Origin of the sequence: Bifidobacterium moukalabense DSM 27321, assembly GCF_000522505.1 — a bacterium.
In the GTDB taxonomy this organism is placed as follows: domain Bacteria; phylum Actinomycetota; class Actinomycetes; order Actinomycetales; family Bifidobacteriaceae; genus Bifidobacterium; species Bifidobacterium moukalabense.
Genome location: NZ_AZMV01000004.1, coordinates 1 through 56617, shown reverse-complemented (window position 1 = coordinate 56617; position 56617 = coordinate 1). Strand labels below are relative to the sequence as shown.

The 56617-nt window shown below is 59.4% G+C and carries 57 protein-coding genes, 1 tRNA gene and 2 pseudogenes (1 of these 60 cut by a window edge); 18 read left to right on the top strand and 42 right to left on the bottom strand.

The window, feature by feature from the left end; translation table 11 throughout:
- From BMOU_RS04275 to BMOU_RS04235, 8 genes are all read right to left on the bottom strand, one after another.
- Positions 1 to 1441: the 5' portion of a VirB4-like conjugal transfer ATPase, CD1110 family gene (locus tag BMOU_RS04275; protein ID WP_051428904.1), read on the bottom strand. The gene continues 938 nt to the left of window position 1, outside the view; 1441 of the gene's 2379 nt are visible here — the first part of the coding sequence; its start codon is at positions 1439 to 1441; its stop codon lies off the left edge, out of view.
- A gap of 5 nt (positions 1442 to 1446) precedes the next feature.
- Complete coding sequence (locus tag BMOU_RS04270; protein ID WP_034875210.1) at positions 1447 to 1797, bottom strand: PrgI family protein; 351 nt, start codon at positions 1795 to 1797, stop codon at positions 1447 to 1449.
- 20 nt (positions 1798 to 1817) lie between these two features.
- On the bottom strand, positions 1818 to 2663 hold the full coding sequence (locus BMOU_RS04265; RefSeq protein WP_034875209.1) for a type IV secretion system protein: 846 nt from the start codon (positions 2661 to 2663) through the stop codon (positions 1818 to 1820).
- A 16-nt stretch (positions 2664 to 2679) separates the two neighbouring features.
- Positions 2680 to 2919, bottom strand: coding sequence for a hypothetical protein (locus tag BMOU_RS04260; RefSeq protein WP_051428924.1), 240 nt, complete (start codon positions 2917 to 2919; stop codon positions 2680 to 2682).
- Positions 2920 to 3203: 284 nt separating this feature from the next.
- Positions 3204 to 3452: a hypothetical protein gene (locus BMOU_RS04255; protein ID WP_051428903.1), complete on the bottom strand. Its 249-nt coding sequence runs from the start codon at positions 3450 to 3452 to the stop codon at positions 3204 to 3206.
- Positions 3449 to 4108 (bottom strand): ParA family protein, encoded by a 660-nt coding sequence (locus tag BMOU_RS04250; protein ID WP_034875208.1) that lies wholly within the window; start codon positions 4106 to 4108, stop codon positions 3449 to 3451. Before BMOU_RS04250 ends, BMOU_RS04255 begins: the two co-directional genes overlap by 4 nt.
- Positions 4109 to 4206: 98 nt before the next feature.
- Positions 4207 to 4713 (bottom strand): WhiB family transcriptional regulator, encoded by a 507-nt coding sequence (locus BMOU_RS04245; RefSeq protein WP_034875207.1) that lies wholly within the window; start codon positions 4711 to 4713, stop codon positions 4207 to 4209.
- Positions 4710 to 5972, bottom strand: coding sequence for a helix-turn-helix domain-containing protein (locus BMOU_RS04235; protein WP_051428902.1), 1263 nt, complete (start codon positions 5970 to 5972; stop codon positions 4710 to 4712). The genes BMOU_RS04245 and BMOU_RS04235 overlap by 4 nt, the downstream gene beginning before the upstream one ends.
- A gap of 486 nt (positions 5973 to 6458) precedes the next feature.
- Between BMOU_RS04235 and BMOU_RS11310 the strand changes: the two genes are divergently transcribed.
- A complete protein-coding gene (locus tag BMOU_RS11310; protein ID WP_051428901.1) occupies positions 6459 to 7244 on the top strand; it encodes a GNAT family N-acetyltransferase in 786 nt (261 codons plus the stop codon).
- 494 nt (positions 7245 to 7738) lie between these two features.
- Here BMOU_RS11310 and BMOU_RS04225 read toward each other — a convergent pair whose 3' ends face one another.
- On the bottom strand, positions 7739 to 7993 hold the full coding sequence (locus BMOU_RS04225) for an XRE family transcriptional regulator (protein ID WP_235143698.1): 255 nt from the start codon (positions 7991 to 7993) through the stop codon (positions 7739 to 7741).
- Positions 7994 to 8147: 154 nt separating this feature from the next.
- Between BMOU_RS04225 and BMOU_RS11805 the strand changes: the two genes are divergently transcribed.
- Entirely contained in the window at positions 8148 to 8516 is a 369-nt protein-coding gene (locus BMOU_RS11805) for a helix-turn-helix domain-containing protein (protein ID WP_412093563.1), read from the top strand.
- Here BMOU_RS11805 and BMOU_RS04215 read toward each other — a convergent pair.
- Positions 8476 to 8549: transfer RNA gene (locus BMOU_RS04215), tRNA-Leu, on the bottom strand. The genes BMOU_RS11805 and BMOU_RS04215 overlap by 41 nt on opposite strands.
- Before the next feature lie 192 nt (positions 8550 to 8741).
- Here BMOU_RS04215 and BMOU_RS04210 point away from each other — a divergent pair.
- Positions 8742 to 9350: an NUDIX domain-containing protein gene (locus tag BMOU_RS04210; protein WP_034875202.1), complete on the top strand. Its 609-nt coding sequence runs from the start codon at positions 8742 to 8744 to the stop codon at positions 9348 to 9350.
- Between the two features lie 130 nt (positions 9351 to 9480).
- Here the strand turns inward: BMOU_RS04210 and pyk are convergent, their stop codons facing one another.
- From pyk to BMOU_RS04180, 6 genes and pseudogenes are all read right to left on the bottom strand, one after another.
- A complete protein-coding gene (gene pyk / locus BMOU_RS04205) occupies positions 9481 to 10923 on the bottom strand; it encodes a pyruvate kinase (protein ID WP_034875200.1) in 1443 nt (480 codons plus the stop codon).
- Positions 10924 to 11096: 173 nt separating this feature from the next.
- Positions 11097 to 12080, bottom strand: a complete 984-nt coding sequence (locus BMOU_RS04200; protein WP_034875199.1) for a TerC/Alx family metal homeostasis membrane protein — start codon at positions 12078 to 12080, stop codon at positions 11097 to 11099.
- Positions 12081 to 12119: 39 nt separating this feature from the next.
- Entirely contained in the window at positions 12120 to 14231 is a 2112-nt protein-coding gene (gene uvrB, locus BMOU_RS04195) for an excinuclease ABC subunit UvrB (protein WP_034875196.1), read from the bottom strand.
- A 5-nt stretch (positions 14232 to 14236) separates the two neighbouring features.
- A complete protein-coding gene (gene coaE, locus BMOU_RS04190) occupies positions 14237 to 14923 on the bottom strand; it encodes a dephospho-CoA kinase (protein ID WP_081738491.1) in 687 nt (228 codons plus the stop codon).
- Positions 14924 to 15072: 149 nt separating this feature from the next.
- Positions 15073 to 16545, bottom strand: a complete 1473-nt coding sequence (rpsA, locus tag BMOU_RS04185) for a 30S ribosomal protein S1 (protein WP_034875192.1) — start codon at positions 16543 to 16545, stop codon at positions 15073 to 15075.
- Positions 16546 to 16698: 153 nt separating this feature from the next.
- Positions 16699 to 17575, bottom strand: a pseudogene (locus BMOU_RS04180) (bifunctional methylenetetrahydrofolate dehydrogenase/methenyltetrahydrofolate cyclohydrolase).
- 141 nt (positions 17576 to 17716) lie between these two features.
- Between BMOU_RS04180 and BMOU_RS04175 the strand changes: the two are divergent.
- From BMOU_RS04175 to BMOU_RS04165, 3 genes are all read left to right on the top strand, one after another.
- The gene (locus BMOU_RS04175) at positions 17717 to 18763 is read left to right on the top strand and encodes a metal ABC transporter solute-binding protein, Zn/Mn family (RefSeq protein ID WP_034875189.1); all 1047 of its coding nucleotides are present in this window, start codon (positions 17717 to 17719) and stop codon (positions 18761 to 18763) included.
- Between the two features lie 124 nt (positions 18764 to 18887).
- Entirely contained in the window at positions 18888 to 19775 is an 888-nt protein-coding gene (locus tag BMOU_RS04170; protein WP_034875187.1) for an ABC transporter ATP-binding protein, read from the top strand.
- Entirely contained in the window at positions 19772 to 20608 is an 837-nt protein-coding gene (locus BMOU_RS04165; protein ID WP_034875185.1) for a metal ABC transporter permease, read from the top strand. Before BMOU_RS04170 ends, BMOU_RS04165 begins: the two co-directional genes overlap by 4 nt.
- 3 nt (positions 20609 to 20611) lie before the next feature.
- On the opposite strand, the gene ispF is transcribed toward BMOU_RS04165, so the two are convergent.
- Both ispF and BMOU_RS04155 read right to left on the bottom strand, forming a co-directional pair.
- On the bottom strand, positions 20612 to 21088 hold the full coding sequence (ispF, locus tag BMOU_RS04160) for a 2-C-methyl-D-erythritol 2,4-cyclodiphosphate synthase (protein WP_034875183.1): 477 nt from the start codon (positions 21086 to 21088) through the stop codon (positions 20612 to 20614).
- Positions 21089 to 21097: 9 nt separating this feature from the next.
- Complete coding sequence (locus BMOU_RS04155) at positions 21098 to 21694, bottom strand: CarD family transcriptional regulator (protein ID WP_034875181.1); 597 nt, start codon at positions 21692 to 21694, stop codon at positions 21098 to 21100.
- A gap of 138 nt (positions 21695 to 21832) precedes the next feature.
- Between BMOU_RS04155 and glgB the strand changes: the two genes are divergently transcribed.
- The 3 genes from glgB to BMOU_RS04140 are packed head-to-tail and all read left to right on the top strand — an operon-like array spanning position 21833 to position 25914.
- Positions 21833 to 24088 (top strand): 1,4-alpha-glucan branching protein GlgB, encoded by a 2256-nt coding sequence (gene glgB / locus BMOU_RS04150; protein ID WP_034875179.1) that lies wholly within the window; start codon positions 21833 to 21835, stop codon positions 24086 to 24088.
- Positions 24089 to 24103: 15 nt separating this feature from the next.
- Positions 24104 to 24826, top strand: coding sequence for a response regulator transcription factor (locus tag BMOU_RS04145; protein ID WP_034875177.1), 723 nt, complete (start codon positions 24104 to 24106; stop codon positions 24824 to 24826).
- Between the two features lie 11 nt (positions 24827 to 24837).
- Positions 24838 to 25914 carry a sensor histidine kinase gene (locus tag BMOU_RS04140; RefSeq protein ID WP_034875175.1) on the top strand — a complete coding sequence of 359 codons (1077 nt, stop codon included), beginning with the start codon at positions 24838 to 24840 and terminating at the stop codon, positions 25912 to 25914.
- Here the strand turns inward: BMOU_RS04140 and BMOU_RS04135 are convergent.
- Both BMOU_RS04135 and BMOU_RS04130 read right to left on the bottom strand, forming a co-directional pair.
- On the bottom strand, positions 25893 to 26612 hold the full coding sequence (locus BMOU_RS04135) for a ComF family protein (RefSeq protein WP_137648182.1): 720 nt from the start codon (positions 26610 to 26612) through the stop codon (positions 25893 to 25895). The genes BMOU_RS04140 and BMOU_RS04135 overlap by 22 nt on opposite strands.
- Positions 26613 to 26634: 22 nt before the next feature.
- Complete coding sequence (locus BMOU_RS04130) at positions 26635 to 27450, bottom strand: HAD-IIB family hydrolase (protein ID WP_034875173.1); 816 nt, start codon at positions 27448 to 27450, stop codon at positions 26635 to 26637.
- Between the two features lie 80 nt (positions 27451 to 27530).
- Between BMOU_RS04130 and BMOU_RS04125 the strand changes: the two genes are divergently transcribed.
- Positions 27531 to 27959 carry a metallopeptidase family protein gene (locus BMOU_RS04125; RefSeq protein ID WP_081738490.1) on the top strand — a complete coding sequence of 143 codons (429 nt, stop codon included), beginning with the start codon at positions 27531 to 27533 and terminating at the stop codon, positions 27957 to 27959.
- A 4-nt stretch (positions 27960 to 27963) separates the two neighbouring features.
- Here BMOU_RS04125 and BMOU_RS04120 read toward each other — a convergent pair whose 3' ends face one another.
- Genes BMOU_RS04120 through BMOU_RS04110 form a run of 3 tightly spaced genes read right to left on the bottom strand, consistent with a single transcriptional unit; the run spans position 27964 to position 32926 of the window.
- Positions 27964 to 29499: a DUF5719 family protein gene (locus tag BMOU_RS04120; protein ID WP_034875172.1), complete on the bottom strand. Its 1536-nt coding sequence runs from the start codon at positions 29497 to 29499 to the stop codon at positions 27964 to 27966.
- Positions 29496 to 32594, bottom strand: a complete 3099-nt coding sequence (locus BMOU_RS04115) for a glycosyltransferase family 2 protein (protein WP_034875171.1) — start codon at positions 32592 to 32594, stop codon at positions 29496 to 29498. The genes BMOU_RS04120 and BMOU_RS04115 overlap by 4 nt, the downstream gene beginning before the upstream one ends.
- Before the next feature lie 32 nt (positions 32595 to 32626).
- Positions 32627 to 32926 (bottom strand): WhiB family transcriptional regulator, encoded by a 300-nt coding sequence (locus BMOU_RS04110; RefSeq protein WP_034875170.1) that lies wholly within the window; start codon positions 32924 to 32926, stop codon positions 32627 to 32629.
- Positions 32927 to 33200: 274 nt separating this feature from the next.
- On the opposite strand from BMOU_RS04110, the gene BMOU_RS04105 reads away from it, so the two are divergent.
- From BMOU_RS04105 to BMOU_RS04090, 4 genes are all read left to right on the top strand, one after another.
- Entirely contained in the window at positions 33201 to 34598 is a 1398-nt protein-coding gene (locus BMOU_RS04105; RefSeq protein WP_443090090.1) for an LCP family protein, read from the top strand.
- Between the two features lie 69 nt (positions 34599 to 34667).
- Positions 34668 to 36050, top strand: a complete 1383-nt coding sequence (locus BMOU_RS04100) for an LCP family protein (protein WP_171001960.1) — start codon at positions 34668 to 34670, stop codon at positions 36048 to 36050.
- Between the two features lie 93 nt (positions 36051 to 36143).
- The gene (locus BMOU_RS04095; protein ID WP_034875690.1) at positions 36144 to 37967 is read left to right on the top strand and encodes an FtsK/SpoIIIE domain-containing protein; all 1824 of its coding nucleotides are present in this window, start codon (positions 36144 to 36146) and stop codon (positions 37965 to 37967) included.
- An 85-nt stretch (positions 37968 to 38052) separates the two neighbouring features.
- Positions 38053 to 38331, top strand: a complete 279-nt coding sequence (locus tag BMOU_RS04090) for a WhiB family transcriptional regulator (RefSeq protein WP_003809589.1) — start codon at positions 38053 to 38055, stop codon at positions 38329 to 38331.
- Positions 38332 to 38427: 96 nt separating this feature from the next.
- Here BMOU_RS04090 and BMOU_RS04085 read toward each other — a convergent pair whose 3' ends face one another.
- Positions 38428 to 39912, bottom strand: coding sequence for a sensor histidine kinase (locus tag BMOU_RS04085; RefSeq protein WP_034875164.1), 1485 nt, complete (start codon positions 39910 to 39912; stop codon positions 38428 to 38430).
- Positions 39913 to 40046: 134 nt separating this feature from the next.
- Here BMOU_RS04085 and trhA point away from each other — a divergent pair, with 134 nt between their 5' ends.
- Complete coding sequence (trhA, locus tag BMOU_RS04080; protein ID WP_034875161.1) at positions 40047 to 40943, top strand: PAQR family membrane homeostasis protein TrhA; 897 nt, start codon at positions 40047 to 40049, stop codon at positions 40941 to 40943.
- An 83-nt stretch (positions 40944 to 41026) separates the two neighbouring features.
- On the opposite strand, the gene BMOU_RS04075 is transcribed toward trhA, so the two are convergent.
- The 6 genes from BMOU_RS04075 to BMOU_RS11535 all read right to left on the bottom strand — a co-directional run bounded on the left by BMOU_RS04075 (position 41027) and on the right by BMOU_RS11535 (position 45474).
- The gene (locus BMOU_RS04075; RefSeq protein WP_034875160.1) at positions 41027 to 41506 is read right to left on the bottom strand and encodes a GreA/GreB family elongation factor; all 480 of its coding nucleotides are present in this window, start codon (positions 41504 to 41506) and stop codon (positions 41027 to 41029) included.
- A 42-nt stretch (positions 41507 to 41548) separates the two neighbouring features.
- Positions 41549 to 41956 carry an FKBP-type peptidyl-prolyl cis-trans isomerase gene (locus BMOU_RS04070; RefSeq protein WP_034875159.1) on the bottom strand — a complete coding sequence of 136 codons (408 nt, stop codon included), beginning with the start codon at positions 41954 to 41956 and terminating at the stop codon, positions 41549 to 41551.
- A gap of 51 nt (positions 41957 to 42007) precedes the next feature.
- Complete coding sequence (locus tag BMOU_RS04065) at positions 42008 to 43465, bottom strand: L-serine ammonia-lyase (RefSeq protein WP_034875688.1); 1458 nt, start codon at positions 43463 to 43465, stop codon at positions 42008 to 42010.
- A gap of 44 nt (positions 43466 to 43509) precedes the next feature.
- Entirely contained in the window at positions 43510 to 44079 is a 570-nt protein-coding gene (locus BMOU_RS04060) for a hypothetical protein (RefSeq protein WP_034875158.1), read from the bottom strand.
- Between the two features lie 221 nt (positions 44080 to 44300).
- Entirely contained in the window at positions 44301 to 45167 is an 867-nt protein-coding gene (locus BMOU_RS04055) for a tyrosine-type recombinase/integrase (RefSeq protein ID WP_235143696.1), read from the bottom strand.
- Positions 45091 to 45474 (bottom strand): hypothetical protein, encoded by a 384-nt coding sequence (locus BMOU_RS11535; RefSeq protein ID WP_235143695.1) that lies wholly within the window; start codon positions 45472 to 45474, stop codon positions 45091 to 45093. The genes BMOU_RS04055 and BMOU_RS11535 overlap by 77 nt, the downstream gene beginning before the upstream one ends.
- 181 nt (positions 45475 to 45655) lie before the next feature.
- Between BMOU_RS11535 and BMOU_RS04050 the strand changes: the two genes are divergently transcribed.
- The 3 genes from BMOU_RS04050 to BMOU_RS10695 all read left to right on the top strand — a co-directional run bounded on the left by BMOU_RS04050 (position 45656) and on the right by BMOU_RS10695 (position 46682).
- The gene (locus BMOU_RS04050; RefSeq protein WP_034875064.1) at positions 45656 to 45910 is read left to right on the top strand and encodes a hypothetical protein; all 255 of its coding nucleotides are present in this window, start codon (positions 45656 to 45658) and stop codon (positions 45908 to 45910) included.
- 61 nt (positions 45911 to 45971) lie between these two features.
- The gene (locus BMOU_RS04045; protein ID WP_051428891.1) at positions 45972 to 46193 is read left to right on the top strand and encodes a helix-turn-helix transcriptional regulator; all 222 of its coding nucleotides are present in this window, start codon (positions 45972 to 45974) and stop codon (positions 46191 to 46193) included.
- Between the two features lie 75 nt (positions 46194 to 46268).
- A complete protein-coding gene (locus tag BMOU_RS10695) occupies positions 46269 to 46682 on the top strand; it encodes a hypothetical protein (protein ID WP_051428892.1) in 414 nt (137 codons plus the stop codon).
- Positions 46683 to 46897: 215 nt separating this feature from the next.
- Here BMOU_RS10695 and BMOU_RS04035 read toward each other — a convergent pair whose 3' ends face one another.
- From BMOU_RS04035 to BMOU_RS11305, 12 genes and pseudogenes are all read right to left on the bottom strand, one after another.
- The gene (locus BMOU_RS04035; RefSeq protein WP_034875067.1) at positions 46898 to 47257 is read right to left on the bottom strand and encodes a hypothetical protein; all 360 of its coding nucleotides are present in this window, start codon (positions 47255 to 47257) and stop codon (positions 46898 to 46900) included.
- Positions 47258 to 47358: 101 nt separating this feature from the next.
- Complete coding sequence (locus BMOU_RS04030) at positions 47359 to 48063, bottom strand: DUF4417 domain-containing protein (protein ID WP_051428893.1); 705 nt, start codon at positions 48061 to 48063, stop codon at positions 47359 to 47361.
- Positions 48064 to 48231: 168 nt separating this feature from the next.
- Positions 48232 to 49131, bottom strand: coding sequence for a peptidoglycan recognition protein family protein (locus tag BMOU_RS04025; protein WP_034875069.1), 900 nt, complete (start codon positions 49129 to 49131; stop codon positions 48232 to 48234).
- On the bottom strand, positions 49131 to 49631 hold the full coding sequence (locus BMOU_RS04020; protein WP_034875071.1) for a phage holin: 501 nt from the start codon (positions 49629 to 49631) through the stop codon (positions 49131 to 49133). The genes BMOU_RS04025 and BMOU_RS04020 overlap by 1 nt, the downstream gene beginning before the upstream one ends.
- A 60-nt stretch (positions 49632 to 49691) precedes the next feature.
- Positions 49692 to 50198, bottom strand: coding sequence for a hypothetical protein (locus tag BMOU_RS04015; RefSeq protein WP_137648416.1), 507 nt, complete (start codon positions 50196 to 50198; stop codon positions 49692 to 49694).
- Positions 50186 to 51241 (bottom strand): collagen-like domain-containing protein, encoded by a 1056-nt coding sequence (locus BMOU_RS04010; protein ID WP_200864821.1) that lies wholly within the window; start codon positions 51239 to 51241, stop codon positions 50186 to 50188. The genes BMOU_RS04015 and BMOU_RS04010 overlap by 13 nt, the downstream gene beginning before the upstream one ends.
- 83 nt (positions 51242 to 51324) lie before the next feature.
- Positions 51325 to 51768 (bottom strand): hypothetical protein, encoded by a 444-nt coding sequence (locus BMOU_RS04005; protein WP_034875077.1) that lies wholly within the window; start codon positions 51766 to 51768, stop codon positions 51325 to 51327.
- The gene (locus tag BMOU_RS04000) at positions 51768 to 52169 is read right to left on the bottom strand and encodes a carbohydrate-binding protein (RefSeq protein ID WP_034875079.1); all 402 of its coding nucleotides are present in this window, start codon (positions 52167 to 52169) and stop codon (positions 51768 to 51770) included. The genes BMOU_RS04005 and BMOU_RS04000 overlap by 1 nt, the downstream gene beginning before the upstream one ends.
- A gap of 104 nt (positions 52170 to 52273) precedes the next feature.
- The gene (locus BMOU_RS03995) at positions 52274 to 53452 is read right to left on the bottom strand and encodes an InlB B-repeat-containing protein (RefSeq protein ID WP_235143694.1); all 1179 of its coding nucleotides are present in this window, start codon (positions 53450 to 53452) and stop codon (positions 52274 to 52276) included.
- 202 nt (positions 53453 to 53654) lie between these two features.
- Entirely contained in the window at positions 53655 to 55133 is a 1479-nt protein-coding gene (locus BMOU_RS03990; protein WP_034875157.1) for a hypothetical protein, read from the bottom strand.
- Between the two features lie 43 nt (positions 55134 to 55176).
- On the bottom strand, positions 55177 to 56394 hold the full coding sequence (locus BMOU_RS03985; protein WP_034875086.1) for a hypothetical protein: 1218 nt from the start codon (positions 56392 to 56394) through the stop codon (positions 55177 to 55179).
- Between the two features lie 11 nt (positions 56395 to 56405).
- Positions 56406 to 56617 (bottom strand): annotated as a pseudogene (locus BMOU_RS11305) (hypothetical protein); the annotation flags it as partial.

Below are 56617 nucleotides of genomic sequence, written 5' to 3'. Positions count from 1 at the left end.
CGTCGTCGCGGTTGAGGAACATGCCGGCGATCTCCTGCTTGACGGTGAAGGATTTGCCGCCGCCGGACGTGCCGAGCACGAACCCGTTGGAGTTCATGTGGCTGCGCCGGTCGGCCAGGATCGGATTGCCGGACCGCGCGTTCGACCCGTAGAACAGTCCGTGCGGCTCGAACACCTCCTGCGTGGTGAACGGGATCAGGATCGCCGCGGAATTGGTGGTCAGGGTCCGTGTCATGGGCAGCGGGTTGGCGCCCAGGGGCAGTTCGGCGGTCAGCCCTTCGAGCTGCATGAATTTGAGACTTTCGGCCTTGCATGAGTGGGCGTTGACCTTGGCGCGCACGTTCCTGCACGTGAGTTCCAGCTCCTCCTCGCTCGCCGCGCTCACGCCGATCACGATGATCGAGTCCACGAGACGCTGGTTGGTCTGGCGCAGTTCGTCCCTCAACTGGCCGAGCTGTTCCTGCTGGTCCGCGAGATCGTCGGGCAGGTCGTCGGGGTCGAGTCCCTGCTTGCGGTTCCTGCGCCGCTGGTCCATGATCTGCATCTTGATCTCGGCGTTCTTACGGCGCACGCGGGTCATGCTGTCGCCGCGGTCCATGGGAGCGAGGTGGATGCTCACATCGACGCGCGCCCTCAGACCGGTCAGGTCGTTGACCAGCTGGTCCGACAGTTCCGGGGGCAGGGACGACACCCACATGGTACGGTGCAGGAAGGAGGAATCCATGGATTCGACGTCGAGCCGGTCGGGTTTCCTCGCGTCGATGCTCCACGGGCATACGAGGTCCTTCGTGTCGGGCTGGCCGGGCTGGTGGGCGAACCGGCGTTCATCGAACGTGAAGGACTCCCCCGGCCTCAACACCTCGGCCATGAGCCGAAGCCGGTGGGCCCGGTCGAGGCGTATGGCGGCGCATTCGTCGATGTTGCGCAACTGGGCCACGAGGTTGTTGCACAACGCGTTCAACGTGGCGCAGGCGGCCTGCCGGTCGTTCTCCGTGATGGTCACGGTCATGATCTTGATCGTGCTCGTGTCGCGGCTGACCGACTCCAGCTTGCCTTCGGCGAGCCGGTTGTAGTCCCGACGGTACTCGTCGAGCCCGTCGCCGTGCTCGTCCATCATCACGTCGGCCAGGATCTCGCGCACGCCGCGGCTGCGCGTGTAGGAGGCGATCTGCACGCTCTGGCCGGCGTCGAAGCTGTTGATCACCCTGGCCCACTTGTCGATGATCTCCATCTGATGAGCCTCCGGGCTGAGTTGGTAGTTGATGTCCCTGAACGCGATGCTCGCGCTCCACCGGTCGCCGCCAAGGTGGGCGATGCCGTTGCGCAGCATGGAATCGTAGCCGATGAGCTGTTTGACGCCTTTCGGCCTGCGCGCCGTTCTCCTCCTGCGGGAGTCCTTCGTGTCGGACCGGTCCCTGGCCTTCATCGGGAGCATGGTCATCTTTGTCACCTTTCCTTGATCGACGGTCTGCCGGCGGTCCTGAAGGGACGGGAGGGCCCGTCCAGCGTGTAGATCTCGCGGGTCACGTAATGCCGCCACACATATTTCAGGTATTTCTCGGGCATGAGCCCCTTGGGGCGGGCCCACCCCCATGCGGCGATGGGCAGGCCTGGCGGGAAGATCAGGTACATGCACAGGTTCGGATCCCATCCCAGGCCGAGCCACATGCCCAGGTAGCCTCCCCCGCATACGACGGCCAGGACGATGGCGGCGAGGCACTGCCGCCAGCTCATGCCCATGAAGACCTTCGATTCGATGGTGCTGATCTCACGGTAGACGGGCATCTGCAAAGCCATGATCGGTGTTCCTTTCTTCTTTATTCGCCGCCGAAGAGTCGTTTGGCGGCGCTGTTGGACGCCATGACGATGCCGATCAGCATCACGCTTGCCAGGAGCAGGCCCGTGAAGTTGCTCAGGACCCAGCCCGACAGGCTGTCGCCGTCATGGAAGGACTGCGGGGCGGCAACCGATCCGACGAACGCGCGGTACAGGACGATCGCCAGGTAAAGGGTCGCGCATTGGAACACCGCGCTTGCATACTGTTTGAAGTAGTTTATGCCCCACTGCCGGGTCTCCTCCTGCGCGATGAAAGCGATGGGCAGGGGGTTGAACGCGGTCAGCAGGTAGATCTGCACGAAACGCAGGAGGACCACGACGGTCACGACGATGGTCGCGCCCTTGGAGACGAGGAACGGGATGATCAGCAGGATCAGGCATGGGATCTGCCCGAACGCTCCGGCCGACTCGATGGCGCTCCTCATGCTGTCGCCCAAGCCCGCGCCGGCCGCCGTCCCGGTGGTGGGGGCCGCGGTGTGGATGCCGCTCATCACGGACCGTCCGATCTCGTCGATGGCCTTGAGCATGAGCTCGCAATGCTGGGCCGCGGTGAACACCAGGACGAGTTTGAACATCGCCATGGCGATGAGCTTCACGCCGAGCTCACGATCCCCGTCGGCCCTGGTGCTGACCCTGGCGATCTCCAGCACGCACATGATCGCCAGGACCGTGCTCGCCACCGGTTTGACGGCGGTGCGGGCGACCGACAGGCTCAGCCCATACATTTCGGAGCTGTACTGGGCGGGCGTCTTGAGCAGTTGGGCGATGATGTCGTCGCCCACGCCCGACCCGATGGCGTTGAGGATGCCGACGATGAAATCGACCATGAGTGACGGTCCTTGCCTAGACGATGCTGGAGAACAGGGCGGCCGCGGCGATGATCAGACCGCCGCCGACGACCTGCCACACGCCCGCCTGGGTCGCCGGGCCGTTCTGGTCCTTCAGGCCGCCGGCAAGGATGATGACGCCCCACACGGCCCACAGGCCGCCGCCGATGATCGCGAACTGGCTGAACAGGGACAATGCGCTGTTCACCAGGTTGCCGCTGTTCTCCGCGAGGGTGACGGACTGGGCGAGGAGCATGTTCCCGGCCCACGCGGCGAGGATGATGGTCTCGGACATGGTGTTTCCTTTCAATGGTTTTCCGATGACATGTCCACGGTATGGCCGCGCGGAACGGCGTGGTTTGGACATCCGGAGCGAGGGAACGGGCCCTTTTTTCAGGAGGCGAGGATGATGCATGCGAAGACCACGGCGAGGATCAGGAACAGTGCCGCGCGGCACCGCGTTCACCATGGCATGCGGCGAGTCGAGCAGGTCGGCGAGTTCCTGATCCTGACCGAGATCGTTCATCGTTTTCCCTTCCTTCATTGCCGGGACAGGTAGGAGGCCAATGCGTCCTCCATCACTTCCTGGATACGCATGTCGTGTTCGGCGGCGTAGGTCCTGAGCCTGCGCCGGGTCTCCGCCCGCAGGCTCACGCTGGTCTTCACCCACATGCCGCCGTCCCCGGCACTCCGTTCCTTCGGTTTTTCGGTATTCCGGTTTTTCGGTGTTCCGGTATTGAGCAGGGCGGTCAGGTCGCGCGCTCGGGGCGTCAGGGCCATGTTCCTCATCGGATGGCCTCCCCCATGAGCTGTTTGATCTCGCCCGCCGCGTCACGGTATTCGTGCAGTCCGGCGCCGTGCGGGCGGGTCGGTTTGGCATTGAGGATGTCCTGGCGTTTGCGGATCAGGGCGTCGAAGCGGGCCCGGCGTTCCCGGTCGATCCATTCCAGGGCCTCGCGCAGTGCAAGGGTGTTGGCTTCGGTACGGCACAGCAGTATGGCGTTCGGGATGCCCCTCATGGTACATAGGTCCTGCACGCCGGCGGCCTGGTCGAGGTCGATGCGGCTGGGACCCGATGGGATGACCACGAAGTCGGCGGCCCTCAGCGCCTCGTCCAGGGCACGCCCGTAGGGCGCGGCGTCGATGAGGATCCAGCTTACGGCCTCGCCGCCGAGTCCGGCGGCGGCATCGCGCAGATGGGTGAGGTCGGCGGGACTGGCGCTGAGCACGTCGAACGGCAACGGCTCCCCCAGTTCGCCGGCACGGTACCACCAGTCCTTCACGTCGCCCTGCACGTCCGCGTCGGCCACCAGTACGCGCTGTTCGCCCCGGGCCTGGTCCGCGAGGGCGCAGGCCAGGAACACGGCCGACGTGGTCTTCATGCTGCCGCCCTTGCCGTTCGCCAACGCGATCACCGCCGGCCCGTCGTTCTTCCTCTCGATCATGTGCATTCCTTTCGGTCACCCGGTAATTCGGCATCCCGGTTTTTCGGTATTTCGGTATATGCCGTGGCCCTTTACCTTCCGGGCCAGTGGCGGGCCGGTCAGAAAAGGACTCCCTGGACCATGCCCGTGGGTATGGGTTGCGTGCGCCGGCGTTCCGGCGGCACCGGCGGGATGTCGGGGCGGGCCACGCGTGAGCGCTGCCGGCGTTTGGCCTGCCGCCAGTAGCCCGCGCCGACCAGCCTCATGCGGCGCGGCCAGTCGGGATGGACGGCCAGCCAGTCATGGATCCGCTGCCGGTCGAGCCGATGCAGGCCATTGACGCCGATGCCGAGGTCGGCGCCGATCAGCCTGGCCAACGCCCACCGGCCGGTGTAGTCGAGGCCGCCGTACACGCTCCCGTCCTTCCACCCGTTGACGAGGGCCCGGCTGATGCAGTCGAGCCGTAAGGGGCATGCGGCGCACAGTTCCCGGCCCTTGCGGCGCATGTCGCGGTCGATCAGCTCATCGCCGTCGGGCCCGCACGTGGTGTTCCACATGCGGTCGGCCATGCCGGGATCCCGATCGGCGATTCTGGCGCAGGGCGGGGTGATGCCGACGCCGGTCATGATCGCACCCCCTGGGATTCCGGCCGCTCCGTCCAGGTCCGTCCGAGCTCGGTGACGGCCTGGATCGCCCGGCCGTGGCCGAGACCGGCGTTACGCCAGTAGGCGGCCTGCAGTCGCCAGAGCAGGTCGGCGTCGCCGGTCAGCTGCGGATTGCGCAGCACGAAATCCGAGAATCCGGCCGCCGAGCATTCATCCCTCGGCCCCGTTCCCGGTCCCGCCGACGAGCCGGACCCTTCCGGCGGATGCGCCGGCACGGCGGGTCCGGCCGTGAGGGTCATGTCGTCGATGAGTTCCTCCCAGCGGGCGGCGAGCTGGCGGCCGGTACGGACGCGCCTGGGCCACCAGTCGCCGTCCGCGGCGAAGCCGATCGCCTCGATCATCGCCTCGGCGGGCCGTTTCTCGCCGGCCGCGGCCAGCCGCCGATGCAGGCGGTCCAGGGCGTTGCGGTCCGCCCTGGTCGGTTCCGGCGTGGACAGGCCGAGCCTCGAACGGCGTTCCGCGAGCGAGTCCAGCACCCGGCCCACGGACGCCGCGATCCCATCGCCTCCGGACGGTCCGGCTTCGGTCGTGGGTTCGTGTGTGCCGGCGGTCGCCCCGCCTGCGGGGAGATGCCCCGTAGGGGCAGAGGGGAAACTCGGAGGGTTAGCCTGTTGGGTTAATCCTTTATAAGGCAGCACTGTACGTGGTACAGGGCTGGCACTGTACCTGGTACAGGGCTGGGTATGCACCACGTGCGGCACCGGCTCCCTCCTGGACGCTTCCGCCGATTGTGCCTGTTTTTCCAGCCCTGTACGTGGTACAGTGCTGGGAACCGGCTTGTTTCCAACGTTTTCCTCGACGAGTCCGCATGTTTCCGTATTACGGGGCACGATCCCGGCCGCGGGATCCTTCCCGCCCATGGTGGAGGGATCACGCTCCGACCGGTGGGTCTCCTCGATCCACACCAGCGTGGCGGGATCGGATTCCACCGCCAGATCCCACACGATCTGGCAGTATTGGGGCAGACGGTCCCTGCCCCTCGTGCCGATGCGCGCGTAGCGTTGGTCGCCCTTGCGGATGAAGCCACGCTCCTGCAACAGGCGCAGGCTCTTGCGCACCGATGATTCGCTGAACTCGGTGACGGCGACGATGGTGTCGATCTTCGGGAACGCGGCGGTGCCGTCGTCGGAGGCACGGTCCGCGAGATAGACGAGCACGGCCTTGGCGGGAGCGTTGCCCACATGGCACCTGTACGCCCAGGATAATGCGATGTTGCTCATCTTCCCCTCCCATCACGCCGGCGCCCCTCATGGCCCTGCATGGCCATGTCGTCACCCATGCGGGCGGCCCTGCACAGGGCGAACACCATCAGCCCATCAAACGCGACTAGCACAATCAGCAGCCAATTCACGGCCGCCTCCCTTCCATCGACGGATGCGCCATCATCGCCGCCATACGGGCGGCGGCCTCATCCCGGCGGGCGGCATCGCCCACCGCATCCTCACGCCCGCTCCCCCCATGTCCAAACCGGGATGCGCGTATCACGGCTACCGTTGGACACGGAGCAAGACATACGGGATGACCTGATAAAGTCGTTCATGCGTGATCACTACTCCAGACAATGCATTGAGCGGCCACGGACCGGGATCCGGCAGGATACGGGACCCGCGGCCACTCGGAATATTGGTTGCACCGCCCGTCCCCGACGCTCCGACATCGGGAACGGGGCATTTTCTTTTATCGGTTGCGGAGAAAGAGAATTTCAAATGGGATCAGACCATCGCACCACCTCCCCCGGCATCGGAGACGGAATCAAGAATCCGCTGCGCCGTGCGGCACGAGTTCAGCGTGTAGATCCGCTCATACCAGTCGGCTGGCCCGTGCGCGACGAGGCGGAGGCACAGGAGGTCTGGTCGTTCCTGTCCGAAGAAATCGAGCATCGCTGGAACGGCTCGATCCCAGATCCCCTCGTCGAGGACGACGGCACGCTCAGGCCGACCCTGATCGGGCTGTGGTCCGAGGGCCGCCTTATAGGCGGTGCCTTCGTCCGACCAGCGATAGAGGAGGCAGCCGGATTCGCCGCCAACGGTTGGGAGAATGCCGCACAGGTGGTCCGAGAGCGGGTATGCGTCACCGAGGCCATCGCCGTGAGAAGGGAATGCCGGGGCAAAGGCATCGGACTCCAGATCAAGGGATACTGCGACGCCTGGGCGCGTGAGCACCACGCGCTGCTCATGCTCAGCATCCCCACCAACGATGGTGCGAGACACCTCAACGAGAAAGCGGGCCATACAGTCCTCGACACGGACGTCAGCATGGTGCTTCAGTTCACATGCGACGGGAAGCCCGTCACCGGCGGCGTCACGTTCCACAGGGAACAGACCGAGGGATACTCCGCCTGGGCGTTCAAGGTACTCGCGAAAACGCATGGCGCGGCCCTGCGCGTCGGTCAATGTCCGCACCCCGCCGTCGAAGCATCCACCGAAGACCACAACAGCATTATCCGGCTTGACGGCACCGGAGAGGCCCCGAAGATCGACACCATCGCATGATGCATCGGACACCGGATCGAAGGATCCGCCCGCGCCGGACCCGGCCGACAAGGCTGCCCCGTCACCAGCAGTGATGTTCATTCGGTCCTCCTTCCACGGACGGCGGCCGGTTCACGGCCGCCTCCCCTCCATCGACGGATGCGCCATCATCGTCGCCGGACACCATCCGCGGCGCAGGTATCGGATGGCCCTGCCATCCTGGCGGGCGACGTCGGCCATCAAATCTTCACAATTGTTCCCCCGCGTCCAAACCCGGACGTGAAAATCCCGGATACACTCGGATGGTGCGGGGCAAGACATACGGGAGGGCTTGATAGAGTCGTTCATGTGTGATCACTACTCCAGACAATGATTGGACGGCGCGCGACGGGAATCCTGGTAAAGACTCAGGCGCACGACGTTCGGGTTATTGATTGCACCGTCCGGTTCCGGGGTCCAGTTCGGAACCGGACATTTCTTTTTCATATCGTTCAAACGGAAAAGAAATCAAGCCATCACACCACCTCCATCGGCAGCTGATGCGGCGTGGTATCAATCACAAAGTCATAGGAAAGTCCGTAATTCTCGCGAAGCCAGACAAGATCCTCGAGACTCCATGGAACTTGACCATTGACCTTCCTGCATATACCACCGGGCGATTGATTCATCTCAGACGCAAGGAATCGATACGAGATGCGTTCCCGTTTCAACCATTCCTTCATGGTTATGTTTTCTTCTTCGTCTGTTTGTTCAATCATATTCAACACCATAGTGTTGAATTTGATTAAACGCAAGTCAATGAGATAAGCTCGTGTTGTATCTGAACAATCACATGCGAGGAATGGACAGAAATGACCTCTTCTGACGTCATGCCAAAAAATTGGCCTAGATGCAAACCAAGTCGAAAAGGCAATATCTTTCAATGTGAAGATACGGTTGGCCGCAAAGGGACTTAATCAGACCGACCTAGCGAAGTACCTCGGTGTGAAAAGATCGACAATCTCAGTGAAACTTGCAGGGAAAAGTGCTTGGTCTGTTTCCGATTTAGTCAATACCGCAAATTTCCTGGACACTACGCCCGACGAACTCATGAATGATGTATTCATGAGCGAGCTCGGCATGAAAAAGAACCAAGACCAGCAAGATATTCTTGTAAACACCGGGACACCCCGCCATCTGGTCAGGTCCGAGACCGAGGGAAACGGGACGGCCCCGGCGGGTGTCGCCCGTCCGAGGCCGTTCGCGGCGCCGGTGCCCCCGGTGGGACTCGAACCCACACTGCGCAGATTTTGAGGCTGCTTCCTCTACCAATTGGGATACAGGGGCGTGCACGTGCACACAATTATGGGACTGTAACACATGAACGCAATCTCACAAAATCTTCGGTGGTGTCGCGTGTTTTTTCGTCACGATCCATACGATCGTTCACTTCATGGAACGTATTTCGAATGCTACGTTATCGGCCGTTTTCGGCTTACAATGGCAAGTGATTGCACATCCCCTGTAAGGAGGGCACATATGAGCAATGAGACATATCGTCGCTTCGATCCTTGGCGTACCGCTCCGGTCAAGGAAGAGGTTCGCAAGCAAATCGTCGCAAGTCATTATTTCAATGTGGATCATGTCGCGTTCAATTCGTCCGAAGTCGGCCATTTCGAACGTTATCTGGTTCAAGAGAATGGCGGCGACACCGTTGGAGTACTTGCCGTCACCGAAGACGGACAGATTCCACTGGTGGAGCAATACCGTATCCCAACCCATCGTTGGACACTGGAGATTCCGGCGGGGCACGCCCTCTCCCCCGATGAGCGCCCACTGGAGGTGGCCGCACGCAAACTACGGGAGGAGGCCGGCTTCGAGGCGGAAAAATTCACCCAGTTCTCCCGTTTCATCAATACGCCGAGCTTCTCCACTCAGCATACGGCGCTGTTTCTGGCCACAGGACTGTCGCCATCCGACCGCAGCAAGCTCGGTCCGGAAACACCCCGTGCAGAGGTGCGTCTTTTCCCGTTGGATGAGGCATACGACATGGTGGTCAACGGCACGATCGTCGACGCCAAAACCATCATCGCTATTCTGCGTCTGCACTGTGGACCGGATAATCTGATCGAGGGACTGAACGAGTAGCTTCCAGTCAATGCACTACACACGTGCGATTTTTCAGAAAATCCCCAGCACATATAAGAGGGGCTTCTTCCAAGATTCCTTTGGAAGAAGCCCCTCTTATGTCAATCAGTCAGTCGACCGTTTCCGCAACTCAGTCGCACGCGCCAACGGTGTGGACATAGATGGAATCGGTACGTCCCGGCTGATGTTCGCCCTGGGCGGAGCTCAGCACGACGATCTTGTCGCCGTCGGCTACCTTACCGGCATCCTTGAGGATCTTGTCGGTGAAGATCATCAGGTCCTTGCGGGACTTGTCATGGTAATCCTCGTCGAGCAGGAAGGACTCGGTGCCCCAAGACAGGGCCAGCCAGTGGTAGGTATGCTCATTGTTGGTGATGCCATAGATCGGGGTGGCCGGACGTTCGCGGGACACGCGATGCACGGTGGAACCGGTCTGGGTGTAGGCAACGATGGCCTTGGCGTTGAGCTTGTCGGCCAGGTCGACGGCGGCGGAAGACACTGCGCCGGTGCTGGACATATCCAGGTTCTTCAGCTCCGGAATACGGTCGAAACCGTGCTCGGTGGCGAAGGCGGAGATACGGCTCATGGTGTTCACGGTAACCGCCGGGTACTTGCCGACAGCGGTCTCGTTGGAGGTCATGGTGGCGTCGGCGCCATCGAGAATAGCGTTGGCGCAGTCGGAGGCCTCCGCGCGGGTCGGAACCGGGGAGTTGACCATGGAGCCGAGAACCTCAGTGGCCACGATGACCGGCTTGGCGTACTGACGAGCGAGCTCGATGCAGCGCTTGGTGGCCAGCGGAACCTCTTCCAGCGGGCACTCGACGGCCATGTCGCCACGGGCGACCATGATGCCGTCGAAGGCCTTGACGATCTCTTCGAGGTTCTCGAGAGCCTGCGGCTTCTCGATCTTGGCAACGACCGGAATACGGCGGCCTTCCTCATCCATGATCTCGTGGGCGCGGTCGATGTCGGTGGCGAAACGAACGAAGGACATGGCAATGATGTCGGCACCGGTCTTGATGGCCCAACGCAGGTCGGCCTCATCCTTCTCGGTCAGGGCCGGCAGGGACACGGCGACGCCCGGCAGGTTGATGCCCTTATGGCTGGAAACCGGTCCGGCCACGACAACCTTGGTATGCACGTTGTTGCCCTCGACCTTGGTGACCTCGAGACGGACCTTGCCGTCGTCGATCAGAATCGGGTCGCCGGCATGGCAATCGCCCGGCAGACCCTTGAAGGTGGTGGAGGTGATATGCTCGTCGCCTTCGATGTCGTCGGTGGTGATGATGAATTCCTGGCCTTCGGTCAGCTGGACCTTGTCCTCGCCCTCGGCGTTCTTCTTGAACCAACCGCAGCGGATCTTCGGACCCTGCAGATCGACCAGTGCAGCAACGTTGCGACCGGTGGCCTTGGCGGCGGCACGAAGGTTGTTGTAGACCTTCAGATGATCTTCCGGAGTGCCGTGGGAGCGGTTCAGACGAGCGACGTCCATACCGGCTTCGACGAGGCTGGTGATGCCTTCCAGAGACTCGGTAGCGGGACCGATGGTATCTACGATCTTGGCTTTACGCATGTATGCCTGCCTATTCCTGTTTTAACTTGATTTGGATCTGACGACCCTGTTTCCAATGGCATAGTCTACTAGCAAATAGCGCTCACTTCCACCCCGGACCGAGGTGTGTTGTGAGCGCTCACATTTCTTTCGGGAGAATGAAAACCCCAGTTTTCACACTGTTCGCCGACCGGTCATCGCGCATTGGCCTCCACGGATCGCATCTTCAGCACACTGGCCAGCGCGGATCCTCCGATGGCCACGACGATCACGGCCAGAGACAGCCATGTCGGCACTTCGGGAACCCAGGAGATCGGCCTTCCACCGTTGACGAACGGCAAGGAATTGCCGTGCAGGGCCTCCATGATGAGTTTCACGCCGATGAAGCCGAGCACGATGGACAAGCCAAGCGGCAGATACACCAGTTTGTCAAGCAGCTCTCCAAGCAGGAAATACAGCTGCTGCAGTCCGAGCAGAGCGAACACGTTGGAGGTGAACACGATGAAAGGATCCTTGGTCAGTCCGAAGATGGCCGGGATCGAATCGAAGGCGAACATCACATCCGTGGTGCCGATGGTCAGGAACACGATGAGCATCGGCGTCCAATATGCAACGCCGTTCTTCACGGTGCGCAGCTTCTCACCGTCGTATTCGTCGGTGATCCTGATGACCTTGCGCAACGCACGAATCAGACCATTCTCATGATATTCCTCGTCTTCCTCCTCACCTGCGACGAGTTTGACGGCGGTGACGATGAGAAATGCGCCGAACAGGAAGAACACCCACGTGAAGCGGGAGATGATGGCCGCACCGACCAGAATGAAGCATCCGCGCAGCACGAGGGCGACGGCGATGCCGACGGACAGTACGAACTTCTGCAGTTTCTTCGGTACGGCGAAGTTCGACATGATGATGACGAACACGAACAGATTATCGATGCTTAACGAGTATTCGGTAAGCCAACCCGAATAGAACTCGATGGCCGGCTTGGCACCTGCGAAATACCACATCAACCCGCCGAAGATCAATGCCATGACCACGAAGAACGCGATATGCCGCACGCATTCCCCGGTGGATGGCACATGAGGCTTTCGACCGATCACGAACAAATCGACGACGAAGAAAACAGCGAGCACCACAAATGTGACGCACATGAAAGCAAGAGGGGTTTCAGCCATAATTCCTCATGGTACGTAAGCCACATGACCGGCCGGATATCACTTGCTGGCCTCGGTCATCTGCCGTAGTTCCTTTTTCAGGTCCTTGATTTCATCACGCAGGCGTGCCGCGAGCTCGAATTGGAGCTGCTCGGCCGCCGTATGCATCTGTTCGGAGAGCTGACGGATAAGGTCGGCGAGATCCTGCGCCGGCAGACCGGCTTTCAGTATCTCCTCATGACGCTTGTCGGATTCGTTCCTGTCGAAGGTCGGCACACCCAGGTGCGAGTTTCCCGCCTTGTCGGCATTGCGGTAGCCGGTGCCAAGCAGGGTCTGCGTATCGACGTCCTCCTTGGCGAGCATGTCGTTGACGTCGCTGATCTTCTTGATCAATGGCTTCGGATCGATGCCATGTTCCTTGTTGTAGGCGATCTGGATATCACGACGACGGTTGGTCTCATCAATGGCCTTGTGCATGGCTTCCGTTACGTCGTCGGCATACATGACCACCGTTCCGGACACGTTTCGTGCGGCACGCCCGATGGTCTGGATCAGCGAACGGTAGGAACGCAGGAATCCTTCCTTGTCGGCATCGAGAATCGCCACCAACGAGACCTCCGGCAGATCAAGGCCTTCTCGCAGCAGATTGATGCCGACGATGACGTCGATCTTGCCCTCGCGCAATTCACGCAACAGTTCGACCCGACGCAACGTATCGACGTCGGAATGCAGGTATTCGACCCTGATGCCTCGTTCCAGCAGATAGTCGGTAAGGTCTTCGGCCATCTTCTTGGTAAGCGTAGTGACGAGCGTACGTTCGTTCCTCGCCACGCGATCCTTGATTTCCGCAAGAAGATCGTCGACCTGCCCTTCCACGGGCCGCACGTCGATTTTCGGGTCGACAAGCCCGGTCGGACGGATGATCTGCTCCACCACGCCGTCGCTAAGGCCCAGTTCGTAATCACCTGGCGTTGCGGACAAATATACGGTCTGGCCGACACGCTGCAGGAACTCCGGCCATTTGAGCGGACGATTGTCCATCGCGGAGGGGAGGCGAAAACCATGCTCCACCAAGGTGCGCTTTCTACTGGCATCCCCCTCGTACATGGCGCCGATCTGGGGTACGGTGACATGCGATTCGTCGATGACCAGCAAAAAGTCGTCGGGAAAGAAATCAAGCAGGGTATGGGGCGGGGTGCCGGGTTCACGCCCATCGAAATGACGGGAGTAATTCTCCACCCCGGAACATACACCCACCTGGGTGAGCATTTCCAGATCATATGTGGTGCGCATGGTAAGGCGTTGGGCCTCGAGTTCCTTGCCTTGCCGACGCAATTCGGCCACGCGCCGATCAAGTTCCTCCTTGATGGTGGTCAGCGCACGCTCCATACGCTCGGGACCCGCCACGTAGTGCGAGGCCGGGAAGATATGCACCTGCGACTCATGATCGATCACATCACCGGTCAAAGGGTGCAGGGTGGAGATCCGATCGATCTCGTCTCCGAAGAATTCTATACGGATGGCAAGTTCCTCGTATACCGGAATGATCTCGACGGTGTCGCCGCGCACCCGGAAAGTGCCGCGAGTGAAGGCGATGTCATTGCGCTTGTACTGCATCGCCACGAATTTGCGTAACAACTCGTCACGGTCTATCTGCTGGCCTTCCTTGAGGAACAGCATACGACCGGCGTACTCCTCAGGGGTTCCCAAGCCGTAGATGCAGGAGACCGTCGCCACGACCACGCAATCACGGCGGGTCAGCAGGTTGGCGGTGGCCGCATGACGCAGCCGTTCCACATCGTCATTGATGTTGGAATCCTTTTCGATGTAGGTATCGGTCTGCGGAATATAGGCTTCGGGTTGGTAGTAGTCGTAGTAGGAGACGAAATAACTCACCGCATTATCGGGCATGAGCTCGCGAAATTCGGCGCACAGCTGTGCGGCAAGCGTCTTGTTCGGCTCGATGATGAGGGTCGGACGTTGCAGACGTTCGATCAGCCATGCGGTGGTGGCGGTTTTGCCGGTACCCGTGGCACCCATGAGCACCACATCGTTCTCACCGTTCTCGATACGGGTCGCCAGCTCCTCGATGGCCTTCGGCTGGTCACCTGACGGCCGATACGGTGACTTGACCACGAAAGGCTTGTTCACACGTTCGATTTCGAATCCCATGCCGGCTACCTCGCTTCCGAACACCACTGTGCGTACAGTCTATCAATATGTTCGAACATGTGTTCTATATTTTGCGTGGCGTCGATCACCGCATCGGCGATGGCCTCACGCTCCCGTTCGGAGGATTGGTGGCGGATGCGCGCCCGCGCCTGTTCCGCGCTCATGCCCCGGGTCATCATCATACGTCGCACGCGCACGTCCGCCGGCGCTTCGACGGTGACGATATGGTCGAAACGCATCGGCATGGCATCGATGACCTCAGCCAGCAGTGGGACATCATGCACGATCACGGCCTGCGGATCCATCGCGGTCGCCTCGCGTTCCCTGCGTAGCGCCAACTGATAGATCAACGGATGCTCGATGTCGTCAAGTCGCTTCCGCATCCCTTCCGAGACCTGATCGGAAAACACGCGTTCCGCCATCCACGTACGGTTCAACCCGCCACGCCCATCCAATGCATCGGCGCCGAAGCAATCGACGATTCGCTGCAACCCCTCACTCCCCGGAGCGACCACCTCCCGGGCGAGCTCGTCGTAATCGATAAGGAATGCACCCAAGTCACGCAGATGAGCGGCTACCGTGCTTTTGCCGGCCGCGATGCCGCCGGTCAGACCAATTCGAATCGTCACACTTGCCATTGTGCCGAGTCGAACGGACACCCATGGGGAGGTGGATGTCCTCGATTCCGCCATGCTCCGTTCAAAAACGGCGAAGGGATTTGCGGCAATACCCCGTCATAATGGTCCGGAAAGAGACTGGACAATACAGAAGTCCCGCACCTTGTCGAAGGTGCGGGACCTGACAGTCATCGGTCTAACGGTCGCCCGTCAGTACAGACCGATCACTTGCCGAGCAGCTGGTCGCGCAGAGCGGCGAGCTGGTCGGAGTCGGCGAGGGTGCCGGCGGAAGTGTTCTCGGAGGAGTAGTTGGACACCTCTTCGACCTTCTCTTCCTTCGGAGCCTGACCGTCCTCGGCTGCGGAAGCCGCGGCGTTCTCAAGTTCCTTGGCAACGAATGCCTTGTGCTGCTCCCACAGATCGTGAGCGGCGGCGTACTGGGACTCCCACTCCTCACGCTGCTTCTCGTAGCCAGCGATCCATTCGTTGGTTGCCGGGTCGAAGCCTTCCGGATACTTGTAGTTGCCCTGCTCGTCGTACTCCGCCGGCATGCCGTACAGAGCCGGATCGAAGTCCTCGGAAGCCGGATCGACGGAGTCGTTGGCCTGCTTGAGGGACAGGGAGATGCGGCGACGATCGAGATCGACGTCGATCACCTTGACGAAGACCTCCTCGCCCGGCTTGACGACGGTCTCCGGGTTCTCCACGTGGCGGTTGGCCAGCTCGGAGATATGCACGAGGCCTTCGATGCCGTCCTCGACGGAGATGAAGACACCGAACTGAACGATCTTGGTGACCTTGCCCTTGACGATCTGGCCAGGAACGTGGGTGCGGGCGAAACGCTGCCACGGATCTTCCTGGGTGGCCTTGAGGGACAGGGAGATACGTTCGCGATCGAGATCGACGTCGAGCACCTCGACGGTGACCTTGTCGCCGACCTTGACGACCTCGGACGGATGGTCGATGTGCTTCCAGGACAGCTCGGAAACGTGGATCAGGCCGTCGACACCGCCCAGATCGACGAATGCGCCGAAGTTGACGATGGAAGACACGACGCCTTCGCGAATCTGGCCCTTCTTGAGCTGGGACAGGAAGGTCTCGCGCACTTCGGACTGGGTCTCCTCAAGATACTGGCGACGGGACAGGACCACATTGTTGCGGTTCTTGTCGAGCTCGAGAATCTTGGCCTTGATCTTCTGGCCGATGTACGGGGACAGGTCGCGCACGCGACGCATTTCGACCAGCGATGCCGGCAGGAAGCCACGCAGGCCGATGTCGACGATGAGGCCGCCCTTGACGGCTTCGATGACGGTGCCTTCGACAACGCCATCGGCTTCCTTGATCTTCTCGATGTCGCCCCAGGCGCGCTCGTACTGTGCACGCTTCTTGGACAGAATCAGACGGCCTTCCTTGTCTTCCTTGGTGACGACAAGGGCCTCGATGGTGTCGCCAACCTCGACGACTTCGTCAGGATCAACGTCCTTCTTGATGGAAAGCTCACGGGAGGGGATGACGCCCTCGGTCTTGTAGCCGATGTCGAGCAGCACCTCGTCGTGATCGACCTTGACGACGGTACCTTCGACCAGATCACCATCGTCGAAGTTCTTGATGGTGGAATCGACTGCCTTGATGAAGTCCTCTTCGGTGCCGATGTCGTTGATGGCGACCTTGGTGACTTCGTTATTGTTCTCTGCCATTAATTTGGTTTCTTACAAATAGTGGATGGATAAAATCGTTCTTCAGTTATATTGTGCGCGTACAACACACGCAAAGCTTTAGTCTACATGAGACCATGCACAAAAACGAGCGGGATTTTCGCGCGACACGCCCGAAATAATCGGTTCGACGGCTCAGCGGCGGCGCTCGGCCATCTCGACCACGTTTTCCAGCAACATGGCCCGGGTCATCGGTCCCACTCCCCCCCGGATTCGGCGTATAGGCCGAAGCCTTCTCGTAACAGGCTTTGTCGATATCGCCCCTGACGCGGTAACGGCCGGCCTCCTCGTCGAATACGCGGGAGACGCCGACATCGACAAGCACCGCACCTTCCTTGATATCATTCGGTTTGACGAACGCCGCGGAACCCATCGCAGCCACAATCACGTCAGCACGCCGCATATGGTCACGCACATCCCTGGTGCCGGTATGGCACAGCGTAACCGTGGCATTGACCTCCTTACGCGTGAGCATCAGGCCGATGGTGCGGCCGATGGTGATGCCACGGCCGAGCACGCATACCTCCTTGCCGTTCAGATCGACGTCATAGGCTCCGAGCAGTTCGATGACGCCACGGGGCGTGCACGGCAGCGGCGTCACGATCTCACCCCGGGGGTGCAGCACCAATTCGCCCAGATTATAAGGATGCATGCCATCCGCGTCCTTCTTCGGATCGATCAGGTCGATGACGGCGTTCTCGTCAATGCCCTTCGGCAGCGGCAGCTGCACGATGTAGCCTGTGCAGGCGGGATCGGCGTTCAGTTCCTTCACCGCCGCCGCAATCTGCTCGAAGGTGGCATCCTCAGGCAATTCACGCTTGATGGAATTCACGCCGATCTCAGCGCAGTCGGCATGCTTTCCGGCAACGTATTTGACCGAGCCGGGGTCGGAACCGACCAGAATGGTCCCCAATCCCGGTTCGACACCCTTGCTCTTCAATGCGGAGACCCTCTGCGCAAGATCCTCCTTGATGCGTGCGGATACCACCCTGCCATCGATTTTCATTGCCATACAGGTTCTCCCCTCGTGTAGATGATCTTGGCCTATTGGCATTTGCACGTATCGTAGGCTATCTTGGTTTCAGTCGGAAGTCGTGCGCACGTTCGTGAGACGAACACGACCGGGATGATTTTAGGAAGAAGGCATTCCAGCATGCGTCTGCATCAGCGTTCCCTCCTACGCGCCATTGCCACCGGTATCGTCACATGCATGGTATTCGGCGCCACCGCCTGTTTCGGTCATGGCTCGGCGGACGATCAACCGACCTCTTCGTCTTCGACGACCGCACAGACCTCCCCCATCACCGTGGTCGCCTCGGTCAACCAGTGGGGCTCTCTGGCGGAGCAAATCGGCGGAACCCATGTGAAGGTGACCTCCATTCTGGGATCAACCTCCGTGGACGCCCATGATTTCGAGCCCAAGACCGCGGACATCGCCATCCTCCAGAAGGCGCAGGTCGTCGTCTCCAATGGGGCCGGTTACGATACCTGGGCCACGAAGAACCTGACGAAAGGCAGCGTCAGCGTATCCGCGGCGCAAATGGTCGGAGCCATGGAGGGCGACAACCCTCATCTGTGGTTCTCCAACGATGCGCGCAACGCCATGGCCAAGGAACTGGCCGACACCTACAGCCGCATCATGCCGGCACGGAAAAAGTATTTCGCCGACAGGCTCTCCGCATGGAACAAGCGCGAAAGCAAGGTCGAGAAGGCGATGAAGTCCTTCAGCAACAAGCATAAAGGCGCCACGTATGCGGCCACCGAAGCGGTTGCATACTATCTGATGAGCGATATGGGCTTTGATGACAAGACCCCTGAAGGGTATGCGCAATCGGCCGCCTCCGACGGGGAACCGGCGCCGGCCGATCTGCAGGCCTTCCAGGAGCTGTTGGAGAAGCATCAGGTGGATCTGCTGGTCAATAATGTTCAGGAGGCCAGCGATGCCACGAATCTGCTGACCGGCACCGCGCAGAAGTCCGACGTTCCGGTATTCGATGTCACGGAACAGATGCCGGCCGATCAGTCGAACCTGACTTCCTGGATCCTGTCGCTGGTCACGTCCCTGACGGAAATGATGACGACGAACGGCGCCGAAGACGATTCCTCCGAAAACGAGACGGCATCGCCGGGCGAATCGTCCGATTCGGCCTCGCCATCCGAAGACGCAACGGAAGAGCCACAGCCGGATCCCGGCAAATAGCACCACATGCACGTCTCACGGAAGGACTCCCGCCGTCGTACGAGGGTCCTTCATCTTATTGAGAATGGTTGTCAACACTGTTTGTCATGATACGACAGGAACGACATCATAAAAGGAGCTTTTCATGCATGATGGCAACGGCTCTACCGACGGCCAGGAACCACAGGCCGCGATCGTATTCAAGGACGCCTGCGTCAAGCGCGGCGGGCATGTGATCTGGCGGCACGGCACATTCAGCATCCCCAGCGGCTCGGTCACCGCCATCGTGGGCACCAACGGCGCGGGCAAGACCACGATGATGAAGGCCGAACTCGGCCTGATCGATACCGCGGAAGGTAGCATCACGGTGCTTGGCAAGCCCGCCGGTGCCATGAATCAGCATATCGGCTACGTACCGCAGAGCTACGCCGTCGACATCGAATCGAATCTCACTGCCGAGCAATCGGTGCTGCTTGGTTTGACCGGCACCCGTTTCGGCATTCGCCCCGTCACACGCGCCCAGCGGGAGAAGACCCGCAAGGCCATGGAATTCGTGGGCCTTCTCGATAAGGCCTCATACCGGCTGTCCGAATTGTCGGGCGGATTGCGCCAACGTGCGGCCATCGCCCAGGCGTTGGTAAGCGATCCGCAACTGCTGATGCTCGACGAACCGCTCGCCAACCTCGATCTGGCCAGCCAGCGGGCCACCGTGCATGTACTCGCCAAACTCAATCGAGAACTCGGCATGACCATTCAGGTGGTGGCGCATGACCTCAACATGTTGCTTCCGATTCTTACCGGTGCCGTGTATCTGCTCGATGGCCATCCGCATTACGCACGCATGAACGAGGTATTGGACTCTGAGCTGCTCACCCACCTATACGGCACCACCGTACAGGTGGTCACCACGCCGCAGGGAGACATGTTCGTAACGCCCAGCGATGATGAACCCGAGAATATTTTCGTTGACGCGCATGACCCTCAAGAGGTCGCACGATTCCACCAGCACATCGAAAAGGGGCAGCACGCATGAGCCACATCGCATTCACATTCGACCCGGATTGGATGTCGACACTGACCGCACCGTTCATGGCCAACGCATTTCTTGCCGGGTTGTGCATCGCCCTGGCCGCAGGTGTGATGGGCTATTTCACCATCGCACGCCATTCCACATTCGCCTCGCATGCCTTGGCCCATATCGGATTGCCCGGAGCCACCGGCGCGATACTGATCGGCCTGCCGGTCTCCGTCGGCATGGGCGTGTTCGCTCTTGGCGGAGCGTTGGTGATCGGCGCACTTGGCAAGAAGGCCTCGCAGCGTGAAATCGCCACCGGCACCGTGCTGGCTTTCGCCACCGGCATGGGTCTGTTTTTCGCCCGACTGTCGAGTTCGGCCTCACAGCAGATGCAGTCGATTCTGTTCGGGTCGATTCTAACCATCACCACCGGCCAGATCATCGGCTTCGCCATCTTCGACATCGTGCTGCTGGCTGTGCTGGCGCTTATCTACCGCCCACTGCTGTTCAGCTCGCTGGACGAGCAGGTGGCACAGGCCAAGGGCGTACCCGTCGGTCTGATGAACATCGCATTCATGGCGATCATGGCCGGCGTGATCACCATCGCCGTACCCGCCGTAGGCACATTGCTGATTTTCGCACTGGTCATCACTCCGGCGGCGACCGCGAACATCATCGCCGGCTCGCCGTTCAAGGCGATGGTCATCGCCAGTGTGATCTGCCTGATCTCCATCTGGGGAGGTCTGGTACTGTCCGCAATGTTCCCGGCCCCTCCAAGTTTCATCATCGTGACCATCTCCACACTGTTCTGGGCCATCGCCAAGGCCGTGGGTGCGCAGACCAGGAGATAACGGCTATTCCAACGGTTCAACGAGGGCGTTGGCAATGGCGGCGATGCCCTCCCCCGAGCCGGTGAACCCCATGCCGTCCGTAGTGGTGGCCGTCACCGACACCTCGCAGCCGATTGCCGCGGACAGTGCCGTTTCCGCCTCACTACGGCGTGCGCCGATCTTCGGACGATTGGCGATGATCACCACACTGGCGCTTATTGGCCGCATACCGTGGTTCTTCAGATGATCGACGGTGGCCTGCAACATTTCCGCACCGTGCCTTCCGGCACCATCGGAATCCGCCCCCACACCGAACAGCGTGCCGATATCACCAAGGTGCGCGGCGGCCAGCAACGCGTCGATCAGCGCATGTGCGGCGACATCGCCATCGGAATCACCCGCTATGCCGTCGCCATCCCAATGCAAACAGGCAAGCCATAGCGGCCTGCCTGCCTTGAGATCAGCGAATCGATGGGCATCAAAACCCTGACCGATGCGCATCAAAGAACCTTACTTCTTCTTGGATTTCTTGCCTTCGGCCTCGATACGGGCCAAGGTATCCATCGCGGCCTCCTGCGGGGCCTCGGTATGATGCCGGTCATCACCCGGCTGCGGAGCCTCGTACCCCAGATTCACGTCAAGCAGACGTTGGGCCTCTCCCTCCTCGAGGTGCTCGGACAGCGAAATCTCGGAGGTGAGAATGCTGCGGGCTTTCGTGAGCATGCGCTTCTCGCCGGCGGACAGACCATGTTCGTCCACATCGCGCTGGGCCAGATCACGCACCACTTCGGCGATCTTGTTGACATCACCGGTGGCGATCTTCTCGACATTCAGCTTGTAGCGACGGGACCAGTTCATTTCCTTTTCGATGATCGGGGTACGCAGGATCTCAAAGACCTTCGCCACCTCGTTGGCGTCGACGATGTCTCGCACACCGACCTTCTTGGCGTTGTCCACCGGAACATTGATGACCAGACCGTCGGACGACAATACCGACAACTGCAGGTATTCACGGGTAACCCCCTTGACCGTCCGCTCGGTTATGGCCTCCACCTTCGCAGCGCCGTGACGTGGATAGACGACCATGTCGCCGACCTTGTAACCCATGAATCCTCCGTGAAAATCTTACACAAAACCCGAATTATTGTGCCACCCGGTATGGACTTGTCCAAAAAACAGCGAAAAAAATGAAAATAAAGCACGACACGAAGCCAATTTCCGACCAATCATGCTTACACTTTTGCCATGGTTACAGAATCCAAGATCAAAGAAGATGTCGTTGCCGTTCCTGTTGCTCAGGGCGACCTGGATGCAGTAAGCAACGGTACGTTTTACAATCCGCACGAGGTGCTCGGTGGGCATCTCGGGTCAGACGGGCGCGAGGATATCGTCACGATCCGCGTGTTGCGTCCACTGGCGAAATCCGTGACGATCATCACACAGAGCGGCGACGCCGAGGCGGTGCATGAATTCAACGGCGTATTCACGGCACTCATCAAGGCGGTCCGGACCGATGACGGTTACGGCGTGCCGGACTACCGCATTTGCACCGAATACGAAGACGGCACCGTGGTGGTATCGGACGACCCGTACCGTTATCTACCCACCATCGGCGATATGGACATGTACCTGTTCGGAGAAGGTCGCCACGAACGACTGTGGGAGGCCCTCGGAGCCCATGTGTTGCGCTACGACGACCCCATGGGCTCCTCCGACGGCACGCCTGGTGAGCAGGTGGTCGGCACCGCGTTCACCGTATGGGCCCCGAACGCACATGCCGTGCGCGTGGTCGGCGATTTCAACGGATGGAACGGCCGCACGCACGCCATGCGTGAATTGGGATCCTCAGGTGTCTGGGAGCTGTTCGTGCCGGGCGTCGGCGATGGCGAGATCTACAAGTATGAGATCCTCAATGCCAACAACGAATGGACGATGAAGGCCGATCCGATGGAACGCTCGCATGAGATTCCGCCGCGCACCGGTTCCATCGTGGTCGATTCCGAGCATGAATGGCATGATGAGTCGTGGATGGCCAAGCGTGCCGTCACCGATCCGCATAACGGTCCGGTCAGCATCTATGAGGTGCATGCGGGCAGTTGGCGCAGCGATGTGCACAACTATCGCGAATTGGCCGACAAGCTCGTACCGTATGTGGCCAAGGAGGGCTTCACCCATGTGGAGTTCATGCCGTTGGCGGAACATCCGTTCTCCGGCTCCTGGGGCTATCAGGTCACGGGCTACTACGCGGTCGATTCCAGGCTTGGCGGACCGGACGACTTCAAGTATCTGGTCGACAGGTTCCATGAGGCCGGCATCGGCGTGATCATGGATTGGGTTCCGGCCCACTTCCCGAAGGATGCGTTCGCACTGGGACGTTTCGACGGCACCCCGCTGTATGAGGATCCCGATCCAATGCGCGGAGAACACCCTGACTGGGGCACCTATGTGTTCAACTTCGGACGCCGCGAAGTGCGTAACTTCCTGGTTGCCAACGCCTGCTTCTGGCTGGATGAGTATCATGTCGACGCGCTGCGCGTGGACGCGGTCTCCTCGATGCTGTACCTCGACTACAGCCGCGAACCGGGCCAGTGGCATCCGAACATCTACGGCGGCCGTGAGAACCTTGAGGCCATCGACTTCCTCAAGGAGGCCAACGCCACCGCGTACAAGAACAATCCCGGCATCATGATGATAGCCGAGGAGTCCACCGCATACCCGGGCATCACTGCCCCGACCGATGCCGGCGGCCTCGGTTTCGGCCTCAAGTGGAATATGGGATGGATGCACGACACCCTGCAGTATCTGCATGAGGAACCGATCAACCGCAAATGGCACCACAACGAGATCACCTTCTCCATGGTCTATGCGTATTCCGAGCATTATGTGCTGCCCATCAGCCATGACGAGGTCGTATACGGCAAGGGCTCGGTATTCGGCAAGATGCCGGGCAATGACTGGCAGCGCTATGCCGGCGTGCGCGCCCTGTTCGCCTATCAGTGGGCCCATCCGGGCAAGAACCTGTCCTTCATGGGCAACGAGGTGGCCCAATACGGGGAATGGGACCATGACGGCTCCGTGGATTGGGATGCGCTCAACTGGCCGGACCATCGCGGCGTGCAGAGGCTTGTTGCCGATCTCAACGCCCTGTATAAGGAATCGCCGGCGTTGTGGAGCCAGGACTTCGATCCGGCGGGCTTCCAGTGGCTCACCAGCGATGATGCCGACCACAATACGTTAAGCTTTGTGCGAATCGGCAAGGATGGCGAACAGATGGTCATCGTCGTGAACTTCTCGGGCGAGGCTTGGCAGGATTACCAGGTACCGCTCACCAAGGGCGGCAAGTGGACCGAAGTGCTGACCACCGACGACAAGATCTACGGCGGCTCCGACATCCATAACGGCACGTTCGAAGCGGTCGAAGGAGAGTATCATTCACGCGATTGGTCCGCCAAAATCACCGTTCCGGCTCTCGGCGCAGTATTCTTGAAGCCAGAACACTGAGAAAGGCGAACCGCTATGCTCAACACATCAGCACGACTCTCGACTACCCCACGTACCGTTCTGGTGGTCGAGGATGAACCAACGTTGGCCACTGCCATCGCGCAGCGCATCACCGCGGAAGGTTGGACGGCCCGTGTGGCCTCCGACGGTGCGAGCGCCGTACAGGCCGCCGCGCAGCTACGTCCGGATCTGGTGATCATGGACATCATGCTTCCGGTGATGGACGGTCTCGAAGCGACCAAGCGCATTGTGGCGGAACGTCCGGTTCCCGTGCTGATTCTGACGGCACGAGACGACGAGGCCGACAAGGTCATCGGTCTCGGGGCCGGGGCCGATGACTATATGACCAAGCCGTTCTCCATGCGAGAGCTCATCGCACGCTGCAAGGCGCTGCTCCGCCGCGTGGACCGTGCCAAGGTCATCGCGAAGAACTCCGAAAACGAAAAGATCCTCGATTTCGGCTCGCTGGTCATCGACCCCGCGCAACGCATCGTCACCGTCAACGGCGAGCAGGTTCATCTGACCCCCACGGAGTTCGACCTGTTGGCCACGTTGGCCCGCAAGCCGAAGTCCGTGCTCACCCGTGAGAAACTGCTCGAGGAGGTGTGGGACTGGGTGGACGCCTCCGGTACCCGCACCGTGGATTCGCATGTTAAGGCGCTCCGTCACAAACTGGGTTCGCAGACCATCCGCACCGTACATGGCGTCGGCTATGCATTCGAGCCGCCGGAGCAGTAGTATGCGGTAGTATGCATACTTCCAATTCGAATAAGGGGCGTTCGGTCAATCCTTTGGAGACCGAACGCCCCATTGGTTTGTTGTCCTCGCTGAAGGTCGAACTCAGCGTATTGATCGTCATCGCGACGGCCATCGCGTTCATCATGGCCTGGTTCCTGCTCAAGGTGGGCCTAAGCATATGGATCGCCATGCCGATCACGCTTGCCGTGGCTCTGGGCATCACCTACTTCTTCTCCCGAGGACTCACCTCCCCCCTGCGTCAGATGCGGGACGCGGCCGAAGCCATGGCCGACGGCGACTATACCGTGCGTGTGCATGTCGATTCGAACAGCCGAGATGAAGTGGGCCAGCTGGCCATCTCCTTCAACGAAATGGCCGAGGAACTGCAGCATGCCGATCAGATGCGCCGCGACATGGTGGCGAACGTCAGCCATGAACTGCGCACTCCGGTTTCAGCCTTGCAGGCCATGGTCGAGAATATGGCAGACGGCGTGGTCGAACCGACGCCAGCCAATCTGGAAAGCATCCTGAACCAAACGCATCGCTTATCGGATCTCATCGCGTTCCTGCTGGACCTGTCCCGTATGGAGGCCGGGGCGGCCAGCCTGCAGATCGAGAGGTTCAATTTCCATGATTTCATCGACGAGACCGTGGAGCCATTGGAGATAGCGGATGCCGGCCATGCGCACGACATCGAGATGCATGTGCCCGCCGACATCGAGATGGAAGGTGACCAGGACCGCCTGCGTCAACTGTTCACCAACATCATCGCCAATGCGCTCAAGCATTCCGCCGACAACACCACCGTGCTCATCGAGGCGCATGAAAATCAGGATTTCGGCACCATCGTGACCAACGTGGTCAACTTCGGCTCGCAGATCCCGCAGGAGGCGCGATCCGATATTTTCCGCCGCTTCGTCAAGGGCAAGACCGGCCCCGGCACCGAATCGGGCGGCACCGGGCTGGGATTGTCGATCGCCCGGTGGGCGGCGCAGTTGCATGGCGGTACCGTGCGTGTGGTCGACGATCAGCGTGGAGCCGATTTTGAGATCACCCTACCGAAATATCACACCGCCGATGACGAATGACCTTCTTCCCGTGCCGGCCTACCGGCCGGCGTATAGGCCAACGCCAGCACGGTGACCACCGTCGCGCCGGCCTGCTGCAGGGCTTCGACGCAGCGGCGCATCGTGGTACCGGAAGTGATGATGTCGTCGACCAGCACGACGGGCACGCCACGTAGGTCTATTCCGGGTCGAACGACAACATGGCCCCTCAATCGCCGGGAACGCTGGGCGACGCCTCGCATCTGCACCGACCTGCGTTTCACTCCCCTGCTTTCCAAGGCGTTGCAGACCTTCGCCGAAAGGCGTGCCCGCCGCAATTCTCTCGCCAAACGCCCTGCGAGCTGCATCATGTGCCTGCGTCCACGTTGACGTACGGATTGCCGGGATGACGGTGCCGGAACGATCAGAACGGGCTTATCATACGACATCCCGTCATGGAGCGTATCAAACAGTCCGCAGGAATGCGCAAGATCATACAACATCTCGCAAAACGGCCCGTCGCATTCCTCATCGCCATGGTCCTTCCATGACAGAATCGCATGACGGGCGGCGCCTCGATACCAGCCGCAGGCAAACCAGCGACCCATCGCGACGGCCGGCAGAGGACGCTCCACCTGCTGATGGAACAGCCTTCGGCAATTCATGCACAGCACGGCATCCGGGCGATCGCAGCCCGCACAGCCCCTTGGGAACAGCAGATCGACGATCATCGCCGACATTCGCGCCACCGCCCCCATACGATCACCCGACCTGAGCGCGAAGGCATTCGATGATGTCGTCACACAGCATCACGGTATCGGCCGGGCCGGTGACACGGACGGCCCGCGTTCCCGCCACTGCTGCCGGGTAATCATTGCCATCAGGATCCATACGGTCCCCTACGAAAATGATCTGATGCACATCGATGTCGAGTATCCGCGCCAACTCACGTACCGCGAACGATTTGTCAATGCCTCGCGCGGAGATGTCGACGCTGGTCGAACCTCCCGAACGTACCGCCAGATGCGGCAGATCGTCAGCCACCGCCTGTGCAAGACGGTTTTTCTTCTCGTTGGTGGGATCCCACGCCTCCTTGGCCTCCACGGGCGCATTCTGCCCGAGTGCGGAGAAGGTGATCTGGCTGCCGCGGTCCTCGATGCGTTCACCCCACGGGGCGTCGGACCAAATACCTTGCGCCTTGGCGTTGCGCTCCAACGATTCAATGGCTTTGGCACGATCCTCGTCGCTGAGGTCACGGGCGAATACCTGTTCCCAATCCCTACCGTCCCAACGGTAATAACGGGTGCCACTGGTCGGCATCAGATGCAGATGGAAACGATTGGCACCGGCGGTCAGACAATCGGTGATCTGGCTGGTCACCAAGGCGTATTTTCCGCCCGAAACCACAGCCACGGGAATCAGGGTGGTGAGGAGCGAGAAACGCTCGGCCATATCGTCTTTCATGGGTTTTTTCGAACGGGCCAGCGTGTTGTCGAGATCGAAGGCGACCACGCGGGCGCCGGAACACAAAGCATCGACATCCACGTCGTTCCACATCGGTACTGAAACCACCGCCATGTATGCCTTTCCTTCCCACGCTGGACCAATGTCATTATGGTAGCGCACGACACGACCCCCACCTTGCTATGGTGGAGGCTATGCATCAACTGCCTTGGGAGTCTACAGTGTACCGCAACCGTCATGGAAGGGGCATTCGCACGCCTATGTTCGGTACGCGCCTGCCTCGTTACCGCACCAGAAGCGGCATGTTCGACGATATGGTGGTGGCGCAGATTCGACGGCTCAATGGCGCATGGCCGGAATTGGTGGCTCCCGTGCAGTTCGCCGTGGAGGACGTACCACCGTCCGATCCCGCACCATGGGAGGCAGTGCCCCACTTCGGATCCCAGTGTTTCCCCGCCGATCATGGCATGCCGTCTCGCATCGTGCTCTACCGCATGCCGCTGCAGTCCCATGCAAGAAGCCGCATGGATCTGCAGTTCGCCATACGCGACGAAGTGGTTTCGCGTCTGGCCGAACTTTACGGACGCCGACCTGAGGAGATCGATCCCGACTGGGGCATGTAGGCCGTCAGCGTACGACGGTCATGTCGGCGTTGGCCCGAATCTGCTCCTTCGTCTCTTTCAGGTCGACCGGGGAGATGATGGACAGACCAGCCATTTTGGCCTTTGCCACGTCTTCCTGTCCGATTCGTCCGTTCCACACCATGGCTCCGCCGTCATCATCCAGGCTTGCGGCCGCCACGGCGCCATCGATGTCCGCAAGGTCCAGCATCGTGGCCGCACCGGCCTTAAGGGTGATTGTGCGTTCGTCAATCCGTTTGCCGTCCGCGTCATAGCAACGAAGCACGGCTGATGCCTCCTGATCGGAGGTATTCATGACGCCCAGTTTTGCCGAGGCCTGATCGGGGATCGCCAGAGCCGAGACATGCGACGGGCCGGTCGCGTTCACCAATGCGAAATCGGCCTGCCCATCGTTACCGTCGTCTTCGACCTTCGCGGAAGCGGAAACCGGCTGGCTGGCGTCGATGATAAGGCCCGTCGCCCCCTTGGGCACGCCGCCCAGGTCAATCACCGATGCCCGGTTGCCTTCGATGGTCTGCCGATGCGCCTGCTTGAGCCCTTTGCCGTCCATCCAGGAAACCGTAAGATCGGCGGTTTGGTGGGCAAACATATACAGACTTACCGTGTCGCCTTCGCTCAGCGCGCCGAAGGCCAGTCGCTTCGATGCGGTGTTGTTCGCGGCCGCATAATCGGATCCCTTGGATGTCAGACCATCCATGGCGATGCTGCGGATGATCGCCGCAATCGGCGTTTCAGCACTGGATACCGTAACGTATAGCGCATCCTGTTTGGAGGCCGCGGCCGCGAGGTTCATCACCGTCTCGCCATTCGCCGCCACGGTGAGCGTGGATCCTGTGGATAGGGCCAATGCGCCTGAGCTATCGGTGCCCCACACCTTGACCGTCAGCGAGGTGGCCTTGGCGGAAGGATTCGCCACTACCAGTTGCTGGGTCATGCCCGTCTGGGTGCCGGTCACCAGAAACGATTGTTCCAATGCCGGCGACATGCAGGAGGCGGCGGAAACACCTTTCAGGTCACCGTCCGTGGCCCACGACATCACCGACGAGACGGCTCCGGTACCGTCGTTGGAAGTCAGCAGACGGGTATCCTGCAGCTTGGCTCCATCATCGACGTTGCCGGAAGCCACGAAGATCTCGTCATCATCATCCGCGTCCTGTTTGTTCAGCGTCGTTGCGGACGACGTGTCATCCGAGCCCAGCGTAAGCGCCGACGAACGGAACACCGATCCGAACGCCGTATATCGCACGGAGGAGGCGACGTTGCCGTTGGATGCCTGGTATTCGCTGTCGCCATAAGCCTCGGTATCGGCTATGGTCATGCGGGCCGGGCAATAGGTCTCCAGCTGTGTCGGGCTTACGGTATGGGAGACCGACGAGCGGGAGACCGCGGATGAATCGGCTTTCAGCCAGGAGGGGCGGTAGACCAGCGACACGACCACCAATGCGACGATGATCAATGTCGACACCGTTGCGAGCACCACTCGCATGGCCACGCCTGCACGGGTACGAGAATGACGGCTCATGCTGCCTCCTGATTGCGATGACGAATACGGGGCGCGGCCACCAGACAGTACAACACGATGATGATGCCCATGCACCACAGCCATGCGGAACGCCATGGACTGCTCGCGGCCGTTCTCGATCCCGAGTCGTTGATATGTTGTTTGGCCGAATCCTGAAGGGTAAGGCGGTAATAGGTGCCCTGCTCGGAACTCACCACGCTTTGTGTACCGTCGGATGCGCTGATATTCGAGCTGAGTTGGTCAGCAGACTCCTTCTGGGCGGCGTTGGCATCGTCACGAACCACATAGATGCCGCCGAAGCCCAGCTTACTCAGATCGGCGATGGCATCGGCGTCGGCGTTCGAAAGCAAATGCGCACTGTCTTTGGCGATGCGTGTACTGGCGTCATCGACACGGCCCGCAACCATTTCGACACGTTGGGCCGGAGAGCTGTCGATCAGATCGCCGGATTGGGTACGCATCACGGTATAGCTGACGTGATTGGCGCTATCGGCGCGCAAGGCGAGCACCCGGTGATCCGAACGTTGCTCAAGGTAATCCGCCGCCACCATGGGCAGGCCCGAACGGCTCGTATGCACCTGGCCGCGATCATGCCCGAACCAGTCGAAACCCATGCAGGTCACCACCGTGGCAAGCAGCAGGCATACCAAGGCGATACGCGCCGCATGAACCAAGGTCGGCAGTACACGAGGATGCGTCTCGAGCTGCACCGCGCCGCTCGTTGACTGGCGTAGCGAGACGAAACGCTGCACTGCACCTCCGGCGACCAGGCAGACGCAGGACAGCACGCCCATCATCATGAAGGAGACACCGGGCAATACCGAGCCGGCCACGACGCCATCGGCATCCACCGCCACCGCCACCGCGGCGGAAAGCAACGCCGTCACGAATCCGGACAGCGACACCACCCACATCATGCGCGAAACACGCAAGGCGAAGGGAAGGAACAATGAGACCACGGACAGAAGCACAAGTACGGCCAGCATCATCAGCATCAGCGTTCCCCAGATGCCCATCGGCATCGAGACGATGCCGAACGCGCGGGAAAGCACATCAGACAGATTGAGTATCGCGGGAGAACCGTCATGCGTGGAATTCGGGAGCATTACGCTGCCAAAGATCTGTCGCCATGCGCCATCGGAGGCGAAACGTACCGCATTCACCAAGGTCGGGGCACACACGAAAGCGGCGGGCAACGGAATCAACAGCAGTGCCGGTCGGTGGCTGCGTACCAGTATCAGGAACAGCAGGAACGACACCATCAACGGCAGCAACAATTGCGGTTCTGCGGCAACCACCGGAATGAAGCATAATGCGGCGATCGCCGCGGCCTGCACCGAGTGGTGGGGCCGTTTCGGCTCCTCCGTACGGTACATGCCCACCGCACGGAACGAAAAGGCAAAGGCCGCAGGCAGAAACACCATCACCGTCATCATCGCGACATCGGCATCGCGGTAGAGGCCCAACGCCACCGCAAGGGCGAACCAGGCCAACGAAGTCACGGAACGCACCGTATCGGAACGGGTGAAGATGCCGGCCAAGGCCCAGAACGACAGCACGCACAACGGGGCGGACAGGAAGAACACCACGGCGACGGCCGCCGCGACGTGACCGGCGGTCAATGCCGACACACACATCAGTACCAACAGCCAGGGGGCGCTCGGAGCGCTGATACCGGTGCCGGAGGCGTAGGCCCATGATGTGGTCGCCGCTTCGACCAATTGCGTGAACTTCGCCGATGTGGGCAGCAGAGTATTGGAGTACATGACAGCCCCGGAGCACACTTCGCGCAATACATTCCAATACAGCACGGCAATCCATGCGAATGCGACGACCGCGGCGCTCAGGGCGAAGGTCCAGCGGCGAACGAGCCTTCCGCGCAGGTGCTCCTTGGCAAGGGGGCCAAGCACCACGACGTCACGCTGGTCAAGGAACGCCTGACGACGGTCGCGCCACCGCGCAATCTGCTGACGGGTCACCTGCAACGTGGACAACGACTTCATCGGAACCCTGCTTTGCCTGCGCACCCTGCTTCGCGCGCGTAGCGCCGAAGGCAGACGCCACAGCGTTCTCCATGGCAGCGCCAGCGTGCAACACGCCTCATATGGCTGCTTGCGGGTCAGACATAGTAGCGCAAGCCACAGCGACTGCACAATGGACCACAGCCACAGCAACGGCCACCAGGAACGATGCCGATCCGTATAGGAATACCGGGTCTTGGACACAGCCACAGCCATATAGGGATCGACGCGATTCCCATCATCCAACGGCTGACCGCCCTTGGTCCGCACACCTTCGAATCGTGCCCTCCTATGGGCGATCTGGGCTTGGGGAACCACCACCACACGGCCGCCGCCGAGGCATATGCGTCGGCAGAAGTCGATGGATTCCCCGTATGTGGTGAACCATGGGTCAATGCCTTCGGTGGAATGCAACGTGGACAACGGCACCAAGGCACCGGCCAGATCGACGGCGAACACGTCCTGTCTACCGTCATATTGTTCCTGGTCGGGTTCTCCGTCCACCACCAAGGATGCGACACCGTGATTGCCGGCATACAGGCCGACGTCATGCAGCGTCTCGCCCTGCCAATCGAGTTGCTTGGCGCCGAGCAGCGATGCCGTGGGCGTGTTGCGCCAGGCGTCCAGCAATGATTCCAGGCAGTGCTCATCGGCGGGCCGGGAATCGTCGTGCAACAGCCACAGGGCACGGACCGATGGATCAAGGTCGATCTGCCTGATGCCGCGCATAACGGCATTCGAGAAGGAAGTCGCGCCCTTGACGCCGAGCAGCACCACCCGAACGGTCTTGCCCTCCGGCATTTCGATGATCGGTCCCGCCGGGGAGGGAATGACCTCGAAGGACATCTGCATGGGTTGCATGACCCCGCCGGTACAGTCCACCACCACGATGGTGCCCGGCAGCATCCGCTGCGACAGCACCGCATTGAAGGTGGCCGGGAAGAAACGCAAATCCTCCTCCACCGTCATCACCGCGGCGACGGATGCATCGACATCCTGGCGATGAGAGTATGGTCTGCCGTTCAGCAGGCTGGTCACGGTCTCTTGAATATCGCTGCTGGCAATGGAACTCATAGTTTAAGTGTACGCATGCGGAGCGCGGCGCGTCACGCCCGCTCCCTGTGCTCTTTCTTGTATCGACGACGTTCACGTTCGCTCATGCCGCCCCAGATGCCGAACCGTTCATCATGGTCGATGGCCCATTTGAGGCATTGTTCACGAACCTCACATTGCGCGCATACCCGCTTGGCGTCTCTGGTTGAACCGCCTTTTTCAGGGAAAAAAGCCTCCGGATCGGTTTGCGAGCATAACGCCTTGTGCTGCCATGACACATCATCGTCCTGCTTGAACAGCCCCCATAGTTCAGCAAGCGGATTTTCGGAGGAATCGCCGACAACGCCCCACATGCGTCCCTCCTTTATCTATAATGTGCACATTCTGCAACGTCATAGATTACACACATGCAATTTGCTTTTGTCAAATTTCATGACGTGTCAATACCTCCACTTTCAGCGGAATGTGGTACACCCTTCGCATCAACCCATGCGGATAAGGTGATTTGCCGTAGAATCGGTGAATCTCATGTGATGGTCCTATAATCACATGCTTTAGTAGTGTTATATGTTTTCAGGGTGCGTCGAGCGCTCGACGCGAGTACTTCAAGATCAGGAAGGCGATACCGTGACCTCTTCTCCTGCCGGCAACAAGCTTCCTAACATCAATGGCCTGCGCGATTCCAATCCGAGGCACAGTCTCGGGTACCGCGTGCAGCATCGGGCAAGAACCGTGATTGCCTCGGTCGTCGTGGCCATGCTGGTGTTTGCGGGAACCGCGGCCGCCGCAACGTGGCTGGACGTGGACAGCGTCGTTCAGCATCAGAAGGTGAATGTGATCGGACAGGGATCGGTGTCGGACGAACCGACCATCATCGACCCGAATTCCGGCAAGCCGATCGAGATCCTGCTGCTTGGGCAGGACTCGCGTGACGGCGAGGGCAACCAGGCCATCGGCGGCGACATGACAGGCAACCATCAGGCCGACACCGCCATGGTGCTGCAGATTTCCGCCGACCGCTCGTCCATCAATCTGGTGTCCATTCCTCGCGACTCCCTGGTCGACGTTCCGCAATGCACGACTTCCAAAGGCACCATCCCCGCGCAATATGGCGTGATGTTCAACTCGATCTTCGCCGGCGCCTACCAGACCGGTGGCGATCTGGCCTCCGCGGCCAGCTGCACACTGAATGCCGTGAACAGTCTGACCGGTCTTAACATCCAGAATTTCATCGTCGTCGATTTCGCCGGTCTGGTGAAGATGATCGATGCGGTCGGCGGCGTCGACATCTGCGTGCCCCAGGACATCGATGATCCCTACTCCACCCTGCAACTGTCCAAGGGCATGCAGCATCTCGACGGCACGCAGGCCACACAGTACGCCCGTACCCGCTACACCTTGGGAGACGGTTCGGATACGGCCCGTACCACACGCCAGCAGTATCTGATCAAACAGCTGATGAGCGAGGCCCTGAGCAAGAACCTGTTCACGGACACGGCACAGCTGTACCAGTTGGCGAAATCCGCGCTGGAATCCCTGAACATCTCCGAGGGCATGGCCGACACCGCCGCACTGGTCGGTCTGGCCATGAGCCTGAAGAACTTCAGCATGTCGCATCTGTATACGCAGACCGTTCCGGTGGTCGCCGCACCATCCGATCCGAACCGATCCGTCTGGGCCGATAACGCCGACGAAGTATGGGCCAAGATGCGTGAAGGCAAGACGCTTTTCGAATCGACCGAGACCGACACGTCCGCATCCGATAGCGATTCGACGACGGACGGCGGCTCCACCGACTCCCAAGGCACCGATGGGAATTCCAGCGAGCAGACGCAATCCACCGAGACTCCCGATGCGACGACCGGTCTTATCACCAGAGCCGACGGCACTCTGATCGACCCGAACACCGGCGGTACCGTCGACCCGGAGGACGGCTCGATCCACGATGCGACCACCGGCCAATACATCGGCATCGCGGACCGCTATCTGAATGCCACGGTATGTGCCGTTCCGGCAAAGAACTAGACCGTTGACGACTCTTCTCGGTTTCACTCGGTGTAAATGAGTGTAGGGACGAATCGTACTGGAGGAACCATGACCGAAGAAACCGGCGGCGCAAACCCGCACGGGGCACCGCCAAGCTTCATTCCGTCCGCAGGACGCCGAAAGTCGACGTCACCGTCACGAAAGGCATCGGCCCAGAGCGCGGATCAGCAGATTCCCAGCTTCTCCCCCACCGCGAAGCCGGCGCATTCCGGCACCAACGCATCCGAAGCTCCACGCAGCTTTCAGCCGGCCGCGACCCGCTCCTCCGATGCCCCACGTCGCACCGCACCTTCGACCCGCAGTGCCCAAGCACATGACGACCGGGCATATGCGAATCAGGCCCCCGCCTCGTTCGCTCCGTCAAACGCACGAGCAAGCCAGCCTCGTGGAACGACCCGACTCAGTGGGTCCTCCTCCGTCTCGAGCCTGCGGGGACCCTCCGCAAACAGACCATCGGCGGCGACAAAAACCATGCCGCGCAGACGTCATCATCCTGGTCGCATAATCCTCACGGTCCTATTGGTGCTGATCATGGCGCTCGGCCTATCCGTCTTTTCCGCCTGGAACTGGGTGGATGGGCAGCTCAACAAGAAATCCTGGCTGACAAGCAAGGCCGATACGGCCGGGGAAAGCTGGCTGATCCTCGGCTCCGACGAACGAGACGGTACCACCGGTGACACCGGAGAGGTCACTGGCTTCCGTACCGATACGATTCTGGTGTTGACCAAACCCGCATCCGGCTCTTCGTCGTTGATTTCCATTCCGCGTGATTCCCTGGTGGAAATCGACCAGCAGTATATGAAGATCAATGCCGTCGCACAGCTGTACAGCGGCAAACAACTGGTCAACGAGGTCGAGGACATCACCGGTCAGAAAATCAACCATGTCGCGCTGATCCAGTTCGGGGGCCTGGTCAAGGTCGTGGACGCGCTTGGTGGGGTTGAACTGTGCTATGACCAGGATGTGGACGATCCATATTCAAGCCTGAACTGGACGGCTGGCTGCCATACCGCGGACGGCAACACTGCCTTGGCGTTCTCCCGCATGCGCTATGCCGATGCGCAAGGCGATTTCGGCCGCGCGGCACGGCAACGACAGGTCATCAACGCCATCGTCAAAAAGGCCTCGTCACGGCAGACCCTGATGAACTTCTCCAAGGCCAAGACGGTGGCCCAGGCCGCCCTGAATTCCGTGACGGTGGATGAGAAGGCCTCCACCGCTTCCCTGCTACGCATGGCTTTGGCGTTCAAAAGCGCCTCCGGGGACAAGGGCATTTCGGGAAGCGTGTATTGGACGGATCCCGATTATTACGTCGATGGCGTCGGTTCAAGCGTGCTGCTTGATGAACAGAAGAACCTTGATCTGTTCTCGCAGCTCGCAACGGGCAAGCACGCTTCCGGCACCGTGGGAACGCTGGCCGAACAGAACTGACGACACGCCAAAGGATGTGGATAACCCATGTCCTCCGACCACAACCCTCGGTTCGACTTGCATCTCTTTTATGGCGATGCCCAGACTGCTGCCATGAAAGACTCTCATGCATCCCGACTCGACGACGACAGGCTCATGCTGCTGAGCTGGTCGGCTCCTGTGCTGGCACAGTTCGTCATGCTGATCATCATGTGCACGCAACGTCACTGGATGTATGTGCTCATGCTTGCCCCGGGGCTGCTCGGCGGCGCACTGTCGTTGGCCGTGATGGCGATGCGGTCGAAGCGTGCCCGTCGGAAGGCACTGCGGGAGGATTCCGATACTTCCGGCGGCCAGCTGGCATCCTCCGTCACAGGGCCGCCAAACCGTACATCGTCAGAGCTCCCGCGAATCCCATGCATCGATTTCGAACGGCTGCATCGTCTTGATGATGATCCACTGACATGGCGCGGCATAGTACGTCGATGGCTCGAATCGAGTCCTTCCGATTGCGACATCGGCATGACTTCGCATGCGCCATTCGCGGTCGATCTGGTTCATGCGGGGCCGCACGCCATGGTGGCCGGCACCACCGGGTCGGGAAAGTCGGTCCTGCTCATCAGTTGGTGCATGGCATTGGCCATACGATACAGCCCGGAGGCATTGCACTTCGTCTTTCTCGACTTCAAAGGCGGATCAACCTTCAATGCGTTGGAGCATCTGCCCCATACCGTCGGCAACGTATGCGATCTTGACCTATCGCATGCCATACGTGCCTTGAATGCCATCGAGCAGGAGCTGATCCGGCGTGAGTCGCTGGTCAGCGCGGAACGAGTATCGCAACTCAGCCAACTCAGACATCCCCCGGCACGGCTTGTGGTCGTCATCGATGAATTCCACGCCCTTCGTGACCGATTGCCCGACTATATGCAACGACTCAACCGGCTTGCCTCGTTGGGGCGGTCGCTCGGCATGCATCTGATCGTCTGTACCCAGAACCCCATGGGGCAGGTACATTCCGACATGAAGGCCAACATCTCACTGAACATCTGCCTGCGGGTCACCGACCAGATGCAATCCCACGAGTTGATCGGCACCGACTCCGCCGCTGACATCAGTCCGTCCATGCCGGGAGGCGCCTATTGCCATGATGGCCAACGGGTCATAGGATTTCGCTGCAGTGCCGTGCGCCATGTCGAAGCGTTGGTCGATGCGGTCGGCACCGCCGCACGCTTCCATGGATGCACGCCCCAACGACCTCTCTTTTCAGCGCCGCTCGCCAAACGTGTGGCCTTGCCGGATCTGCGGATGCCCGTCGACGGTTCACGGCACGACATACCGTTCGCACTGGCGGACAACGGTGTCATCGTCGAACCGATCGCCCTGGATATCGACCACGGCAATATCGCCGTCATTGGCGCGTATGGCCGTGGCAAGACGAATCTTTTGCTGCACTGCGCATCGCAGTCGTATCTGAATGGCGTAGGCACGGTACGGTTCACGCATAAAATGCGGAATGTCTACCATACCAGCGAGGAAAGCCATAACGCCCGGCACAGGCGTGACACATTCGCTCCCGATGGCCGCAGACGTCTCGTCTGGTTCGTGGACGATGCCGATGACCTGCTCGACCCATTCCGTATCGACAATGCGGCCAACGACCTGCGTGGCGCGTTGGCCAACCCCGATGTCACCGTGATCTGCGCGGTGGAAAAGGCGAATCCCCTGCTCGCGGACCGATGCCCCACCCGCATCGTGTTCCCGACCGGTGATCGGGCCAATGATCTGATGGCGGGTATTCCCGGACCGATGCTGGACGGATTCAAACCCGACGATTATACGCTCGCCGGTCGCGCGGTGTTCATACGCCAGGCGTCAGCATGTCTTATACAGTGTGTGGAACTTGGGGATTATGCGGGACCGAATGTTTCTTTTTAGCAAGGACTCTTGAAAAGTCGTGTGATTCGTGGTTATCTGAGTATCGGACTTACAGTGCCCAACAAGGCAGGAGGAAGGCGAATACATGAGCAGTGCTTTTGACTGGCGAGCCAAGGCCGCATGCCGCGATAAGGATCCGGAACTGTTTTTCCCGGTCGGCAACACCGGCGCCGCCTATCAGCAAATCGAAGAGGCCAAGGCCGTTTGCCGTACCTGCAAGGTGATTGATGCGTGCTTGAAGTGCGCTCTCGATACCAATCAGGACTATGGCGTTTGGGGAGGCCTGAGCGAAGATGAGCGCCGCGCCCTGAAGCGCCGCGCCATGCGGGCACGCCGCTCCCAAGCCATGCAGATGCAGGTCTGAGCAGCCATCGGCCCATATCGACGGCAATAGAGGGACCGGTCGGATTCACCATCATGAATCCGACCGGTCCCTCGTTTTTCCCATGTTGATATGGGGTCAGTCCTGGGCCGCACGCAGCTTCATATCCAGCACCACTCGGGTGCCTCCGCCGCGACGCGGTTCCCAACGTACGGTACCGCCAAAATCATTGGTGACGAAGGTGTTGATGATCTGCGTGCCCAATCCCGATCCGGAGGAGCGTGCCATACCATCATGCTCCTCGTTGGCCAGGCCCGTGCCGTCATCCTCGACCACAACATTGAGATTGTTGCCGCCCCGACCCACGGAAATCGTAATGCGGCCTTCCTTGCGCCCCTCGAAGCCATGTTCCACGGAGTTGGTGATCAATTCCGTGAGCACCAACGATAACGGCGTGGCATCCTGCGCCGGCATCATGCCGAACTTACCGATGAAGTCGATGTTGATATGCTGGTCGCGCATGGTGGCCAGATCGACGCTCATCTTCAACAGACTGGAGATGACCTTGTCGTAGTCGACAATCTCGTCCGCAGTCTGGCTTAGTCCCTCATGGACCATGGCGATGGTCTGCACGCGGCGTTGAGCCTCCTTCAGCTCCTTCTTGACCTCCTCGGATTTGGTTTTACGCGCCTGCAATCTGAGCAGTGCGGAGACCGCCTGCAGGTTGTTCTTCACGCGATGATGGATTTCGGAGATGGTCGCATCCTTGGTCTGCAACTCCTTCTCACGGCGACGCAACTCGGTGACGTCACGGCATAGCACGATGCCGCCGCACCTGCCATTGGTGTCCATCAACGGCAATGAGCGCATCGAGACCGCCGACTTGTTGGCATCCAGTTCGGAATCGACCGCAGCCTTGCCGCTCAGGACCAGCGGCAGCGTCTCCAGCACCGGATCATTCTCATGCAGCAGCCTGGTGCCGATTTCGCTCAGGTACTCCCCCTGCATCGTACTGACCGAACCGAGTCTGCGGAAGCAGCTGATGGCATTCGGAGAGGCGTAACGCACGATGCCGTCAACGGTCAGTACGATGAAGCCATCGGATACGCGGGCGTTATGCCGCTGGTTCATAATCGGGTTGCGGTACGGGAACTGGCCGCGCGGAATCATCTCATACAGCTGCTTGCCTGCACCGATGCTTTCGGATTCATATCGGCCGTTCGATTCGCGCGTCGCCATATTGGTTTCCCGAACCACCAGACCAAGCGTCTTGCCGTTGTGCCGCACGGGCGCATACACGTTGCAGACCGTGGAGTTGCCGACATTACGAAGCACAGTGGAGCGGAACACCGTTTCGGAACGCATGGCGGCGTCGAGTTCGCCGGTCATATCCGCAGACACCTCGTCGCCGACCACATCGTCGGCTCTCAGGCTCATCACCGTGGATGGGCGGCATTGCTCGGCTATGATGTATCTACCCTCGCCGTTCTGCAGGATCAGCAGCAGATCGGCAAAGCTCAGGTCGGCGATCACCTGCCAGTCAGCCACCAGATGATGCAGCCATTCACGATCTTCGTCATCGAAATCCGGTCGAGTCGTCAGAATATGTGAGAAATCAGCCATACACCCCATCATACGCAACGCACACGAGGATACGCGCGATATGGCTGGCCGCTTATTGCGAGGGCATCGCTTGACTTATCCATAGGTTACGGTAACGTAGGTTACGGTTCCGTAACATATAGTGGAGGCACGCGATGGCGAAACCCACCGAAGCAGAGATAGAGGCAAAACGCGCCGTAATCAGCGAAGCGAGAGAACAGGCATTGCAGGCCAAGGCGGATGTGATCCGTGTCAAGGCACGCAATCATGCCGAGAACATCCGGCGCAAAGCCGATGAAAGGGCCAAGCTGGTAATCGCCAAGGGCGAGGCGCATGCGGCAAAGATAGAGGGCATCGTACCTGCGGAGATCGAGCGCAAGATCCGCCTGGACGTGCACGGCCGCCCCAAGCCCATGCTGCGTGGCTGGATCCATGCCGTCGCCGCCCCTCTATCGTTGGCGGCCGGCATCGTGCTGATTTGCCTGGCGCACGGAACGGGCCTGAAATGGGCGTGCGCGGTGTTCATGACCTGCTCGTTGGTGTTATTCGGCAACTCCGCCTGCTACCATCTGGGAGACTGGTCACCGCAGGTCACCGACGTGCTGCGCCGCATCGACCATATGAACATCTTTCTGCTGATCGCGGGAACCTACACCCCTGTTTCATTCGCGCTCAGCCCGTTCTGGCGTGACTCCATCATTATCGGCATGTGGACATGCACCATCGTGGCACTGGTCATCCATGTGATCTGGATCAGCGCACCACGTTGGCTGTATGTAATCGTCTACATCGTGTTCGGCGTTTCCGGCGTGGCCTTCATGGGCCTGTTCTGGATCTCTCCATACGCCGGCCCTGCGGTGGTGGTGCTGCTCGCCACCGGCGGCGCCTGCTACATTGCCGGAGCCATCGTCTATGGCCTGAGAAAGCCCGACCCATGGCCGAGGGTATTCGGATTCCATGAGATCTTCCATCTGGGTACCGTGGCCGGATACGCCTGCCACATGGTGGCAATATACATGGTGATCGTACAGCTATGGCCGGCAGCGATATAGCCGATTACGGATACGGAAAACGGGTTCCGTCGAATGCTTCTTCGGCGGAACCCGTTTTCCGTACGTCACGGCATGATGGCCGGTCAGACGAGCGGCTTGGCCTCCTTGATGGTCACGGAGATCTCACGGCCGTTCGGAGCCGTATACGACACGGTGTCGCCGGCATGGGCGCCATTGATGGCCGCACCGATCGGCGATTCCGGACTGATGATGTCATAGTCGGTGGCGATGGAAAGGTCACGGGTTCCCAGCACATAGACCAATTCACGGCCGTTGAGATCAAGCGTCACCACGGAACCATCACCGACCTCACCCTCCTTGGGCGCGACCAGGATCTTCGCGTTACGCAGTTTGACGGTCAGCTCGTCGATACGGCCCTGATTCACACGCTGGGCCTCACGAGCGGCCTGATAGCCGCCATTCTCGCTCAGATCACCCTCGGCACGGGCTGCGGAGACCTTGGAAAGAATCTCGTCACGATATTCGCCCTCGCGCCAGGCGAGCTCTTCTTTCATCTTGTCATAGGCTTCCTGCGTAAGCAGCAGCGTCTTTTCTTCGGCCATGTTGTGTGTCCTCCTTGACCTTGGAAGAATGGTACCCGACGCTCAGCGGGTGGAAATGATGTCGATCACGAACACCAGGGTGTCGTCACCGCCGATACCGGCCTGCGGAACGCCACGGGAACCGTAACCGTACTCCGGCGGAATGGAGACCATAAGGCGGGAACCGACATTATGCCCCGGAACGGTCTGATCCCAGCCCTTGATGACCTGGCCCACGCCAATGCCGAAGCTGGCCGGCTGATGGCGGTCGAAGCTGGAATCGAACGGGGTGTCCTTGCCCCAGACCACACCGTGATAGTTCACGGTGACGGTATCGCCGCGGCGGACCATCGGACCGTTGCCTTCGAACAACTCCACGACCTTCAGTCCGGACGGAGCGGCCTCGGACGGGAACTCAAACGTCGGACGATCGCCGAATTCGCCCGTTGCGACAGGCATTTCAGATGCCATGATGAACCTCCTTGAAAAGCACAATGCCACCTAGATTAGCACTATTCCAAGCTAGCATTCAACGACGTTGACCGCCAGGCCACCCTTCGACGTCTCCTTGTACTTGGCCATCATGTCCTCACCGGTGTCCTTCATGGTCTTGATGGCCTGGTCAAGGCTGACGATGTGCGTGCCATCCCCCAGCATGGCCATGCGCACCGCATTGATGGCGGTGTTGGCCGCCATGGCATTGCGCTCGATGCAGGGAATCTGCACCAGCCCGCCGACCGGATCGCAGGTCAGTCCCAGATTATGTTCGATGCCGATTTCGGCGGCGTTCTCGACCTGCCGCGGAGTGCCTCCCATCACGGCGCACAGTCCCGCTGCCGCCATGGAACAGGCCGTCCCGACCTCACCCTGGCATCCGACCTCGGCCCCAGAGATCGAGGCGTTGCGTTTGAACAGATAGCCGACCGCTCCTGCGGTAAGCAGAAAGGCGATCACGCCATCTTCATTGGCATAATCGACGAAATGCCAGTAGTAGTGCAACACGGCGGGTATGACGCCAGCCGCGCCATTGGTGGGGGCCGTCACGATTCTGCCACCGCCTGCATTCTCCTCCGACACCGCCAATGCGAACAAGTTGACCCATGCCGCATCGGACGACTCGAGTACGGCGTCGGCACGGCGGTGGTCGCTTCCGAGCACGTCACTGTTGGACGCGAGTCTGGCATACATCTTCGGTGCCCTGCGTAATACCTCAAGACCTCCGGGGAGCACCGTCTCCGTAGTGTTGCAGCCATGCTGCACGCATCGACGCATCACACGCCATACATTGTCCAACTCGCTGCGCACCTGCACCGCGGAACGCATGGCCGTCTCGTTGGCCCATACGATGTCGGCGATGCTCATATGATGTTCATCGCACAGTGCGATCAACTCGTCACAAGTCGTGAAAGGATACGGCACCGCGGTGGCATCGATGGAGGAATCGCCGTCCTGATCCGAAAAGGCGCTTCCCACCGGCGGCCGATCGTGAATGCCGATCATCGGATCCTCCACGGATCCCTGACGGACGAATCCCCCTCCGATGGAATACCAGACCTGTTCCCCGATCAGATTGTCATATGGGTCGAAAGCCTGGAACCGCATGCCATTGGGATGAGCCGCCATCCGGTGCCATACGTCCAACACCACATCATGCGCATAGTCGAACGGGATGCGATGCGTGCCGTTCAGCATCAGTTCACCCGAACGCTCGCATTCCTGACGAATGGTGTTTACGTGATCGGTATCGACGCTTTGCGGCACGTTGCCTTCCAGCCCGGCCACCGCGGCCCTGTCGGTACCATGCCCCAATCCGGTAAGCGCCAGGGAACCATATAGCACGGTCCGCACGCGATTCACCCGTTCAAGCGAGCCGTCACGTTCCAGCGAGGCCACGAACCGACGAGCCGCGACCATGGGTCCGACGGTATGGGAGGAACTTGGACCGACACCGATCTTGAACATTTCAAGAATGCTGAACACGGACACCCTGCCTTCCTGGACGGACGCCGTACGAATACGGATATTCAGTACAGCACGGAGAACATGCGAATCATGATAAGCAGCCCGACAATGCCGATCACGACTTCCGCAATGAGCATAGCGATGGCCATGCCCTTGCGATTGGCGAGTTTTACATCAAGCAGCTTCGCCAACAGAAACGCGATGAAGCCCAGCGCCGCGCCATTCAACGCAATGGCACCGACCTGCCCATTGGTGAGCACGGATTCGCCCACGTTGGTCAACACCGAATTGATGGTCGTGGTGAAGACCAGCAGGCTCCATACACCATAACCGATAAGACCCACGGCGGCGTACCCGAAAGGACGGAATCCCTCGCGTAGCCTGAAAGTGAACGATTCGGAGCACCACAGCAACGCGAAGCCGACGACATAGGTGAAAGCCACCGCCATGAAACAGGCCTCCAGAGCCCATGGCAGCAAGGCCAGAGAGCTTTTCAGTAACGTGAAGTACAGCGGGGAACATACCATCTCGCCGATGCAAAGCACCCCACCGATGATGATCGCCTGCGCCAGCATCAGCGGAATATCAGTGGCGGGTTGTTCGATTACTGGTCTGGTATCTTTCGACGTCATGTCTTTTTTCCATTCATATGGAGCCTGCGGGTTATCAACGCCAGCCAGTGTAATAACGGTATGTTTCGTGTTGAGTCCCCGCCATGGTCGCCGGACTGCATCACGAGTCTGCGTCACGCACTTCATCGGCGGATAACGACCACATGGCATCCGCCCGATTCGGCCCAGCTCCGATGCCACTTGCCGTTGTGCCTCCAGTGGGACTCGAACCCCCTCGCAAGTCAGGCCGAAACCCCGGCATCCGCAACGTCGGCAGACGTTGACTCCACCTGCCGTGCCCACATTTTGCCCACGCCCCCGGCAAACAGCAGTTCACCCATCCGAGCCGACAGATCATCCAAGTCCGCATCGAACAGGTCGGCATAGGTATCCAAGGTCATGGCCGCCGACTTGTGCCCCAACTGCCGTTGCACCGTCTTGACGTTGGCGCCGGACTGCACCATCAAGGAAGCCGCAGTATGCCGCAGATCATGCAAGGTCATCTTCCCGCCTATGCCGGCCTTGCGCAGGGCGGACGCGAACCAACCATCTTTGCGGGTTGGATTCCAACCGTTGCCCATCGGCTTGTCAAACGGCATGTCCGGTGCCGTGAAAAGGAAGTCAGTCGGCCTTCTGCCTGCGCATTGCGCCTTGAGCGCCGGGAGCAGGACAGCCGGAAACATTACCACCCTCTTCTCGTGCGTTTTAGGGTCGGTCTCGACCATCCGGCTACCGACCCTCGTGATGCTCTTGGCGACGGTCAGTCTATCCCTTTGCAAGTCAACGTCCTCGACCCGCAAGGCGACAAGCTCACCCCATCTCAGCCCGCAAAGGCCGAGGGTGAGGATTATCAGCCGCCGCCACTCGCATTGATCGGCCAGCCGTCCCAGCTCACTGGCGGTGAGGTAGACATGCTTTCTGCCGGTCTTGCGCGGCAGACTGAGTCCGTCGCATGGATTGTCGTGAATGCATTTGGCTCGTCTGGCCGCTTCGAGCAGGGCCTTGAGGATTCCTTCGGCGCGGAGCACGACGCTAGCACTTCGCTCGCCAGACAGTGCCGTAACCCATTCCTGCACTTCGTCGTGCGTGATGGATTGCACTTCGCGCATACCCCATTTTGGCTCGACATGAGGGCGCCAAGTGTCTTCCAGAGACTTGATATAGCTCGGCTTGCATCTGGTCTTTTTTTGCGGCTATCCACGGCTCCCAGAAGTCTTCGAGGCGTCGGCGTCCGGCTTGTGGGTCGATGTAGGCTCCCGTGGTCTTTGCCGTGGTCACATTGGCGGCACCCCAAGCATCGGCATCCATTTTGCGACGGAAGCCGCGTTTGCCGGTGGCCGTGCCGTCCGGCTTGCGGTAGCGCACCTCGTACCTTCTGCCGCCTTTGGTGTCGTAAGGGCGAATCGTGTAGGCCATGTGGTCTCCTTTGCTGACAAGACCAGTATAAAGAAGGCGGCCTGACCGTGCAGACCGCCCTCGCCTTGAAAGTGTCAGCAAACAAGACATGTCTCAGTATACAGGTGCGACACGCCGACTTGCGTTATTATCCCGCCTGAGATAATATGAATATGTCAGCAAACAAGAAAGGAAAACCAAAATGTTCACCGCAACCGATTACACCAAGACCGCCGCCTACGCCGACATCGACCACTGCTGGAACGGCAGTGAATACTACCTCGAAGCACACGAGGAAAACGGCGCATGGGAGACGATCGACCGCGACCAGGCCGTCAGCGAAGACGGCAAGGCGTACTACGCCGAATACTTCTTCGGCAAGGAAGGCGACGACGTGCGCATCCCCGAACGCACCTACGCCGCCGAAGACATCGAAACCTACGCGCAGACCTGGTAAAAAAACAGCAGACAGCCCCGCCCCAACCAAGCGGGGCCTTACTTTTGCGGAAAGGAAGACCATGAGCATTAAAGCATTGCGGGAGAAGGCCGGACTGTCACAGCAGGATTTGCAGAGGAAGGCGGGACTCAATGCGATCAGCCGCATCTGGAGCTGGGAGGCGTGGGATAGGACGCCAAGGCCCAATTGGGCGCGAGACCCCAAGCGCATGAGCATCGAAACCGCAAAAGCATTGGCCGACGTGCTTGGCGTGACGTTAGACGATTTCTATAACGCACTATAAGACACGCCGACTTGCGTTATTATCCCGCCTGAGATAATATGAATATGTCAGCAAACAAGAAAGGACACGATCAAAATGGCACACTACAATATCACTTACTCGTGCGGCCACGAAGAACGCATTGAACTGTTCGGCAAGGTCAGCGGACGTGAAAGCCGCATCGAATGGCTCGAAACTCAAATGTGCCGCGCGTGCAAAGCCGCCCAGGACTCCGAAGGGCTTCCGAAACTCTCCGGCACCGAAAAGCAGACCGCTTGGGCCGCACGCATTCGCCGAACCTTCCTCGACCAAACCGAATCCCAGTTAGGTCACGTCATCCTTACCAACCCGCAGGCCGCCGAAGCCGCCAATGAGCTACTGAACCTCGTCAAAGACTCTATAAACGAGCAGACATCCGCCGCATGGTGGATCGACAACAGGGATAGGCTCGAACCGGAATTCGCTAAGATGGCGATGGCGAAACGCGAGGTATCTAAACAGGCAGATTGACATGCAGACAGTTACGCGATATGCTTACTCATGTCGTACCGGAATGTCGAGCGTCCGGTTGAAATATTCTCAGCTCAATCTGAGATACGTGGATTGAAATGGTGTTTGATGTGCGGGTATTAGAATCCGAATCACACTAATATCATTGCTTCCAGCAATGCGATGGCCCCTCAGGAAACCGAGGGGCCATATATTTTTTATCAGAATCGACATGGCTAAAGCCTGAACGCGGCTCCGTGCCGCTCCAGCAACGAACTGATTGGCAGAGCATCAGCGAAATGCTGTCCGCTCTTCTTTATATCAATCCATTGGCTTGCCGACCTGTAACGCTTGCCAAGACCATCCCTCACCTGTTGAATGTCTTTTGCAACCTTACCTAGATTGTTCGCGTTCTGCCTGAGCTGGGCCACCCGTTCCGACACATAAGCCTGTCCCATACCGCCTTGTGCGCCGCGTGCCGTTGTATACGTTACATTGCCGTACTCATTGGGGTGTTTGGCTGCCTTTTCCAATGTTTTAGCGTCAGCCAGGTTGTATTCCGCTTCCGTAAGTATTCTATCGATATGCTTATCCACTAGGGATAGTTCCTTATCCCTGATACTTTCTGCCCAGCTGACTTGTTTCGGTGAACCGTCCAGTGCTGGTAGTTTATCCGGCGACCAAGATTTGGCGGATGCTAACGCTGCGCCACCTCCTGATCCTGATTTTCCCCTTGAGCTGCCTGCGCCTCTGCCTCCCATTGTTTCAACCTCCTTGTGTTGTGGTTTGTGTATTGGATGTGTTTTGTGGTGATTTTAAATCCGTCTGGGATTTTCCCGTATAGGAGTATGAGTGATGGGCTTATCAGATCTTCCATGACGCGAAATCCGTGTTTCCATAGTCGTGTAGCCTCCCGATCACCCAGTACGCCGACACTACTCACGCTGATAACGGAACGACTTGGCAAACCGTCGAACGCAAAATCATAGCTGTCGGGGCTAGACCATTGCGCAGACGGGATAACAGACAAGCCCATTCGTTGCCAGACCATGCCGATAAGTCTACTCCGGTAGCAGTTCCAGCGTTGCATCGGTAGTGGCATGTCGCGGTAGAGGCTGAAATCAGGAGTGAGAACGCACTGGAACTTGGATAGCATTTGTCCGTATTTGATGGGGTTTTGCCAGCATCGCTCGAATTGGTAGTCATCGAGGTAGAAGTGACATCCAAGCCGTGTAGCCTGCTTCGTGGTCGTACCTTTAGCATAGTTGAAGCCAATCAGATCATCTGGTGGAATTGTCTTGCAGGGCCATATAATCGGCATGCCATTCGCAGTAAGACAATCATCGGGAAGCAGATCAAGATTATAGTAGCCGATCGTGCGATTTCTTCCGTTCCTTGTCATAAAACACCTCCTACCACGAAAACGCCCCCTCCCCCAGCCGAAGCCGGGAGAGGGGCGTTAAAAAAATGGGTGCAAGATTTTCCACAGGCACCCGAATGCGTGATTTTTTACACGCGAAGTTAATTTTTGGATGCTAGTTTGATTCTCACGCCCGAAAATTAATCAAGGTCACTCGTTGTCGGTGACGGTGATCTTCAGCTTGTCGAGCTTGTCCTTGACGGCGGTTTCGACAGTCTTGGCGATTTGGTCTGGGTCTGCGCCTTGTGCGGAGGCCAATGCCTTGACCGCTTCGGACAAGGCGGATACTTGCGTGATGAGCTGACTGGTCTTGCTGTCGATACCGGCTACGCGGTCACCCAATTTGGCGCCGCCTTGAATCGGCATTTCGGCCACCAGATTGCCGAGCGGCGAAGCGTGCGTGTCCTTGTTCCATTGGGAAAGTCGGAACAGTTCGGTCCTTGTCGCGTTCGCCGCAGCATCGGTGCCTTGCAGCCGGTCACGTACCTTTACGCCGTTCTGGTCGAAATTCCAAACGTCTTCCGCATTCATGTTGTCTCCTCCTAATAGTTCGTTTGCTCGATTGATGATTCGTTCCACCGGCAATGCGTTCGTGCATCTGTCGGGGCATCCGTAGTGGTCGGTGCCGGGTACTTCGCGGTGTAGGACGATGTTGCCGGTGCGGTTGCCGCTTGCGTCATGGTTGAGACTGTTCCAGCCGTATCGTTTGGCGATGTCGGCACAAAGTTGAGCCGAAGCCTCCACTTCCGCATCGGTGACCGGGATACCGTCCATGCCGCCCTCATGTTCGATGGTGACGCCGGAGCAATCGGATTGCCAGTTGGCATCGGCCCACGAGCCGTTGTTTTCGTCCACCCACTGGTAGATCGTGCCGTCGCCGCCTACGCCGTAATGCGATGCGGCTCCGAAGCTGGAACGTTGGAAGCAACTATCGGTGCCTGCGAGCCTGCCGACCATGATGTGTAGGGTGATGTGGTTGACGGACTGCCCAAGCCGTCCGCTGTAATGGTTTGGGCTGCCCCGCCAAACGGCGAAACTTGCACCAACCATCAGAGAGCACCGCCCGGCTCGTACTGGGCTTCGTCGGTGGTTTCGACGGTCGCCGACTCAGTAGCGGTCTCGGCAGCTTCGGCGGTTTCGGTTTCCGCTTCGACGGTTTCGGTTGCATCCTCTGCCGTTTCCTCTGCCGGTGCGGTCTTGGCTACCGCACTTGCGGCGCTCATGGCGGCGTTCTTCGCTGCGGTCACACCATTCACCACGCCTTCCTTCTTCAGGGCGTCCACGAGCTGCTGACCCGCGAGCGAAGCGCTGGTAATGTTCTGGTTCTTCCACCAGCCGTACACGGTTCCAATCACGCCGATGACGGCGAAAAGGGTTGCACTCACCTGATCGTTGGTGAACGGGAGCGTGTTGATGCCCGCGAGATTCAGGCCCGCATTAAGCAGGGCGTAAAGCGTGACCACGATGGTGACGATGGCCTTCACCCTCTCCGTGGTCATGCCGGGCAGATTATTGTTGGTTTTGGTGGTCTTGTTGGCATGGTCTGCCATGTTTCCTCCTAACAAAAAAGCCACCCCATGTTGGAGTGGCCTTGAAAATGGTTTCGGCTGTTATGCCGATTTAGTCTCGAATTTGACGTGCAGATGATAGGTGCCCGGTGAAAGTTCCTGTTGTGTCCAGAAGCCCCACCAAACATCTTTCTCTGCCTTGGTGGCGGTTTCGACCTGGAATGAGGTACCTTCGCCCCAGCCAAGGCCGCCGTTGAGCCCGACTTTCACTGTGGACTCATAGGTGAGTCGCACGGTGCCTTCCGTCGGCCAGTCGGCGCTCATGTCGCCTAACTTCGGAATCCAATCGGAGCCGATGATTCTCGTGCCGTTGGCGATGGTTTCACTGACGGCCAGCAGATAGTCGCCGTCACCGGCCTTGGTGAGGGTCATACCGGACGTGAGGGTGGAGACTGCGAAAATCTTGTCGGTTTGGTCTGTCCATTCCGGTTTTGGCTTGCGCCAGATGACGGTTCCGGCCTTGCACAGTCCGGCGATGCTGACACCACCGAATGCCATGCCTGCGACGGTTTTCCCGCCGATCATCGCCCCCGCACTCATGTCGTCCACCAGTACAAATTCGCACTGTCGGCGGCGCTTTTGGTGGTGGCGTCGGCTTCGTCCGATGCTTGGATGGCTTGGATGCCGTCCTTGCCGTCCTTGCCGGCGGGGCCTTGCTCGCCATCCTTGCCGTCCGCGCCCTTTTCGCCCGGAGTGCCCGGGTCGCCTTTTTCGCCGGGGTCGCCTTTCTCGCCTTTCTCGCCGTCGGCACCGTCCTTGCCGGGGTCGCCTTTCTCGCCCGGGTCTCCCTTTTCGCCTTTCTCGCCGTCCTTGCCGTTGGTGCCGTTGGTGCCGTCCTTGCCGTCGGCACCGGGCTCGCCTTGCGGGCCCGGGTCTCCCTTATCGCCTTTCGGCCCTTGGAGACTGCCGGCATCCTGCCAAGAGGATTCATCCCACAGCCAGATATGGCCTTGGATAAGGTAGGCATCGCCGCTCTCGCCGGTGGGGTGGGCCGCTTTCAAGGCTTCCTCGCTATCAAAGGTGCCTTTGATGCTGATGCCGGTACCATCCTTGCCTTGGATGCCATCCGCACCTTTCAGGCTCACGCCGGTATCGCCCACGATGGCGGTCTGGCCGGAGACGGAGGTGAGCATGTAGACTTCGCCCGTGGAATCGAGCACCGTATCGCCCACGCCGACATGATCGGACGGTCGCAGGTCGGTGATGGCGATGGTGGCTCCGGCCGTCAATTGTGCGTCGATCACGCGCATGGAATGCACCAAAGTGCTGTAGGATGATGCCGGTACGAGTTCGGCATCGGCCAATTCCGCATATTCCAGCACGTCCGTGGAATCAGGCACGGTCACACGACGGGTGAAAGTGTAGGACGTGAGTTCCTCCCTCACTTCCCAACACCAGTCATCGCCCGACGGCATGAGCTCGACCGTCACCGTACCGTCGTCGGCCAGTTTCGCGCAGAATGCTCGCGGTGTCAGAATGGCCTTGCCATCCTCGATGGTGAGCCGTCGGGTAGGCCGAAAGAACACGACACCCTTTTCCGCCGCATGACCCGTACTTGCAGGTGCCTGCAAGTCAATATGAACCTTAGTCACTTACACCCCTCCTTAATGTTTGTGCGCGCCATGGTTGAACAAGAGCATGAGAACCGTGATGATGATGAAGCCAAGAAGGTAGATCAATCGTCCTCCTTAACCAAGGTTTCCGGCGCAATATCCGGCCGTAGCTCGTCCGGCAACCGTGGCTTTGGATGCCGTACCAGAAACTCAGGTTCGACGATTTCGCAAAACTGTTGGAGCCAATGGAAAAGGCTTCGCGTGTAAGCGGTCAAGGCGAAATACTTGCGTTGCTTCTCCTCCAAGTGCGCGATCTGACCGCCTTGCGATTCCACCTGCTCGCGCAATGGTTGTATCACCGAATCGGTCAGAATGCGTACCGCCGCTTCCGCCGCTTCCGCCGCGAGCTTGTCAGCTTCCGCATTCTCACGGTCTTCCTGAGCCTTGGATTCACGGTTGCTGATGGCGGTGATGATCGCACCGACGATACCACCGCCGGACAGCAGGGCGATGATTACCGCGCTCCAAAAATCGGTACTGTTGACTAAATCCTGAAACGGCGGCACTATTTCACGACTTTCTGCCAGTAGTCCGTCTTTTCCTTCGGATTGCAGTCAGGACGTGAAGTATGGTCAACGAGACACCGGTACATGGTCATCTCATACGTGATTCGGTCTCCCTGCTTGTATTCCTTGCCGTTGGAATCCCAGACCGGGAACAGGACAACATACCGTAGCGCCTTGTCATCGTCCAGTGAGAGAATCTGCTCGGTCAGATAATGCTCGAACGCTTCGTTACGGCCTAGTTCCGGTGTGATAGTCCATGATTGGATGATCTGGCCGTCACTCATGGTGTACGAAGGTGTAGCCTTGCAGTAGGCCGGTATCTCCGGCTTCTCCGATTCCACAATCGGATAGCCATCATCGGACAACGTGACCACGCCATCCTTCAAAAAACCGGTAATCATAAGAATCTCCTTAAATCTGGTAGGAAATCGAACATGCAAAATAGTCAAACGACGCATAACTGCTCGACCCGCCATACTGCCAGCATTTCACCTTGCCAGTAGTCTCAATCTCCACGAACACCGCCGCACTGCCCTGATGCCCTGCGATCATGCCAAGCATCTTGGAAGGTCGATAGCCTTCCTTGATATAGCCGATTTCGACCTGATTGCTCGTATTGCCTACCGTTGCAGACGAGGCGAATGAGTGCATCACGTTCACCGTGACGGTGCGATTCACGCAAGTGGCCGACAGTTCGATGTTGTCCCATTTTTTGGGATTGTTTGACATCGATGTAGTTGGATGCTCGCATGCCGTTGATGTTCACGGTACCGTTCAGGTTCAAATGGTTGCCGTAAATGTTCGTACCTGCGCTTGGTGCGGCTTGTCCGATGCCGATGCCTTTGCCGTCCGCGGAGAAGTCGAGGATGTATGTTGCCGGGCCGACCGTGGTGTATGAGGTTCTGGTCGCATACTTGTCGGTGAGCGTGCATCGGAGCGGATAGGTCGTACTCGAGTCGTATCCGCTTTTGATGACTGTGGTTGTCGTGCCGGTGCCGGATGTTACGGAAGCATCGTAATCATGCCAGCCGCTACCGTCCTTCCAGCCGAATTTCAGGCTTACGCACTGGTTCGACGTATCATGTGCCGTATCCACACGCCATACTGCGACGTGTTTGACGTATGTGCCGTCGTCTTGTGCGTTGCCGCTTGCGTCGCATCGGTAGGCGTAGTAGCTGTCGATGGTCGGCGGCAACGAGTCAAGCTTCCAGACGGCATACAGAGTGTAATTGCTATCGGACGTGCCGACATATGATTGGCCGGGCTGGTATTGCGCACTGCCGGTAGCCGAGGTTGACCAGCCGAGGAACGTATAATTGGCGCGGGTTGGCTTCGTGCTTGGAATGGCGAGGGATTCTCCCCACCATTTGGTGACATTGCCGGGCGCACCACTGCCGCCGTTCGCATTGAAGCTGACCGTGTGCGAGGGTTTCGCGGCCACGGTAAGCGCCAATATGGCTTCGGACAAGCCCGCATACGCGCCATTGATACGGATATTGGCTCGCGTATCGATCGACTGCTGGGAGTGCGTCTTGGCGACGTACACTTCCTTGGCGCACATGACCTGCGAAGCGTTCGCACCAATCGTAATATTGGTTGGGTCGGCGTCCGCCCACTGGCCGTTCGCGCCAGCACCAACATGACCCTTCAGGCCGGCATAGTTCCAGCCGTTCAAGGTTTGCATGCGGCATTCCGCACGAATGGTCACACCATTATTGTCTTCCGACTTTATCCATGAGCCGAGCCAACAACGCCAATTATATTGTTGCGCACCGTATGCGTCTGCCATTTTTCCTCCTTAACCCACGTATTTCAGGCTCATGTGCCCGTCCGAACGGGGGACGAACGCATATTTTCCGATACGCAAGGTCTGTAGAATGTCAGCATTATTGATATTCAGGCGGTCGTTGGAGATATAGGCGGCGATGACACTGCCTATCAAAAAACTGCATTTGCGTGTTGGTCAAACGCATTTTCGCAGTGCTCGATGCCGCACCCATCTCCATGACCGGATTGTCACTATCCTGACCGAACGTGATGTAGGATTGGCGTGCCGCGATTTCGGCATTCAACCGTTCCGTAAGGTCAGTGACGTTCGTATCATTGGCCGTCTGATATTCGCTCAACTGCGTGCCTACGCCTGCCGCCGCTTCAGCATTGCTAAAGGCGATAGTCACCTTATCCCTCGTAATATCCAATGAGGATTGCAGGCTTTTCAGACTATCGTCATCACCCGTATACGTGCCTTGGACAGCCAATGCGATACTGTCCTTGGTGGCACTCACTTCGGACTTCGTAGCCAAGCCGCTACCGTCCGCGCCCTTGTAATCCTGCACGACCCCTAAGGCTACCGACTTCGACGTTTCATCCACATACGACTTGGTACTGTACGTACTCATATCGGCCTTGGTTTGATACGTCTGGCTGACTTCGGTCTTGAAACCGTCGAAATTCGTCTCCACCGTGGTGGCCTTCGACAGTGCATCATTGGCGGTGGCGCTGACCTGCTTGATCGTCTCCGCATTACCCTCGGCGGTCTGCTTCGCTTCATTGGAAACCGTGACCGCACCACTCGCGGTCTTATACGTGCGGGCCATATATGCGAACATGCTGTCCACGCCCGGTGTAGTCCATGTGGCCGTGCCGTCAGACATGATCGTGCGAATCGTCCTATACAGCTTGCCGTCGTAGCCGTCTGGAATGGTTGGCTCCGTTATGCTCCATCCGGACGGATTCCCGGCACCGGTTGGAGGCGCCGGAGTGTCCGTCGCCAACTGCCAGAACGTCGTCAACGACGTGACCGAAACGCCAGCCGCACCAGCAGTACCGGTGTCGCCGGTATCACCTTTCTCGCCCTTAGCGCCTTTCGGTCCGGTCATCAGGACTGGATTGGAAAGCTCCGTCCGGCCATCACCATACGTGACGGTGATTCGCAGCCACGTATACTGGCCGTCAACGTATTCCGGCGGTGTTTCCGACCAGCCATCGGATGGTGTAGCCGTCGCATCCGTCGAAGTCGCATACTCCGTCTTACTCGCGGTGACCGCCAGCTGGCCGGTCTTCTTCGCCTCCTCATACGCCTTATCAGCATTCGCACTGGCGGCATCGGCCTTCTGTGAGATTTCATCCACGGCCTTATCGATCGCATCCGTATCGACAAGCGGAGTCTGATTGCCGTCCTCGTCAATCCAGTTCGCACCATCCTCGGCACCCTCACCAGCAATGAAATCCTTGCCGGTCGAGGTAGGAATCCGCACAGTACCGGTCTTGTGGGTCTTCTGCGTTGACGCGGAACGCAATGCCTTAAGGCCGAGGGAAAACGGGATTGCTGAATCGTCCGGATTGATTTCCACGTGCTGGGCCATAATATAACCGCCTTAAAATGAAGGGCGACGGAAACCCCTCGGCTTAGGCCATTGGGTCTTCCATCGCATCGAAGATCAGACTTACCTTGTCCGTCTCGTCGCCGGACATTTGCATCAGACGGCATTCGTACAAGCCGTCCGTAAGCGAGGGGAATCCGTTGATGTCCAATTCCATGATTTCGCCCGGCCAAAAACTGCCGAGCGGGTGAAGGGGCGTACCGTTTTCGTCCGTGTCGTTTGCGTGTAGCTCGCCCTTGAATTGCACCAATGGGCGACTGTTCGCATTCAATACGCCGTCCGTGTGCTGTTTGAGCAGATCGGCCTTGTCCGTATCGGAATCCGAGTAGGCGTTTTCCTTGAGGGGCCAAGGCTCGTGATTGCCATTCACAAGGCTCAAATCTTCGGACAAGTGGCATATTTGCGCCTTATCCGTACCGGAGCCTGAGCCGTATTCGCGCATGATCGGGCCGAGATGGTCGATGGTCAGATTCTCCAACGTGCCGCCATAGGGACTGTATGTCAGCCGATGCACGGTCTTCTGGCCTAAATATACGTCGCCGTCAGACCCTGCGGTGAAGTCGAAGCGTACGTAGTCGCCGGACAGTTTCGGCCTGAACTGCATGTCCGGGCCGCCATCCACATTCGCAATCTTCGTCAACACGTCACTGGCTTTCAGATTCTGAATATCCCACGAGCTGTACGTGCGCTCGTGACTGCCTTTCTCGCCACGGTAGGCCCAATCGATGGGCAGTTGTCCGCCCGGCTTGACGTTCGTGGCAAGCCATCCGACCTCAGCCGCAATACCACGCAAACTCATGTTCTTGAAGCTGATTTCATCGCTCGACGTACTGCCCGCCGCCGTACCATACTTGCCCTCACGCACCACATACCGGTTTTCCAACAAGCCCATGATGCTTGAAAGTGAGAAATCCGTGTCAAGCGCGGAATCCTTACGTTGGCCGATCATGCCGCACAATACCGGCATGCCATACGACCATTCATCATCAAGGCTGGAATGCCAACACAAGGCGATGGAACGCCGGTCGGGTGCGAGCATGTAATTACGCTCTCCCGCCGACTGCGCCGGAATCGCGCTCCACGGGAGCGTGAGACCGCTCACCTCATTCTCACCGACACCCTTATCCTTAGTGGTAGCCAGTGAGGAATCGGACACGCTCACGCTCCAGCTGAAGCTTGGCAGGTCAATCGGAGCGAGAATCTTGCCAGTGATCGTATCCACAATGTACGCGCGCCAAGCCATAACCAGCCCCCTTATCCGATGCTTACGCCCCTGTCCCAGATTTCCAACGTGCGGCCCGGGTAGGTTTGCTGACTGTCGGTTCGGGCGATGAAATACACGTTCTCGCCCCACCCGATACGATGGTTGCGCATGCGTACCGTATGCCAGCCGGACGGCACCGAAACCAGCGCGTTAAGATGCAGTTGCTGCCAAGCACGCGAGACTTGGAACTGGCCGCCGCCAC

What these genes read in the sequence shown, in the direction of transcription:
- BMOU_RS04025 (WP_034875069.1), bottom strand. Translation starts at nt 49,131, where the DNA reads ATGGTTGGTGCAAGTTTCGCCGTTTGGCGGGGCAGCCCAAACCATTAC.
- BMOU_RS04020 (WP_034875071.1), bottom strand. Translation starts at nt 49,631, where the DNA reads ATGGCAGACCATGCCAACAAGACCACCAAAACCAACAATAATCTGCCC.
- BMOU_RS10695 (WP_051428892.1), top strand. Translation starts at nt 46,269, where the DNA reads ATGGCACACTACAATATCACTTACTCGTGCGGCCACGAAGAACGCATT.
- BMOU_RS04225 (WP_235143698.1), bottom strand. Translation starts at nt 7,993, where the DNA reads ATGGTGTTGAATATGATTGAACAAACAGACGAAGAAGAAAACATAACC.
- BMOU_RS04255 (WP_051428903.1), bottom strand. Translation starts at nt 3,452, where the DNA reads ATGAGGAACATGGCCCTGACGCCCCGAGCGCGCGACCTGACCGCCCTG.
- ispF (WP_034875183.1), bottom strand. Translation starts at nt 21,088, where the DNA reads ATGCGCATCGGTCAGGGTTTTGATGCCCATCGATTCGCTGATCTCAAG.
- BMOU_RS04055 (WP_235143696.1), bottom strand. Translation starts at nt 45,167, where the DNA reads ATGCGCGAAGTGCAATCCATCACGCACGACGAAGTGCAGGAATGGGTT.
- BMOU_RS04085 (WP_034875164.1), bottom strand. Translation starts at nt 39,912, where the DNA reads ATGGCTGATTTCTCACATATTCTGACGACTCGACCGGATTTCGATGAC.
- BMOU_RS04145 (WP_034875177.1), top strand. Translation starts at nt 24,104, where the DNA reads ATGCTCAACACATCAGCACGACTCTCGACTACCCCACGTACCGTTCTG.
- BMOU_RS11535 (WP_235143695.1), bottom strand. Translation starts at nt 45,474, where the DNA reads ATGGCCTACACGATTCGCCCTTACGACACCAAAGGCGGCAGAAGGTAC.
- pyk (WP_034875200.1), bottom strand. Translation starts at nt 10,923, where the DNA reads ATGCGTAAAGCCAAGATCGTAGATACCATCGGTCCCGCTACCGAGTCT.
- BMOU_RS04120 (WP_034875172.1), bottom strand. Translation starts at nt 29,499, where the DNA reads ATGAGCCGTCATTCTCGTACCCGTGCAGGCGTGGCCATGCGAGTGGTG.
- rpsA (WP_034875192.1), bottom strand. Translation starts at nt 16,545, where the DNA reads ATGGCAGAGAACAATAACGAAGTCACCAAGGTCGCCATCAACGACATC.
- BMOU_RS04200 (WP_034875199.1), bottom strand. Translation starts at nt 12,080, where the DNA reads ATGGCTGAAACCCCTCTTGCTTTCATGTGCGTCACATTTGTGGTGCTC.
- uvrB (WP_034875196.1), bottom strand. Translation starts at nt 14,231, where the DNA reads ATGGGATTCGAAATCGAACGTGTGAACAAGCCTTTCGTGGTCAAGTCA.
- BMOU_RS04115 (WP_034875171.1), bottom strand. Translation starts at nt 32,594, where the DNA reads ATGAGTTCCATTGCCAGCAGCGATATTCAAGAGACCGTGACCAGCCTG.
- BMOU_RS04265 (WP_034875209.1), bottom strand. Translation starts at nt 2,663, where the DNA reads ATGGTCGATTTCATCGTCGGCATCCTCAACGCCATCGGGTCGGGCGTG.
- BMOU_RS04245 (WP_034875207.1), bottom strand. Translation starts at nt 4,713, where the DNA reads ATGACCGGCGTCGGCATCACCCCGCCCTGCGCCAGAATCGCCGATCGG.
- BMOU_RS04050 (WP_034875064.1), top strand. Translation starts at nt 45,656, where the DNA reads ATGTTCACCGCAACCGATTACACCAAGACCGCCGCCTACGCCGACATC.
- coaE (WP_081738491.1), bottom strand. Translation starts at nt 14,923, where the DNA reads ATGGCGGAATCGAGGACATCCACCTCCCCATGGGTGTCCGTTCGACTC.
- BMOU_RS04030 (WP_051428893.1), bottom strand. Translation starts at nt 48,063, where the DNA reads ATGACAAGGAACGGAAGAAATCGCACGATCGGCTACTATAATCTTGAT.
- BMOU_RS03990 (WP_034875157.1), bottom strand. Translation starts at nt 55,133, where the DNA reads ATGGCCCAGCACGTGGAAATCAATCCGGACGATTCAGCAATCCCGTTT.
- BMOU_RS04260 (WP_051428924.1), bottom strand. Translation starts at nt 2,919, where the DNA reads ATGCTCCTCGCCCAGTCCGTCACCCTCGCGGAGAACAGCGGCAACCTG.
- BMOU_RS04270 (WP_034875210.1), bottom strand. Translation starts at nt 1,797, where the DNA reads ATGGCTTTGCAGATGCCCGTCTACCGTGAGATCAGCACCATCGAATCG.
- BMOU_RS04070 (WP_034875159.1), bottom strand. Translation starts at nt 41,956, where the DNA reads ATGGCATCTGAAATGCCTGTCGCAACGGGCGAATTCGGCGATCGTCCG.
- BMOU_RS04140 (WP_034875175.1), top strand. Translation starts at nt 24,838, where the DNA reads ATGCATACTTCCAATTCGAATAAGGGGCGTTCGGTCAATCCTTTGGAG.
- BMOU_RS04060 (WP_034875158.1), bottom strand. Translation starts at nt 44,079, where the DNA reads ATGACGTCGAAAGATACCAGACCAGTAATCGAACAACCCGCCACTGAT.
- glgB (WP_034875179.1), top strand. Translation starts at nt 21,833, where the DNA reads ATGGTTACAGAATCCAAGATCAAAGAAGATGTCGTTGCCGTTCCTGTT.
- BMOU_RS04125 (WP_081738490.1), top strand. Translation starts at nt 27,531, where the DNA reads ATGCATCAACTGCCTTGGGAGTCTACAGTGTACCGCAACCGTCATGGA.
- BMOU_RS04095 (WP_034875690.1), top strand. Translation starts at nt 36,144, where the DNA reads ATGAAAGACTCTCATGCATCCCGACTCGACGACGACAGGCTCATGCTG.
- BMOU_RS04235 (WP_051428902.1), bottom strand. Translation starts at nt 5,972, where the DNA reads ATGAGCAACATCGCATTATCCTGGGCGTACAGGTGCCATGTGGGCAAC.
- BMOU_RS04090 (WP_003809589.1), top strand. Translation starts at nt 38,053, where the DNA reads ATGAGCAGTGCTTTTGACTGGCGAGCCAAGGCCGCATGCCGCGATAAG.
- BMOU_RS04170 (WP_034875187.1), top strand. Translation starts at nt 18,888, where the DNA reads ATGCATGATGGCAACGGCTCTACCGACGGCCAGGAACCACAGGCCGCG.
- BMOU_RS03995 (WP_235143694.1), bottom strand. Translation starts at nt 53,452, where the DNA reads ATGCAAACCTTGAACGGCTGGAACTATGCCGGCCTGAAGGGTCATGTT.
- BMOU_RS11310 (WP_051428901.1), top strand. Translation starts at nt 6,459, where the DNA reads ATGGGATCAGACCATCGCACCACCTCCCCCGGCATCGGAGACGGAATC.
- BMOU_RS04175 (WP_034875189.1), top strand. Translation starts at nt 17,717, where the DNA reads ATGCGTCTGCATCAGCGTTCCCTCCTACGCGCCATTGCCACCGGTATC.
- BMOU_RS04075 (WP_034875160.1), bottom strand. Translation starts at nt 41,506, where the DNA reads ATGGCCGAAGAAAAGACGCTGCTGCTTACGCAGGAAGCCTATGACAAG.
- BMOU_RS04000 (WP_034875079.1), bottom strand. Translation starts at nt 52,169, where the DNA reads ATGATTACCGGTTTTTTGAAGGATGGCGTGGTCACGTTGTCCGATGAT.
- BMOU_RS04210 (WP_034875202.1), top strand. Translation starts at nt 8,742, where the DNA reads ATGAGCAATGAGACATATCGTCGCTTCGATCCTTGGCGTACCGCTCCG.
- BMOU_RS04135 (WP_137648182.1), bottom strand. Translation starts at nt 26,612, where the DNA reads ATGTCGGCGATGATCGTCGATCTGCTGTTCCCAAGGGGCTGTGCGGGC.
- BMOU_RS04130 (WP_034875173.1), bottom strand. Translation starts at nt 27,450, where the DNA reads ATGGCGGTGGTTTCAGTACCGATGTGGAACGACGTGGATGTCGATGCT.
- BMOU_RS04155 (WP_034875181.1), bottom strand. Translation starts at nt 21,694, where the DNA reads ATGGGTTACAAGGTCGGCGACATGGTCGTCTATCCACGTCACGGCGCT.
- trhA (WP_034875161.1), top strand. Translation starts at nt 40,047, where the DNA reads ATGGCGAAACCCACCGAAGCAGAGATAGAGGCAAAACGCGCCGTAATC.
- BMOU_RS04165 (WP_034875185.1), top strand. Translation starts at nt 19,772, where the DNA reads ATGAGCCACATCGCATTCACATTCGACCCGGATTGGATGTCGACACTG.
- BMOU_RS03985 (WP_034875086.1), bottom strand. Translation starts at nt 56,394, where the DNA reads ATGGCTTGGCGCGCGTACATTGTGGATACGATCACTGGCAAGATTCTC.
- BMOU_RS04250 (WP_034875208.1), bottom strand. Translation starts at nt 4,108, where the DNA reads ATGATCGAGAGGAAGAACGACGGGCCGGCGGTGATCGCGTTGGCGAAC.
- BMOU_RS04045 (WP_051428891.1), top strand. Translation starts at nt 45,972, where the DNA reads ATGAGCATTAAAGCATTGCGGGAGAAGGCCGGACTGTCACAGCAGGAT.
- BMOU_RS04100 (WP_171001960.1), top strand. Translation starts at nt 34,668, where the DNA reads ATGACCGAAGAAACCGGCGGCGCAAACCCGCACGGGGCACCGCCAAGC.
- BMOU_RS04110 (WP_034875170.1), bottom strand. Translation starts at nt 32,926, where the DNA reads ATGTGGGGCGTTGTCGGCGATTCCTCCGAAAATCCGCTTGCTGAACTA.